At 31.0% G+C, this 51,271-nt stretch carries 43 protein-coding genes and 1 pseudogene; 31 read left to right on the top strand and 13 right to left on the bottom strand.

The annotated features are described in order from the left end of the window. Positions 1-238: transposase (locus E0F76_RS18040; protein ID WP_132009553.1), on the bottom strand; the 238-nt coding region annotated here is incomplete at its 3' end. Positions 239-350: 112 nt separating this feature from the next. Here E0F76_RS18040 and E0F76_RS18045 point away from each other — a divergent pair. The 5 genes from E0F76_RS18045 (at position 351) to E0F76_RS18065 (ending at position 6,619) form a co-directional block, all read left to right on the top strand. Further along, entirely contained in the window at positions 351-1,316 is a 966-nt protein-coding gene (locus E0F76_RS18045; protein WP_132009562.1) for a DUF6252 family protein, read from the top strand. Between the two features lie 183 nt (positions 1,317-1,499). Beyond that, on the top strand, positions 1,500-3,950 hold the full coding sequence (gene lon, locus E0F76_RS18050; protein ID WP_132009565.1) for an endopeptidase La: 2,451 nt from the start codon (positions 1,500-1,502) through the stop codon (positions 3,948-3,950). A gap of 162 nt (positions 3,951-4,112) precedes the next feature. Then, a complete protein-coding gene (porQ, locus tag E0F76_RS18055) occupies positions 4,113-5,132 on the top strand; it encodes a type IX secretion system protein PorQ (protein ID WP_132009568.1) in 1,020 nt (339 codons plus the stop codon). 7 nt (positions 5,133-5,139) lie between these two features. Beyond that, positions 5,140-5,820, top strand: coding sequence for a (d)CMP kinase (gene cmk, locus E0F76_RS18060; RefSeq protein WP_132009571.1), 681 nt, complete (start codon positions 5,140-5,142; stop codon positions 5,818-5,820). A gap of 298 nt (positions 5,821-6,118) precedes the next feature. Continuing rightward, entirely contained in the window at positions 6,119-6,619 is a 501-nt protein-coding gene (locus E0F76_RS18065; RefSeq protein WP_132009574.1) for a CAP domain-containing protein, read from the top strand. Positions 6,620-6,756: 137 nt separating this feature from the next. Here E0F76_RS18065 and E0F76_RS18070 read toward each other — a convergent pair whose 3' ends face one another. After that, the gene (locus E0F76_RS18070) at positions 6,757-7,626 is read right to left on the bottom strand and encodes an alpha/beta fold hydrolase (protein ID WP_132009577.1); all 870 of its coding nucleotides are present in this window, start codon (positions 7,624-7,626) and stop codon (positions 6,757-6,759) included. Between the two features lie 180 nt (positions 7,627-7,806). Here E0F76_RS18070 and E0F76_RS18075 point away from each other — a divergent pair, with 180 nt between their 5' ends. From E0F76_RS18075 to E0F76_RS18100, 6 genes are all read left to right on the top strand, one after another. Beyond that, a complete protein-coding gene (locus E0F76_RS18075; RefSeq protein ID WP_132009580.1) occupies positions 7,807-9,222 on the top strand; it encodes a glycogen synthase in 1,416 nt (471 codons plus the stop codon). Between the two features lie 2 nt (positions 9,223-9,224). Continuing rightward, positions 9,225-10,505 (top strand): glucose-1-phosphate adenylyltransferase, encoded by a 1,281-nt coding sequence (locus E0F76_RS18080; RefSeq protein WP_132009583.1) that lies wholly within the window; start codon positions 9,225-9,227, stop codon positions 10,503-10,505. Between the two features lie 46 nt (positions 10,506-10,551). Next, positions 10,552-12,486, top strand: coding sequence for an alpha-1,4-glucan--maltose-1-phosphate maltosyltransferase (locus E0F76_RS18085; RefSeq protein ID WP_132009586.1), 1,935 nt, complete (start codon positions 10,552-10,554; stop codon positions 12,484-12,486). Positions 12,487-12,572: 86 nt separating this feature from the next. Further along, positions 12,573-14,480: a 1,4-alpha-glucan branching protein GlgB gene (glgB, locus tag E0F76_RS18090; protein WP_132009589.1), complete on the top strand. Its 1,908-nt coding sequence runs from the start codon at positions 12,573-12,575 to the stop codon at positions 14,478-14,480. Between the two features lie 198 nt (positions 14,481-14,678). Continuing rightward, on the top strand, positions 14,679-17,078 hold the full coding sequence (locus E0F76_RS18095) for a glycoside hydrolase family 31 protein (protein ID WP_132009592.1): 2,400 nt from the start codon (positions 14,679-14,681) through the stop codon (positions 17,076-17,078). A gap of 89 nt (positions 17,079-17,167) precedes the next feature. Continuing rightward, positions 17,168-17,986 carry a M48 family metallopeptidase gene (locus E0F76_RS18100; RefSeq protein WP_132009595.1) on the top strand — a complete coding sequence of 273 codons (819 nt, stop codon included), beginning with the start codon at positions 17,168-17,170 and terminating at the stop codon, positions 17,984-17,986. An 86-nt stretch (positions 17,987-18,072) separates the two neighbouring features. On the opposite strand, the pseudogene E0F76_RS18105 reads toward E0F76_RS18100, so the two are convergent. Beyond that, positions 18,073-18,370: pseudogene (locus tag E0F76_RS18105) on the bottom strand (PLP-dependent transferase); the annotation flags it as partial. An 835-nt stretch (positions 18,371-19,205) separates the two neighbouring features. Between E0F76_RS18105 and E0F76_RS18110 the strand changes: the two are divergent. Genes E0F76_RS18110 through E0F76_RS18120 form a run of 3 tightly spaced genes read left to right on the top strand, consistent with a single transcriptional unit; the run spans position 19,206 to position 25,903 of the window. Next, complete coding sequence (locus E0F76_RS18110) at positions 19,206-22,433, top strand: SusC/RagA family TonB-linked outer membrane protein (RefSeq protein WP_220398948.1); 3,228 nt, start codon at positions 19,206-19,208, stop codon at positions 22,431-22,433. A gap of 48 nt (positions 22,434-22,481) precedes the next feature. Then, a complete protein-coding gene (locus tag E0F76_RS18115) occupies positions 22,482-24,275 on the top strand; it encodes a RagB/SusD family nutrient uptake outer membrane protein (protein ID WP_132009598.1) in 1,794 nt (597 codons plus the stop codon). Between the two features lie 26 nt (positions 24,276-24,301). After that, positions 24,302-25,903: a DUF5123 domain-containing protein gene (locus E0F76_RS18120; RefSeq protein ID WP_132009601.1), complete on the top strand. Its 1,602-nt coding sequence runs from the start codon at positions 24,302-24,304 to the stop codon at positions 25,901-25,903. Positions 25,904-26,275: 372 nt separating this feature from the next. Here E0F76_RS18120 and E0F76_RS18125 read toward each other — a convergent pair whose 3' ends face one another. Continuing rightward, positions 26,276-27,478 carry an aminotransferase class I/II-fold pyridoxal phosphate-dependent enzyme gene (locus tag E0F76_RS18125; RefSeq protein ID WP_132009605.1) on the bottom strand — a complete coding sequence of 401 codons (1,203 nt, stop codon included), beginning with the start codon at positions 27,476-27,478 and terminating at the stop codon, positions 26,276-26,278. A 180-nt stretch (positions 27,479-27,658) separates the two neighbouring features. Between E0F76_RS18125 and E0F76_RS18130 the strand changes: the two genes are divergently transcribed. Beyond that, positions 27,659-28,117, top strand: coding sequence for an Lrp/AsnC family transcriptional regulator (locus E0F76_RS18130; RefSeq protein ID WP_132009608.1), 459 nt, complete (start codon positions 27,659-27,661; stop codon positions 28,115-28,117). Positions 28,118-28,227: 110 nt separating this feature from the next. Next, complete coding sequence (gene lpdA, locus E0F76_RS18135; protein WP_132009611.1) at positions 28,228-29,631, top strand: dihydrolipoyl dehydrogenase; 1,404 nt, start codon at positions 28,228-28,230, stop codon at positions 29,629-29,631. A gap of 111 nt (positions 29,632-29,742) precedes the next feature. Here lpdA and E0F76_RS18140 read toward each other — a convergent pair whose 3' ends face one another. Then, entirely contained in the window at positions 29,743-30,339 is a 597-nt protein-coding gene (locus E0F76_RS18140; protein WP_132009614.1) for an RsmD family RNA methyltransferase, read from the bottom strand. Then, positions 30,336-31,154, bottom strand: coding sequence for a DUF3822 family protein (locus tag E0F76_RS18145; protein ID WP_132009617.1), 819 nt, complete (start codon positions 31,152-31,154; stop codon positions 30,336-30,338). Before E0F76_RS18145 ends, E0F76_RS18140 begins: the two co-directional genes overlap by 4 nt. A 34-nt stretch (positions 31,155-31,188) precedes the next feature. Here E0F76_RS18145 and E0F76_RS19405 point away from each other — a divergent pair, with 34 nt between their 5' ends. The 7 genes from E0F76_RS19405 to E0F76_RS18175 all read left to right on the top strand — a co-directional run bounded on the left by E0F76_RS19405 (position 31,189) and on the right by E0F76_RS18175 (position 38,239). Beyond that, complete coding sequence (locus E0F76_RS19405; RefSeq protein ID WP_165932741.1) at positions 31,189-31,353, top strand: hypothetical protein; 165 nt, start codon at positions 31,189-31,191, stop codon at positions 31,351-31,353. After that, entirely contained in the window at positions 31,350-32,771 is a 1,422-nt protein-coding gene (locus E0F76_RS18150) for an ATP-dependent DNA helicase (protein ID WP_132009620.1), read from the top strand. Before E0F76_RS19405 ends, E0F76_RS18150 begins: the two co-directional genes overlap by 4 nt. Before the next feature lie 101 nt (positions 32,772-32,872). Beyond that, positions 32,873-33,703 carry a 4,5-DOPA-extradiol-dioxygenase gene (gene ygiD, locus E0F76_RS18155; protein WP_132009623.1) on the top strand — a complete coding sequence of 277 codons (831 nt, stop codon included), beginning with the start codon at positions 32,873-32,875 and terminating at the stop codon, positions 33,701-33,703. A 76-nt stretch (positions 33,704-33,779) separates the two neighbouring features. Then, on the top strand, positions 33,780-34,634 hold the full coding sequence (locus E0F76_RS18160) for an AbiJ-NTD4 domain-containing protein (protein WP_132009626.1): 855 nt from the start codon (positions 33,780-33,782) through the stop codon (positions 34,632-34,634). A 117-nt stretch (positions 34,635-34,751) separates the two neighbouring features. Beyond that, positions 34,752-35,477, top strand: a complete 726-nt coding sequence (kdsB, locus tag E0F76_RS18165; protein ID WP_132009629.1) for a 3-deoxy-manno-octulosonate cytidylyltransferase — start codon at positions 34,752-34,754, stop codon at positions 35,475-35,477. A 46-nt stretch (positions 35,478-35,523) separates the two neighbouring features. Further along, complete coding sequence (locus E0F76_RS18170) at positions 35,524-36,837, top strand: M16 family metallopeptidase (protein WP_132009632.1); 1,314 nt, start codon at positions 35,524-35,526, stop codon at positions 36,835-36,837. 1 nt (position 36,838) lies between these two features. Further along, entirely contained in the window at positions 36,839-38,239 is a 1,401-nt protein-coding gene (locus tag E0F76_RS18175; RefSeq protein WP_132009635.1) for a M16 family metallopeptidase, read from the top strand. 134 nt (positions 38,240-38,373) lie between these two features. Here the strand turns inward: E0F76_RS18175 and E0F76_RS18180 are convergent, their stop codons facing one another. After that, positions 38,374-39,036: a spermidine synthase gene (locus E0F76_RS18180; RefSeq protein WP_132009638.1), complete on the bottom strand. Its 663-nt coding sequence runs from the start codon at positions 39,034-39,036 to the stop codon at positions 38,374-38,376. A gap of 227 nt (positions 39,037-39,263) precedes the next feature. Here E0F76_RS18180 and E0F76_RS19985 point away from each other — a divergent pair, with 227 nt between their 5' ends. Both E0F76_RS19985 and E0F76_RS19990 read left to right on the top strand, forming a co-directional pair. Next, positions 39,264-39,392 (top strand): lysophospholipid acyltransferase family protein, encoded by a 129-nt coding sequence (locus E0F76_RS19985; protein WP_342773105.1) that lies wholly within the window; start codon positions 39,264-39,266, stop codon positions 39,390-39,392. A 99-nt stretch (positions 39,393-39,491) separates the two neighbouring features. Continuing rightward, positions 39,492-39,695 (top strand): hypothetical protein, encoded by a 204-nt coding sequence (locus tag E0F76_RS19990; RefSeq protein WP_342773106.1) that lies wholly within the window; start codon positions 39,492-39,494, stop codon positions 39,693-39,695. Here E0F76_RS19990 and E0F76_RS18190 read toward each other — a convergent pair. Then, on the bottom strand, positions 39,656-40,129 hold the full coding sequence (locus E0F76_RS18190; RefSeq protein WP_132009641.1) for a helix-turn-helix domain-containing protein: 474 nt from the start codon (positions 40,127-40,129) through the stop codon (positions 39,656-39,658). The two genes, E0F76_RS19990 and E0F76_RS18190, sit on opposite strands and share 40 nt — an antisense overlap. 311 nt (positions 40,130-40,440) lie before the next feature. On the opposite strand from E0F76_RS18190, the gene E0F76_RS18195 reads away from it, so the two are divergent. The 4 genes from E0F76_RS18195 to E0F76_RS18210 all read left to right on the top strand — a co-directional run bounded on the left by E0F76_RS18195 (position 40,441) and on the right by E0F76_RS18210 (position 45,342). Then, a complete protein-coding gene (locus E0F76_RS18195; RefSeq protein WP_132009644.1) occupies positions 40,441-41,595 on the top strand; it encodes a M14 family metallopeptidase in 1,155 nt (384 codons plus the stop codon). A gap of 70 nt (positions 41,596-41,665) precedes the next feature. Next, positions 41,666-42,145 carry an Lrp/AsnC family transcriptional regulator gene (locus E0F76_RS18200; protein WP_073371425.1) on the top strand — a complete coding sequence of 160 codons (480 nt, stop codon included), beginning with the start codon at positions 41,666-41,668 and terminating at the stop codon, positions 42,143-42,145. Positions 42,146-42,231: 86 nt separating this feature from the next. Beyond that, entirely contained in the window at positions 42,232-44,817 is a 2,586-nt protein-coding gene (locus E0F76_RS18205; protein WP_132009647.1) for a phosphoenolpyruvate carboxylase, read from the top strand. Between the two features lie 9 nt (positions 44,818-44,826). After that, on the top strand, positions 44,827-45,342 hold the full coding sequence (locus E0F76_RS18210) for a DinB family protein (protein ID WP_132009650.1): 516 nt from the start codon (positions 44,827-44,829) through the stop codon (positions 45,340-45,342). A gap of 75 nt (positions 45,343-45,417) precedes the next feature. Here E0F76_RS18210 and E0F76_RS19410 read toward each other — a convergent pair whose 3' ends face one another. The 5 genes from E0F76_RS19410 to aroB form a co-directional block, all read right to left on the bottom strand. Beyond that, positions 45,418-45,825 (bottom strand): DNA primase, encoded by a 408-nt coding sequence (locus tag E0F76_RS19410; RefSeq protein WP_165932742.1) that lies wholly within the window; start codon positions 45,823-45,825, stop codon positions 45,418-45,420. Positions 45,826-45,835: 10 nt separating this feature from the next. Beyond that, entirely contained in the window at positions 45,836-46,807 is a 972-nt protein-coding gene (locus E0F76_RS18220; protein WP_132009653.1) for a deoxyhypusine synthase family protein, read from the bottom strand. 86 nt (positions 46,808-46,893) lie between these two features. Further along, positions 46,894-48,294 (bottom strand): type III PLP-dependent enzyme domain-containing protein, encoded by a 1,401-nt coding sequence (locus E0F76_RS18225; protein WP_132009656.1) that lies wholly within the window; start codon positions 48,292-48,294, stop codon positions 46,894-46,896. 54 nt (positions 48,295-48,348) lie between these two features. Continuing rightward, complete coding sequence (locus tag E0F76_RS18230) at positions 48,349-48,528, bottom strand: hypothetical protein (RefSeq protein ID WP_132009659.1); 180 nt, start codon at positions 48,526-48,528, stop codon at positions 48,349-48,351. Positions 48,529-48,585: 57 nt separating this feature from the next. Further along, entirely contained in the window at positions 48,586-49,653 is a 1,068-nt protein-coding gene (gene aroB / locus E0F76_RS18235) for a 3-dehydroquinate synthase (protein WP_132009662.1), read from the bottom strand. A gap of 92 nt (positions 49,654-49,745) precedes the next feature. On the opposite strand from aroB, the gene E0F76_RS18240 reads away from it, so the two are divergent. Together E0F76_RS18240 and E0F76_RS18245 are read left to right on the top strand one after the other, a co-directional pair. Beyond that, the gene (locus tag E0F76_RS18240) at positions 49,746-50,915 is read left to right on the top strand and encodes a proline dehydrogenase family protein (RefSeq protein ID WP_132009665.1); all 1,170 of its coding nucleotides are present in this window, start codon (positions 49,746-49,748) and stop codon (positions 50,913-50,915) included. Between the two features lie 97 nt (positions 50,916-51,012). After that, positions 51,013-51,271: helix-turn-helix domain-containing protein (locus tag E0F76_RS18245; protein ID WP_132007667.1), on the top strand; the 259-nt coding region annotated here is incomplete at its 3' end.

Genomic DNA, 51,271 nt, shown 5'->3' on the forward strand with positions numbered 1-51,271 from the left:
CATCTTTGAGCTTTCTTTCAAGTTCCGAAATGCGTTCCTGTTCTGGCGTTTGCTTTAAATTGCCGTTCCCTGGAAAACTTCCTTGTCCGAACTCTTCATATTCTTTTCTCCATTTATACAACTGTGGAGCAGTAACTCCTAACTCTCTGGCCAGTTCTGAAATATTTGTTCTTTCAAAACTCAACTGGACTGCTTTCTCTTTAAAAGCTCGGTCATAAATTATTCGCGTTTTTTTCATAAATTAAAATTAAGGTTTTTATTCTTAACTTTTTATGCGGGTAAAGTTAGCATGTCCATAGTTCTGGTATTAATAATTTATATTTGAATACTAAATAAATTTACAAAAAAGCATGAAAAATTCCTTAGTATATATTTATATATTCTTGACTATAATTGCACCCTTTTTTTTGAATTCTTGTGGGTCAAATGAACCAGTAGATTCAAATTTTAAAAATACAAATTCAGGGACCACAGCAGGAATTTTTAAGGTAGATATTGATGGTAAAACCTTTGTTGCAGCATCAGTACAAGCATTAGTTAATGATAATTATATATCAATTTCGGGGCTAAAAACTCCAAGTGGAGAAATGGTTCAAATTACATTACCTGCTCCTTTTAACAAAGTTGGAACATACTCTTGGAAAAGCGTTAATGGTGCTGGAGGTATTATTGGATTAGTATACATTCCTACTAGCGGAGCAGCTCCATATATTAGTAGTTCCAAAGGTTCAGGAGGAGCTTCAGATAATATAGGATATACTGATACAGCTAGTATCACCATTACAAAAATAGATATTGTAAACAACAAAATATCAGGAAATTTTCAATTTACAGGAGTGAAATTTAAAGATTTGACAGGCACAAGTATTGAAACAAAAATACTGTCAAACGGTTCCTTTACAGATGTTACTTTTACTAAAGATATTCCTGTTCCAATAACAAATAATAGTTTTTCTGCAAAATTAGATGGATCAGTTTTTAGTCCAGTTTATATTGACGCTTTAAATTCTACAGGTAATATAAATATTATCGCCAGAAGAGGAACGGTTGAAACAATTGGTTTGTCGTTTCTGAATACAATTGCAGTAGGAACTTATCCTTTAGATTCTTTTATAGGAAATTATAAAGCAGGGTATATAAAAAACAATAATATAGATGGAAGTGGTATATTTAGTGTAAATACTGGTTCGATTACTATTACAAGTCATGATAAAATAAATAAAAAAGTAGCAGGAACTTTCAAGTTTTCAGCAATATCACTTATTGTTAGTGAAACCCACAACATTACGGAAGGAACTTTTAGTGTTTCATACTAAAAGTAGTACAATAAATACCAGTCCGCTTCTTTAAGCGGATTTTTTTTGGCATAATGATTGTCACTTTTCCATACTAAATGAATATTTGTAGTATTAGATTGATTTATTAAAAAATAGTAACCTGAAACCTTATATTTGTAATTCAAAGAATAATATTAATGACAAAAAGACTTAAATATAATTATGTCAAACCATAAAATACTTACACTTGACAATCTGTCACTTCAAGAATTCGATTCAGAAACGGAATTAATCCCTTTATTGACTCCTGAAGATGAAGAAGAAATGAACAACGAATCCTTGCCTGAATCCATATCAATTATTCCTTTGAGAAATATGGTGCTGTTTCCTGGAGTAGTTATTCCTATAACTGCTGGAAGAGACAAATCGATAAAGTTGATTAATGATGCCTATGCTGCAGGAAAAACAATAGGTGTTGTTGCACAAAAGAATGAAGAAATTGAAGATCCTACGAAAAAAGACATTCATAAAATAGGAACAGTTGCTCGTATTTTGAGGGTTTTAAAAATGCCTGATGGAAATGTTACTGTAATTCTTCAAGGGAAAAAACGTTTCGAAATTACAGAAGTAATAACTGAAGAACCATATATTACTGCAGCGATTAAAGAAATTGGAGAAAAAAGACCAAAGAAAAATGATACTGAATTTAATGCAATTATAGATTCTGTCAAAGAATTAGCCATTCAAATCATTAAGGAAAGTCCAAGTATTCCAAGTGAAGCAACATTTGCTATCAAAAATATTGAGAGCCAATCGTTTTTGATCAATTTTGTAACTTCTAATATGCAGTTATCTGTAGAAGAAAAACAAAATTTATTGTCTATAAATGCTTTAAAACAAAGAGCATTAGAAACGCTTCGTTATATGAATGTTGAGTTTCAAAAATTGGAATTAAAAAATGATATTCAATCTAAAGTACGTTTTGATCTAGACCAACAACAACGCGAATATTTTCTTCATCAACAAATGAAAACCATCCAAGAAGAATTGGGAGGCGTTTCGCAAGAAGAAGAAATGGACGAAATGAGTTTGAAAGCCAAGACAAAAAAATGGGACGAAAAAACGCAAAACCATTTTGAAAAAGAATTGTCAAAAATGCGTCGAATGAATCCTCAAGCACCTGATTTTGGAATTCAAAGAAATTACTTAGAATTGTTTTTAGATTTGCCTTGGAATGAATATTCTAAAGATAATTTTGATTTAAAAAGAGCACAAAAAATTCTGGACAGAGATCATTTTGGTTTAGAAGATGTAAAGAAAAGAATGATAGAGCATTTGGCAGTTTTAAAATTGCGAAATGATATGAAATCACCAATAATCTGTTTGACAGGACCTCCAGGTGTGGGTAAAACCTCTATCGGGAAATCGGTTGCCGAAGCTTTAGGAAGAGAATATGTGAGAATTTCTCTTGGAGGTTTGCGTGACGAAGCGGAAATCCGTGGTCATAGAAAAACATATATTGGTGCGATGCCCGGACGAATTATTCAAAGCTTAAAGAAAGCCGGAACATCAAATCCTGTTTTTGTATTGGACGAAATCGATAAATTATCTAATAGTCATCAGGGAGATCCTTCATCTGCTTTATTAGAAGTTTTGGATCCAGAACAAAACAATTCCTTTTATGATAATTTCCTTGAAATGGGTTATGATTTATCAAAGGTGATGTTTATAGCTACTTCAAACAATATTAATGCTATTCAACCTGCTTTGAAAGACAGAATGGAAGTTATTAAAATGTCGGGTTACACAATCGAAGAAAAAGTAGAAATTGCACGCCAGCACTTGTTTCCGAGACAATTAAAGGAACATGGATTAACAACCAAGGATTTGTCTATTGGCGTTAAGCAACTCGAAAAAATAGTAGAAGGTTATACACGTGAATCGGGTGTTCGTGGTTTAGAAGCTAAAATCGCTCAAGTTATTCGAAATGCTGCCAAATCTATTGCGATGGAGGAGGAATACAATAAGAAAGTAACCAATGAAGATATTATTGAAGTTCTTGGCGTTCCGAGATTAGAACGTGATAAATATGAGAATAATGATATTGCAGGAGTTGTAACTGGTCTGGCTTGGACAAGTGTAGGAGGAGATATTCTATTTATAGAATCCTTGATTTCACCTGGAAAAGGGGCAATGACTATTACTGGAAATTTAGGGAATGTAATGAAAGAATCGGCAACGATAGCTATGGAATATATTAAAGCTAACGCTGAACAATTAGGAGTAAATCCAGAAATGTTATCTAAATATAATATTCACTTACATGTTCCAGAAGGAGCAACCCCAAAAGATGGACCAAGTGCAGGAATTGCTATGCTAACTTCATTAGTTTCTGTTCTTACACAAAAGAAAGTGAAGAAAGGAATTGCAATGTCTGGTGAGATTACTTTACGTGGAAAAGTATTGCCAGTTGGTGGATTAAAAGAAAAAATATTAGCAGCAAAAAGAGCTAATATTAAAGAAATTATTTTGTGTGAAGAAAATAAAAGCGACATTGACGAAATAAAACCAAAATACATTGAAGGACTAACTTTTCACTATGTAAAAGAGATGGGAGATGTTTTAAAAATTGCAATCACCGATCAAAAGGTTAAAAATGCTAAAATATTATAAGTAAGTATTTATGATAAATAAATTCCATTCCGAATTTTTCGGAATGGAATTTTTATTTAATCTTGAGTTTCCTCGTAAACTTCATAAGGAAAACAAGAATTAATACTATTATAATTTTATCTTCGCATTTGCGTTTTAAAGTACCGGACAGCAATTTCAAGTATGCAAAAAAAACTTATATTATTCTTTATATTTTCAATTAGTTCTTTGACCTATAGTCAAATAGGAGGAAAGTATGTATATCAGTTTTTAAACTTAGTAATATCACCAAGGCAGGCCGCTTTAGGCGGAAAAACGATTACTATTTATGATGATGATGTAAATCAAGCACTGTTTAATCCTGCAACTATAAATCCAGATATGGACAATCATTTAGCATTGAATTATGGAAGTTATTTTGGAGGAGTGAGTTATGGAACAGCTTCTTATGCGTATACATATGACCGTCATTTACAAACTTTTCATATAGGAGTCAATTATGTTAATTATGGAAATTTTGAAGGATATGATGAAAATGGTCTCTACACAAATCAATTTACGGGTAGTGAAATCGCACTTTCGTTAGGATACTCCTATAATGTTCCCAATAGTAATTTATTTTTAGGAGTAAATGGAAAATTAATTTCTTCTTCATTAGAAACGTACAATTCCATAGGTGGAGCAATTGATTTAGGAGCTATTTTTATTGATGAAGCAAATGATGTCAATTGGGCTTTTGTAATTCGTAATATTGGAACTCAATTTACTACTTATTCCGGCATCAATGAAAAATTACCTCTAACTATTATGGCAGGTGTTTCACAAGAATTAGAAAATGTTCCAATACGATGGCATCTTACTTTAGATAATTTGCAGCAATGGAATGTTTCATTTTCAAACCCAAATCAATCTAAAAACTCAATCGATGGAAGTTCAAATGAGCAGAAAGTATCAATATTTGGAAATGCTTTTCGACATGTGATTTTTGGAGTAGAACTTTTTCCCAAAAAAGCTTTCAATCTAAGACTAGGTTATAACTTTAGAAGAGCTCAAGAATTACTAATTTTGGAACAAAGAAATTTTTCAGGATTGTCTGTTGGTTTTGGATTGAAAATGAATAAATTAAAATTTAATTATTCCTATTCGAAATATACTTTAGCAGGGAACACTAGTTTATTTGGATTAACAATTAACTTACAATAATATTATTTTGGATAAAAAAATTACTATCGCAATTGATGGGTTTTCTTCAACAGGGAAAAGCACATTGGCCAAAGAATTAGCCAAAGAATTAGGCTATGTATATGTAGACACTGGGGCAATGTATCGTGCGGTAACTTTTTTTGCAATGAAAAGCGGATATATTGCTAAAGATTTTTTTGAGGTTCAATTGCTTATAAATAGTTTGAAAATTATTAAATTAGAATTTAAATTTAATCCTGAATTAGGCTTTGCAGAAATGTATCTCAATGATGTTAATATTGAGAAAGAAATTAGGACACTTGAAGTTTCATCCTATGTTAGTAAAGTTGCCGAAATTTCCCAAGTTCGTGCAAAATTAGTAGAACAACAACAAGAAATGGGAAAAAATAAAGGAATCGTAATGGATGGTAGAGATATTGGAACTGTTGTTTTTCCTGATGCCGATTTAAAAATATTTATGACCGCAAGTCCATTAACCCGTGCCGAAAGACGTTTCAAGGAATTAACCAGAAATGGTGACACGGTAACCTTTGAAGCAGTATTAAAAAATGTTCAAGAACGGGATTATATAGATACACATCGAGAAGATTCTCCTTTAGTTAAAGCTAATGACGCTATAGAATTCGATAATTCTAATATAACAAAACAAGAACAATTTTTAAAAATCATGAAATTAATCAAGTCATAGAATACCGCATTTGAATTAATAAAATTTAGAGCCTTGCAATTTTGTAAGGCTTTTTTTGTAAATATTCGGATCTTATAAAGTCTTTTTTTTTATATTATATTTTATAACTCATTCATAAATACATCATAATTGTAGGAAAAAATATAAGAAATAAAATAATTTATGTATTTAGTCGGTTATATTATATATTTAAACGGAAATGTGATTATATTTACAGAAAAATAAAGATAAGTTCTTATATAAATAAATCTAAAGAAGTTTGCCCCACAATCTACTTTAAACTTAATCCAATTTTTATATGAAAGTAAAATTACTTAGTGCATTATTGCTAGTTGCAATAATACTCACAATGAATTCTTGCACTACAGATAATTCTGAAAATGCCACATCTTCAGTTAATAGTCAAGAAGTATTGAATTATACATATGATGCTTCAGAAATTGAAGCTATGACTTTAATAAATAATTATAGAGTAAGTATTGGATTAACTGCTTTGAAAGAAATTAAACATATTTCTTATAAATCAGAGGAACATGATCATTATATGATAGCAAATAATGTTGTAAATCATAATGATTTTGTTGCCCGTTCAGAAAATATTATGAAAGTTTTAGGTGCAAAAAGAGTAAGTGAAAATATAGCCTATAATTATAATTCACCACAAGCTGCTATAAATGCATGGTTGAATAGTCCAAATCATAAAGAAAATATTGAAGGAGATTTTACAAATTTTGGTATTGCAATAAGAGTTGATCCAGATGGTAAAAAATATTACACCAATATTTTTGTAAAAATATAAATAAAGATTTTTTTTTTGGTTTTTGAAAGCTGCCTACTTTGGCGGCTTTTTTTATTTACAGTACAATAGTTTGTAGTTTACTCGAAGATCTTCATAATTTGACATTATGAATATTTGTTATACTTTCTTAAGTGTATTTAATTTTTATTTTGAATAAACTGAACAATTTTTTCAATTACAATGGGATTTCCTAATATTTTTTGATGACCTAATTCTTCTGTAATAAAAATTTCTCCGTTTATTAAATGTTTTTGAATGTTTATTGCGGCCGTTATAGGAACTTCTTTGTCATTTTTATCGTGAATGACTAAAACTGGAATTGTTACTTCCATTGCTGATTTATAAGCTGAAAAATTATTTATATCTTCCCCATATTTATTTTCAAAATGCAAACGTAATTGGGTGCTTGCATTTGGGCTTAATCCCAGTTTTTTTACAAAACTATCGAGAATATCCTGAACAATATCTCCACTACCGATGATAACCAAATTTTTTAAGATTAATCCTTTTTTTACAGCATTCAATAATGACATTCCGCCTAGTGAATGACCAATAGCCGCTTCAAACGGGCCGAATTGTTTTTCAATTTCAAGAATTGTTTCTACAAATTCAGATAGTATAGTTGTTTTTCCTGGGGATTTTCCATGAGCAGGTGCGTCAAAACTTATTGTTGAATATCCTGCATTTATTAATTCATCTGCTATTTTGAATAGTTGAGTTCCTCGACCGGACCAACCATGAGTCAATAAAATTTTCTTCTTACTATTTCCATATTCATAAATAACTACTTCCTTATTAATTGAAGGAATTTGAATTAATTTTTGAGCACTTTTGTAGTCCATTTCAATTTCTCTTTTTGGAATATTATGTTTTATGGGCATTCTAAATAATTTAGCAGCCAAATGTGTTGTGAGTTTTGGAGAAATTAACGAGAAAAACTTAAAACAAAGTAGGATTATTTTAGAAGTTTTCAATGATTGAGATTGATTTGATGATTTTTTTGGCATTTAAATAAATTTTCAATTGAGTCACTATTATCTATATTTTTTACTAAATTTAGAAAAACATAAAAGTAGTTTAAAATCTAAATTTATTATGAATTTATTATTAATATTGAATTATATGAATATTGCTACTAATTAAAGGTAATTTATTATGCTGAACTGTAAAACGACAAAATCTCTAAAATGGAAATAATTCATATAGCTGCAGAATGTTATCCGGCAGCAAAAGTGGGTGGTTTGGGAGATGTTCTTGGAGCTTTACCCAAGTATCAGAAAAAAGCAGGACAGTTTGTAAAAGTTATAATTCCTTGTTATAAAACGAAATTTATTCAAGAAAATAATTTTGAAAACATTTATGATGGATTATTAAAATTAGGAAACTTTAAATTTCCTTATACTATTTTAAAAGAAAAAACAGGTAAATTAGATTTTGAAATGTATTTGGTATCAATTCCAGAATTATTTGATAGAAAAGAAGTTTATGGATATGAAGATGATATCGAACGCTTTTTATCTTTTCAAATTGCTACTTTGGATTGGATTAATTCATGCGAAAAAATCCCTGATGTTATAAATTGTCATGATCATCATACAGGTTTGATTCCTTTTATGATGTTATATGCCAATAAATATGAGAAATTGCGAAATGTACCAACAGTAATTACAATTCACAATTCAATTTATCAAGGGAAATTTGGATTTGATAAATTGTATTATTTACCTGAATTTGAATTAACAAAAGTAACAGTTTTACAATGGAATAACAAGATTAATTCATTGGCAACCGCCATAAAATGCGCTTCAGCAGTGACAACGGTTTCGCCTAATTATCTGAATGAAATTAATAATTTTGCCTACGGTTTAGAATCGTTATTTAACCTTGTTAGACATAAGTCCACAGGGATTTTGAACGGAATTGATATGGAAGTTTGGAATCCAGCCGAAGATGAATTGATTGAAAGGAATTATTCGATTAAAGATATTCTAAATGGAAAACAAGAAAATAAAGAAAAGTTATGTAGTCAATTTGATTTAGATCCTACAAAACCACTTTTTAGTTTCATCGGAAGATTGTTAGAAGAAAAAGGGGCCGATTTATTACCACATGCAGCTGCATTAGCTTTATCGGAACATTATAAAGAAATAAATATATTAGTTTTAGGTTCTGGAAACATTGAAATTGAAAATCAATTGAGTCATTTATTGACTGGTTTTAAGGGGAATTATAATGTGTTTATAGGCTATAATGAAAATTTAGCTCATTTAATTTATGCAGGTTCTGATTTTTTATTAATGCCATCAAGAGTGGAACCTTGTGGTTTGAACCAAATGTATTCATTACGATATGGAACAATTCCAATTGTTAGAAGAACTGGTGGTTTAAAAGATACGGTAATTGATTTTGGAGATGATGGAAATGGAATATGCCACGATCAAGCTTCGATTGCTGATATTTGTTATTCAATTCAAAGAGCAGTGAAATTATTTCAGGACAAAAAAAGCTTTAATAAAATTAGAAAATCAGGAATGAAAATAGATCATTCTTGGGAAAATGTTTGCCAAGAATATATAGAAATGTACAATTTAATACATAAATAAAAATGAAAACGAAAAGGAAAAATGTTATCGCAATTATTCTAGGTGGTGGACAAGGATCAAGATTGTCTCCTTTAACTGAGTCACGTTCAAAACCAGCTGTGCCTATTGCTGGAAAGTATAGGTTAGTTGATATTCCAATCTCAAACTGTATGAATTCCGATATTTATAGGATTTTCGTTTTAACCCAATTCAATTCGGCCTCCTTAAATGCGCACATTAAAAACACCTACCATTTTAGTATTTTTAGTCACGCTTTTGTTGATATTCTTGCAGCAGAACAAACTCCTGATAATGCAGGTTGGTTTCAAGGAACTGCTGATGCGGTTAGACAATGTATGCCTCATTTTTTAAACCATGATTTTGATTATGCCATGATACTCTCTGGAGATCAACTGTATCAAATGGATTTGAATGAAATGATTGAGGCTCATATAGAAAAGCAAGCCGATATTTCTATTGCAACTCTTCCAGTTAATGCCAAAGATGCAACAGATTTTGGTATTTTGAAAACAGCTGAAGATGGATCCATAGCATCATTTATTGAAAAACCAGCAAAAGAACTTTTGCCAGATTGGAAATCGGATGTTAGCGAAGAGATGAAAAGCCATGGAAAAGAATATTTAGCATCAATGGGAATTTATATTTTCAATAAACAATTTTTAGTTGATGTTATGTCAGATAATTCAACCAAAGATTTTGGAAAAGAAATTATTCCACAAGCAGTTGGAAATAAAAAAATTGTTAGTTTTCAATATGAAGGTTATTGGACTGATATAGGTAATATAGATTCCTTTTTTGAAGCAAATATTGGATTGACAGATGATGTTCCTCAATTCAACTTATTTGATAATGAAAATAAGATCTATACAAGACCAAGACTTTTGCCTCCTACAAAATTTAAAAAAACCAATATTGATCGTTCGTTAGTTTCAGATGGTTGTATTGTAAATGCAAAAGAAATTGTACGTTCTGTTATTGGGAATCGTTCTAGAATTGGTGATGAAACAATTATTCAAAATAGTTATGTTATGGGTAATGATTTTTATCAAAATATTGATGATATGAATGAAGATATTAAAAATAACAAACAGTTAGTAGGAATTGGAGAAAGATGTTTTATAAACAATGCAATTATAGATAAAAATTGTAGAATTGGAAACGATGTATTTATAAGTGGAGGAAAACATTTAGAAAATATTTCAAATCATTTGTATACCATTAAAGAAGGAATTGTAGTTGTCAAAAAAGGATCGGTTTTACCAGATGGCTATATTATCAAGTAATTACAAAAAGTTTTTATTTATATTTATTGAATTTTAATATTGAAAAATGCAGAATCAAACCCGAATTGTTATTGAAAATATTAAACCTCAAATTGATGGAGGTGTAAATTGTATTAAAAGAGTTGTTGGACAAGGTGTAATTGTAACGGCAGATGTATTTTCTGACGGTCATGATGTAATATCTTGTTGTGTAAAATACAAAAACGAATCAGATGATTACTGGCAAGAAGCTAGATTAAAAACAAGTGGAAACGATGAATGGATTGCAGAATTCGTAGTCGAAAAACAAGGTTATTACAGCTATTTTGTAGAAGGATGGGTTGATTATGCTTTGAATTGGCAGCATGGAATTGAAAGAAAAATTCAGGATAATCAACATGTGAATTCAGAATTATTAGAAGGTATCGAGTTTGTTAATGCAGTGCTGGAATTTGCCAATCATTCAGAGAAAGAGTTACTTGATAAAGCTGCTTATTTTTTTGCTAATCAGTCCGATTATGATCAAGCTATTCATATAGCAATGTCATCTGAATTGCATCAGATTTTTAAAAAATATCCAATTCGTTTTCTCGAAAATAGATCATCAGAATTAAAGGTTTATGTAGATAGAAAAAAAGCATTATTTAGCACATGGTACGAATTTTTTCCTCGATCGGCTTCAAATGAAGAAGGAAAACACGGAACCTTTAACGATTGTGAACGATTGTTGCCAAGAGTTGCTTCGATGGGTTTTGATACTTTATATTTTCCACCCATTCATCCAATTGGAGAAGTTAATAGAAAAGGTAAAAATAATGCTACCAATGCTCAACATGGTGATGTTGGTTCGCCATGGGGCATTGGCTCGCAATATGGAGGTCATAAATCGATACATCCACAATTAGGAAGTATTGATGATTTTAAATCTCTCGTTACCAAAGCAAAGGAATTAGGAATTGAAGTGGCAATGGATTATGCCTTGCAAGCTGCTCCTGATCATCCTTATGTAAAAGATTTTCCACAATGGTTCAAATGGCGTCCTGATGGAACAGTTCAATATGCTGAAAATCCACCAAAAAAATACCAAGACATTTTGCCAATTCATTATGAAAGTGGTGATTGGAAGAACTTATGGAAAGAATTACTTGATGTAGCCTTATTCTGGATCGAAGAATGTGATATCAAAATTTATAGAGTGGACAATCCACATACAAAACCATTCTATTTTTGGGGTTGGTTAATTGGCGAAATCAAGAAAAAACATCCAGATGTGTTGTTTTTAGCTGAAGCTTTTACTCGTCCAAAAATCATGAATGAGTTGGCAAAACAAGGTTTTAGCCAGTCATATACTTATTTTACTTGGAGAAATTCTAAAAAAGAATTGACTACATACGTTGAAGAATTAACACAATCGGAGCAAAAAGAATTTTACAGACCTAATTTTTGGCCTAATACACCTGATATCAACCCATTTGCTTTACAACGAGGAAATGAATCGGTACATTTACAGAAATATTTCTTGGCAGCCACCTTAAGTTCAAGTGTTGGAATTTATGGGCCAGTTTTCGAATATATGATTTCTACTCCATTGGCAGCCGGAAAAGAAGAGTATTTGGATTCAGAAAAATATGAAGTTATTAAATGGGATTGGGAAAAACGAAATGTAATCACGACTTTAATTTCTCGTATTAATACAATTAGAAAAGAGCAAGAATCGTTGCAACAAACTAATAATATTAAGTTTTGTGATACTAATAATGATCAAGTTATGGCCTACTACAAATTTAATGATGATAGACATAACGAAACCTTAATGGTTGCAAGTCTTGATTCGCAAAATACAAGTAGGGGCATGGTTCGACTTCCAATAGAATTATTAGGAAAATTACCAATTCAATTGACTGATTTAATTACCGGAAATAGTTATGTATGGGAGAATGAATGGAATTTTGTAGAGTTATCTGCTCAACTTCCTTTTCATCTGTTTAAAATTAACTCTTAAATAGATTTTACGAGAATACATTTCAAAATATTAATAAAAATATTGCATTTCATTATTTATGTATGCAAACCCAAAACAAAATAAAAATGAACAACAATGTACAAGCTTATTCACTTTTAACCGATTTCGATATCGATTTATTCAAGGCAGGAAAACATTTCAGATTATATGAAAAACTAGGTGCACATCTAATCGAAGTAGATGGTGTAAAAGGTGTTTACTTTGCTGTTTGGGCACCATCAGCTAGATCGGTTTCTGTTGTTGGAGATTTTAATTATTGGATTCAAGGCGATCATCAATTAAATGTACGTTGGGATTCATCAGGAATTTGGGAAGGATTTATCCCAGGAATTGATAAAGGAACAACATATAAATATAAGATTCAATCTAACAATGAAGGTTTGATTACTGAAAAATCGGATCCATTTGCTTTATATTGTGAACATCCGCCTCATACCGCTTCTGTTGTTTGGGACTTAGATTATAAGTGGAAAGATAAAAAATGGATGGATACGCGTAAAGACCATAATGGTTTAGACAAACCCTATTCCGTTTATGAAGTACATCTAGGTTCTTGGAAACGTAATGCCGAAGGGAATTTTTTGACCTATTTGGAATTTGCTGAAGATTTGGTTAATTATGTGAAAGAAACTGGATTTACCCATATTGAGTTTATGCCCATAATGGAATTTCCGTATGACCCATCATGGGGGTATCAGCTGGTAGGTTATTTTGCGCCAACTTCTCGTTTTGGAAAACCACAGGATTTTATGGTTTTAGTCGATAAATTACATCAAGCTGGAATTGGGGTAATATTGGATTGGGTTCCATCCCATTTTCCTGAAGATGCGCATGGTCTAGGATTTTTTGATGGTTCTAATCTTTTTGAACATCCAGATCGTAGAAAAGGGTATCATCCTGATTGGAAAAGTTTAGTTTTCAACTATGGACGTAACGAAGTACGTTCCTTTTTGATAAGTAATGCCATTTTTTGGTTGCAAAACTACCATGTTGATGGGCTTAGAGTAGATGCTGTAGCGTCTATGTTATATTTAGATTATTCTAGAGAAGATGGTGAATGGGAGCCAAATATATATGGTGGCAGAGAAAATCTAGATACTATAAGTTTTTTAAAAGATTTTAATGAAGCTGTATATTCTAATTTCGAAGGAGTTCAGACTATTGCTGAGGAAAGTACTTCTTTCCCTATGGTATCAAGACCGACCTTTGTTGGTGGATTAGGATTTGGAATGAAATGGATGATGGGCTGGATGCATGACACCTTAGAATATTTCAAAAAAGACACAGTGTATAGAAAATACCATCAAAATGAATTGACTTTTTCTATGACCTATACTTTTTCTGAGAATTTTATGCTGCCACTTTCTCATGATGAAGTAGTATATGGAAAAAAATCTATTGCAGGAAGAATGCCTGGTGATGAATGGCAAAAATTCGCGAATTTAAGACTGCTTTATGGTTATATGTTTACTCATCCTGGAACAAAATTATTGTTTATGGGAAGTGAATTTGGTCAGAGTTCCGAGTGGAATTTTGATGGAAGTCTAGATTGGCATTTATTGCAATATAACTATCATGAAGGCATCAAAAAAACAATTACTGATTTGAATGCACTCTATAAAACACAGCCTGCATTACATGAAAAACAATTTAGTCCAGAAACTTTCGAATGGATAAATTATTCTGACCATCAAAATGCTGTTATGTCTTACATTCGAAAAGGCCACAGTCCTGAAGATAATTTGATTGTTATTTGTAATTTCACTCAAGTTACTCGTGAAAATTATCGAATTGGATTATATAAAAAAGGGGAGTTGATAGCTGTTTTTAATAGTGATGCTGAAATATATGGTGGTAGTGGAGTAGAAAACACTACAAAATTAAAAGTCGAAGCATCGCCTTATGATGGTAGAGAATATTCGATTGAATTAACATTACCTCCATTAAGTGTTACCGTATATAAATTTAAATAATTAAATTTTTATTTTTTTTTAAACATCATTCTATGAATTTATTAATAATAATTCAAAGAATGGTGTTTTTTTTTAATAAAATTTATGAATATCATGACGTTTTAGGGGTAATCGTTATTGTTATTTTATGGTTTAAAGTATTTTTGTATTTTAGCCAAAATTAAAAGAGAGTAGTAAAAGTCAAAATATAAGTATAATATGATTACAAATACAGAGTTAGAATTCAAAGGGGATTTATATCCATCGAAAATTGTTTTGATGGAACAAGATGTTGATTCTGTGTTTTTTCATGCTGATAATAGTGTCATTTTAAAATTAACAGTATTAAGAGACAGTATGATTCGTTTTCGATATACTGTAAAAGGATATTTTTCAAATGATTTTTCTTACGCTATAGATAAAAGTCATTCTCATGGATATAATTTTCTTGAAGTAACAGAAGAAAATGATTATTACCAAGTAAAAACCAGTAAAGTAAAATGCAGAATTCAAAAAATTGATATGAGAGTTTCAATTTTTGATTTGAATGACAAAGTGATATTAGAAGATGAATTAGGTTTTCATTGGGAGGAATGTTATGAACACGGTGGAAACATTGTTAAAATGAGTAAAACTTCAAAGGACGGTGAATGTTTTTATGGACTAGGTGATAAAGCGACACAATTGAATTTGAAAGGAAAAAGAGTAGAAAATTTTGCCACCGATCAATATGCTTTTAGCAAAGATCAAGAGCCATTATATAAAGTTGTTCCTTTTTATATAGGATTACAAAAAAAACAATCTTACGGTATTTTCTTTGATAATACTTTTAGAACTTATTTTGATTTTTGCCAAGAACGTAGAAATGTAACAAGTTTTTGGGCTGAAGGAGGAGAAATGAATTATTACTTCATTTATGGTCCACAAATGCAAGATGTAGTTACTACTTATACAGATTTAACAGGAAAACCAGAATTACCACCTCTTTGGGCCCTTGGATATCATCAGTGTAAATGGAGTTATTTTCCAGAAAGTAATGTAAAAGAAATTACAGCAAAATTTAGAGACTTGAAAATTCCTTGTGATGCCATCTATTTAGATATTGATTACATGGAAGGATTTCGTTGTTTTACTTGGAACAAAGAATATTTTCCAGATCCAAAAAGAATGGTTGCGGAATTAGCTGCTGACGGATTTAAAACCATAGTAATTATTGACCCTGGAATTAAAATTGACAAAGAATATTCTGTATATAAAGAGGCATTAGAAAAAGATTATTTCTGTAAAAGAGCCGATGGACCTTATATGAAAGGCAAGGTTTGGCCTGGAGAATGTAACTTTCCTGATTATACTAATCCAGAAGTTAGAGAATGGTGGGCTGGATTATTCAAAGAATTAGTGTCTGAAATCGGTGTAAAAGGAGTATGGAATGATATGAATGAACCTGCAGTAATGGAAGTTCCTAATAAAACATTTCCAATGGATGTACGTCATGATTATGATGGGAATCCATGCAGTCATAGAAAGGCTCATAATATATATGGTATGCAAATGGCTAGAGCGACTTACCATGGTGTAAAACGTTTTGCTTATCCAAAAAGACCTTTTGTAATAACAAGATCTGCTTATGCTGGTGCACAACGTTATACTTCTTCTTGGACAGGCGACAATGTAGCTTCCTGGGAACATTTATGGATTGCGAATATCCAGGTTCAAAGAATGTGTATCTCTGGTATGGGATTCACAGGTTCCGATATTGGTGGTTTTGCAGAACAACCTTCTGGAGAATTATACGCTCGCTGGATTCAATTGGGGGTATTTCATCCATTTTGTAGAACCCATTCGTCGGGAGATCATGGAAATCAAGAACCATGGGCTTTTGATGAAGAAGTAATTGATATCACTCGAAAATTTGTAAACCTGCGGTATCAATTGTTACCTTATTTATATACCATGTTTTGGCAATATATTGAGGAAGGAATTCCTATGTTAAAGCCATTGGTTTATTTTGATCAAGAAGATATTCAAACACATTATAGAAACGATGAGTTTATTTTTGGTAATCAAATATTAGTTTGCCCTATTCTTGAACCTAATTCATTGGGTAGAAGAATGTACATGCCTCGGGGACAATGGTACAATTACTGGACTAGTGAATTAATTACAGGAGGAAAAGAATTATGGGTAGATACAAAATTCGACCAAATTCCAATGTTTATAAAAGCAGGAGCGATAATACCAAAGTATCCAGTTCAACAATATGTAGGAGAATTAGAATTTGATGAATTAGAATTGGACGTATACTATAAAGAAAGTAAGGAAAAATCCGTTGTATATGAAGATGCACAAGACGGATATGATTACAAAAAAGGAAGGTTTAGTTTATTATCGTTCACAACTATAGGTAAAGGAAATGAATTTTATATTCAATTGTATAAAGAAGGTAAATATGATACTAACTATACTAAATTTAAAATAAATTTAATCGGATTGCCATTTAAAGTAAAAGAAATTAGAATTGATAACGAGAAAATTACTTATGACAAAAGGATTTTTGATTCAAAAAATTATCTAATAATTGATAAAGAATTTACAGAATTAAATATTGTAGGTATCTAGATATAAAAATTATGATACTTTTTGATTTAATTTTATAAATTTAAGCTATTTAAAAGTTGTAATTTTATTGAAATTAAAAGATTATATATATGAAAAAGCACAAGTTATTAATTGGGATTTTTACACTAGGATTGTTTTTTTCGTGTGCTACAAACCCATTTACAGGAAAAAAAAGTTTGAATTTTGTATCTAATGCTGAATTATTCCCTTCTTCATTCCAACAGTATGGTACATTTATAAAGGAAAACAAGGTTATTTCTGGTACTATTGATGCAAGAAAGGTAGAAGCAGTTGGTATGAAAATTAAAAATGCTGCTGAACGTTGGCTTACTGCGAATGGTCAAGCTGGTTATTTGAAAGGTTATCAGTGGGAATATAATTTGATAGACAGTAAAGAAGTAAATGCTTGGTGTATGCCTGGCGGTAAAATTGTTGTTTATTCAGGTATTTTGCCAATTACTAAAGATGAAGCTGGATTGGCTACAGTTATGGGACATGAAGTGTCACATGCTTTGGCAAATCACGGTGCACAAAGAATGAGTGCGTCGCAATTGCAACAAATTGGTGCAGTTGGGGTAGCGGTAGCAACAGGAAGTCAAAGTGCAGAAAATCAACAAATGTGGCAACAATATTATGGTCTTGGATCTCAAGTTGGAGTTATGCTTCCGTTTAGTAGAAGCCACGAAAGTGAAGCGGATAAAATTGGTTTAATTTTAATGGCAATTGCAGGTTATAATCCTGACCAAGCAATAACTTTTTGGGAAAGAATGTCAGCCAATTCTGACGGGAATAAACCACCTGAATTTCTAAGTACGCACCCAGCCGATGCTACTAGAATAGCTAATTTGAAAAGATTAATTCCAGATGCTAAAGCTGAAGCATTGAAATTTGGGGTTGTTTTTAAATAATTAACTGTTTATTGTAAATAAACACTAAAATCTGACTCGTTTTTATTAAATGAGTCGGATTTTTTTATTTAATTATGTTTAAAAATTTACAAAACTCCAAGTTCGATCATACATTCTTTCATTATTTGATAGGTTCTCTCTATATTATTGTCTAACCCAATAGAAAAGCGAATTAATCCATCAGAAAGACCCATTGCTTTTTGTTCATCTAATGGAATTTCACTAGATGTTGAAGTACCTGGTGCACTAAAAAGAGTTTTATAAAATCCTAAACTTACTGCCAAATATCCTAGTTTTCTACTTTGCATTAATTCCATTAGTTCATTGGCTTTTTCCAATGTCAATTGTCATCATACCACCAAATCTGTACTTTGGATTGATCATTATGGCCTAAAATAAATAATAATTTTTAATGTTATATTTTCAATAATCACCCTTTAAGTTTTTTTTATACACAAAATATGTATATATTGCAAAATGGAACGGTTATTATGAATTAAAGTTGTACTATTCCAAAATACCAGCAATTAGCGGACATGCTACATTAGTGGTGTATAAAGTTAAGAATAAGAAGCTTAATTTAACTTATGATACTAGTAAGTAAAGTTTATCACTGAGCTTTTAAAGAAAAATTCAATATTATTTTTTTTCCTTTTTTAACTTTTGTAGTGTATTGAAAATTTTATGGTCTGTATATTTCATACTAGATAATAGAAAGATAAATAAATTTTTTATGTAAGACAGTTAATTTTTTTAATAAACAAGTCATTACATTAACATATTTATTACTACGTAGTTGATACGATTTATTGTCGTATTATTAAAACCTCTTAATTATTTGTTATTCAAATAATTATCTAAATTAATTAAATATAAACAGGACGTTTTATTGTTTTTACTATTTATCATGAATTACATATTTTAATGTAATCGATTACCTGTTTTTTGTTGGAATTAAATTCTAAATAAAACGATGCAATAGTATATGTTTTGAGGGTTTTATTTAGTTACAGGATTTTTTATGATACATAATTAAAAAATTAAATTATTTATTAAAAATATACATTTCAAACAGTGTATAAAACTATCCCTTAATAGGAATCAAAGATTAATATTAACCAGTTACTATTTTTTAAAAAACCAAATTATGATTTTAAAATGTTTATTTGAAAAAACTATTAAAAGTTTTTTTTTTATTTTTATGTTGCTCAGTTTATTTTTGAGTAACAAAACTTTTGCCCAAAGTGGAATAACCGTAAGTGGAATAGTTAAAGACGATACGGGTTTTCCGCTACCAGGAGTTAATATAGTTGAAAAGGGAACAAAGAATTTTTCAATTACTGACATGGATGGGAGATATAGGGTTAAAATATCAACGAATAAGCCAGTTTTAGTAATCAGCTATATTGGATTTGATTCTCAATCTGTTACTGTTGGTGAGAGAGCAATTGTTAATGTATCTCTAAAACCAAATTCAGAGACTCTTGACGAAGTTACCATAGTTTCTTATGGTTATGGAACCATTAAAAAAGAAAATTTAACAGGAGCTGTTGCTTCAATTACTGCAAAAGATTTAGCTAAAATTCCGGTTACCAATGTTGCGGAAGCAATGGCGGGTAGACTTGCAGGGGTAACAGTGCAATCTGTTGATGGTGCTCCGGGATCTGATATAGTAATTCGTGTAAGGGGTGGTGGCTCAATTACCCAAGACAATTCTCCTTTATATGTAGTGGATGGATTTATTGTGAGTAACTTAAATGACATACCACCAGGGGATATTCAAAGTATAGATGTGTTAAAAGATGCTGCAACGACTGCAATATATGGAGCGCAAGGTGCAAATGGTGTAGTGGTAGTTACTACAAAAAGACCTAGAGGAGGCAAAACTACCGTTAACTTTAATCAATACATGCAAATAGGAATTTTGCCTAAGGATAGACAATATGAAGTTTTGTCTCCTTATGAATTTGTGACAATGCAATATGAAAAAGCAAGGCTTTCTTCTCAAACAGACGTAGATAGATTTGAAAAGTTTTTTGGAAAATACGATGATTTAGAGTTGTATAAATCTAAAAAACCATCTGACTGGCAAAAGGAAGTGCTAGGAAAGTCTGTTGTTTCGTATTACAGGAACTTAAGTGTTTCGGGAGGTAGTGAGTCAACAAAATTTAATTTTAGTTATTCTTCCAATAAAGACGAAGGCTTGATGATAGGTTCTGGACAAAAGAGAAATATAATCAACTTTAAATTTAATCACGACATTTCAAAGAAATTAAAAGTTGATTTGTCTGCTAGAATTTCAAATAGAGTAGTAGATGGAGCTGGTTCTTCTGGAGGATCTTCAATAAGAATTAAAAACATTCTTACTGCAAGACCAACTAATGGTATTGCTGATGAATTAACATTTGACGATACTAATTTACTTGATGATGATCAATATGAAGCCTTTTTATTAACTTTAGTAGATCCCAAGAAATTAACAGAGCAAGATTGGAGAAAGAGAACCTATAAAAGTTATGTTTTAAATGCTGGTATAACTTGGGATATCTTAGATAATTTAACATTTAAATCTACACTATCATCTGGTACGGATTACAATGAAAATCTTCGATTTTATGGGCCTTTGACAAGTGAGTCTATCCAAGCTGGTAATGGTTTGCCTTTAGGTCTCAAGGGTAATTCAGAAGGGTCTTCTTACAGACTCTCTAATACGATGAATTATGATCTTAAAAATACGGGAAAACATCAATTAGGTATATTGTTAGGTCATGAGGTTAGGTCTCAAGGTGGAAAATCGGAATCAGTTAGATCAGAAGATTTTAGAGAGACTATTACACCTGAAGAATTGTTTGCTAACATGGTTTTAGGTACAACCGTGGAGCATTCAACTTCTGAAAGTACAGATGAAAATTGGTATTCGGTATTTGCAAGAGCCAATTATTCGTACAATGATAAATATTTATTAACCGCGACTGTTCGTCGTGATGCTTCTAGTAAGTTTTTAGGGGCTAATAATATCGGAATCTTTCCTGCTTTTTCTGTGGGTTGGAAAATCACAAGCGAACCGTTTTTAAGAGATTCTAAAATTTTCAATGAGTTGAAATTAAGATTTGGATTTGGAGATGTAGGTAATGACAGAATTCCTTCGAATTCAACTAAATTAATATATGTTGCAAATACAAATAAAGGACCAGGCTTTGGTGACAATACTAACGATTCTTATTATAACGTTTCCGGTAGTGTTTTGTATAATCCTGATTTGATTTGGGAGACTACAACAACTCGGAATTTAGGGTTGGATTTTAGATTATTTAATTCGGTTATCAATGGTAGTTTAGATGTTTATAGAAATACCACTAGAGACTTATTATTGCAAGCAGCTGTGTCTCCGATATCAGGATTTAATTCTCAGTATAATAATATTGGTGCCACTTCTAACAAAGGGATAGAATTGGCGTTTAATGCCAACTTGATTAATAAAGCTGATTATAGCTTAGGATTAACAATGAATTTCGGAATGAATGACACCAGAATCGATGCACTTGATGGAACTAATGATCGTTTTTTTCAGTCTAGTTGGGCGAGCACCGATTTGAAAGATGGGGAAGATTATTATTTAAAAGTAGGTGAATCAATTGGGTTAATTTATGGTTATGTAAATGACGGTATGTATTCTGTAGATGATTTTGAAAGCTATAATGATGTTACAAGAAATTATGTTTTGAAAGATGGTGTTCCTGATGATTCGGGTACTCTTGGAACAACTGTTAAGCCAGGATATATGAAATTGAAAGATGTAAATGAAGATGGTGAGATAAATAGCGATGACCGTAAAGTAATTGGAAATGCATTGCCAAAAGCACAAGGAGGGTTTGGATTAAACGGGACATATAAAGGATTTGATTTAACCGCATTTTTTAACTGGTCCTATGGTAATGATATCTACAATACGGGAAAAATTGATTACAATCAGTTGTATCGTACTACCTACGGAAATATGTTGAATACTATGAATTCCTCCAACAGATTTACCTATATTGATACAAATGGTAGTTATACTGGAGTAGCAGGAGGTATTGTTACTGATTTAGTACAATTAGGAGAAATGAATCAAGGGAAGACAATATGGAGTGGAAGCAATTCTTTTGGAGCTGCGAGACCCGTTATTTCTGATTGGGCAGTTGAAGATGGTTCTTACTTAAGATTAAATAATGTAACCATTGGTTATACACTTCCATTGAAAGATTTCAAAAAATCAATCCTTTCCAATTTACGTTTTTATGTTACAGGATCTAATTTGGCTTTATGGACGAAATATTCCGGTTATGATCCAGATGTAAATTCAAATAGGAGAAATGATGCTTTTTCAGCTTTAACTCCTGGTTTAGATTACTCCTCTTATCCAAGAAGCAGAACTTTTACCTTTGGAGTAAATGCTACTTTTTAATCTAAAAGCGATTCAATTAAAAAATATAATAAAATAAAAAATAATAATATGAATAATTTCATTAAAAAAACGGTGATCCTCTTAATAGCATTCAGTATGAATGGCTGTTCAGATTTTTTAGATCCAAATTCTTTGTCAACATACGATACGGATTATTTGTTTTCTAATTTGGATGATGCCAGGAAAGCAACTAATTCGATTTATGCCAGTTTTGGACAAGATGCATTTAGATCCAGGTTGTCTTCAAATATGCAAGGAAATACAGATATTGAAGCAAATGGTAATTTAACGAGTACCAGTGCCCGATATGAGTTATGGGGATTAAGGGCTGGAGAAAACAATAGTGATACAAAAGTAGTTTGGGAAATTGCTTATAAAGCAATTAGAGATAGTAATATTGTTATTGATGGTATTCATGAAAGTAAAGGGTATAGCTCAAATGATATAGTTCTAGTAGCTGGTTTGAATCAGTTATTAGGAGAAGCCTACACACTTAGAGCCTATTGGTATAGTATGCTTATTTTTACTTTTGGCGATGTTCCATTTATTAAGGTAGCTCCTAAAGCAGGTGTTGATTTTAATTTGCCTAAGGAAGACAGAAATGTAATCCTATCTTCAGTTATTCAAGACATGATAGATATTGAACCTAATATGAAATGGGCAGATCAATTGCCTTATGGAATTGAGCAAGTAAATAGAGAGTTTACTCTAGGGATGATTGCTAGGCTATCATTGCAAAGAGGCGGGTATTCCTTGAAACCAGATTTAACAATGGCCAGAGAAAGTGATTATTTAGATTATTATGCCATTGCAAGAGATTATTCAAATAAATTAATTACTCTCAAAGATAGAGCATTACCGGTTGATTTTGGTCAAATATTCAGAAATGAATGTGAGTTTATTACACCCAAAAATAGTGATGTATTATTTGAAGTTCCTTTTGCCATTGGAGAAGGAGATGTGGCATGGAATATTGGAATTCGAGTTAATGGTGGGCCTTATGGAACGGGATCTAACTATATGAATATACCTGCAACTTATTATTACTCCTTTGATTTCAAAGATAAAAGAAGAGATGTAACCTGTGGATTGTATGAAAGAGATGTCGATTTTGTACAACAAATCGTTAGTGTTGGAGCTATTTCACAAGGAAAATGGAGTAGAGAATGGTTAAAAGTTGCTCCAGGAAAAGGAACCTCAAAAGGTACTGGAATCAACTGGCCATTGTTGAGATATTCTGATGTGTTATTAATGTATGCAGAATCAGTTAACGAAATAAGTGGTCCTACAGCTGCCGCTAAAGAAGCTTTATCTCGTGTAAGAAAAAGAGCTTTTGATGTTGCCGATTGGCCTACAAAAGTAGTTCAATACGTAACAAATGTTTCTGCAAGTAAAGGTGCTTTTTTTAATGCAATTGTCGATGAAAGAGCATGGGAATTTGGAGGAGAATTAACCCGTAAATCAGAATTGATTCGATGGAATTTGTATGATGTAAAAATCAAAGAAACGGTAGAAGGTTTGCATAAATTAGCAGATGATGCTTATTATGGTTTTGGTGAATTGCCAGATTATATTTGGGCAAAAAATAATATAGACGGTACTTTAACAATATTGAATCGGGATTATAAACAAGTTGCAACACCTGCAGACCCAGCTTATATTCGATACAAATGGTTAATCGACATTAAGAAAACCTCAGATCCAACAACATATAATTCTTTTATAGAAACAAACTTTTCCGCATATACTTTTCCTGTTAAATATATTTCACCTATTCCAGCTGTTGGAATTGTCAATAGTCTGGGTGTTTTGAAAAATGATGGATATGGATTTACTAACTAATTTTTTTTAATCAAAATAATACAAAAATGAAAAATATAAATATATTTAAGACATTACTAGTATTGGTAGGTGTTTTATTTTTCTATTCTTGTAGTGAGAATATAGAATACCCTCAAACTAGGCTTTTTAGACCGGTTTTAAACAAAAACTTGCTTGGAGTTCAAAATACAGTCTCTATAGATATGGGTAAATTGAAATCCGCAGTTTATTATAAAATTGAAGTGAGTAGAGATACTTTTAAAACTATTATAAAAAGCATTGACACTCCAGAAAATAAATTTATTATTAATAATTTATTATGGAATACTATGTATCAGGTAAGAGCCACTGCTTTTGCTGAAAATGAAATGTACAATAGTAAAGTTTCAGACTTAGGAGCGGTACGAACAGAACCTTTTCCTTCTGTTTTGCAACCTGCCGTAAGTTCTGATATAATTGACACAAAAGCTAAGGTACATTGGATTGTTGCTGGTGCTGAAGTTACTTCTGTAAAAGTGTTTGCTGGCGATGATGACTATTTAGAAACTCCACTGGCGAGTTATAATACTACAGCAGCGGATAAATTGGCTGGAGAAATAATCATTGCAAGTTTAACTCCTGGAACTAAATACCAATTAGCTATATACAGTGATGGTGTTATTAGAGGGTGGAATTTTTACACGACTAAAATTCCAATACCAATTGATGATACTTATATCGATCTTAGAGGTATAAATGATCCTGATATATTGATTCCTACTATGGTTTCAGCAGCTCCAGGAAGTACCATTCTTCTGGATGGTGATTTCACATATAATGCACCAAGTTATTCTTTTGACAAGTCGCTTAAAATACTTAGTGGTTATAGTTTCAACCCAGCAGGTGCCATTATAAATGTTACTGGCAGCTTTAGTTTTGCAAGTGGTGCTGATGCAGTTTCTGCTATTTTTGATGGTGTTACCCTTACGGGTAGTACAGGTGGATATTTAGTTAATCAAACTAAAGATGCAACAGCTGAATTGTTGAAATTTAATAATTGCAAAATAAATACATTTAGGGGATTAGCTCGATTAAGAAGTAGTAATACAGGAGCTTTGAATAATGTTGAAATTAATAATTCTATTGTAAGTAATATTTTAGACTATGCAGTTTTTAATAATGAATCATCTAACTTTAATTATTTAAATGTTCTAATTACAAAATCCACTTTTTATCAAATTCGACGTTTTCTAAAAAATAAAAGTGCAGGTGATATGAATAGTATTATTATTAAAGATTGTACGTTCAGTGAAGTTGTAGGAGTAGGCGGTAATTATTTCTTTGATTTTCCAAGTACAAATGTTACAAACGGGGTTACATTTGAGAATGTAATTATTGGTAGAGCTTGGGATTATGGAGGGGCTAATTCAGGATATGACAGTTATTTTACTAAATCAAGTCAATTGGGAAACACTAACTTTTCATTTACCAATACTTATAAAACGTCTGCTGCAGTATTTTTAGATCCACCTCCAGCTCCTATTAATTTTAATTATTCTAAAACAATAACAGATTTATGGAACGATCCATTAAATGGAGATTTTACTTTTATAGATTCTGGTTTCCAAGGTTTAAAAACATGTGGTGATCCACGTTGGAGACTAAAATAATAAATTTTAAAAAACAATGAAAATTGAAAAAAAGGCACATCGTAATAAATGTGTCTTTTTTTTGCTAAATTCTGTCCCGTCCTAAAATAACGATACACAATAACCATCGTTATGAAAGAAAAAACAAATTATGTTAAGCGTAATTAACGAGATTATAAACCAGAACGTAATCCAGCAGAAAAAATGTGTGCAAAATACAAAAGATAATTTTCAAATAAATTTTACAGATGTAGTAAGTTTTATGACTAATGTAGTGAAAAATAAATTTCAAAAAGAGGTAATGGGTATCTGTGGATAAGGTTTTACTTTTTTTTTATGATATTTGATCTATTTAATATGTGTGTTTGGTATTATATTAGAAATTGGTTTTTCTTACAAAACTCCAAGTTCGATCATACATTCTTTCATTATTTGATAGGTTCGCTCTATATTATTGTCTAACCCAATAGAGAAGCGAATTAATCCATCAGAAAGACCCATTGCTTTTTGTTCATCTAATGGAATTTCACTAGATGTTGAAGTACCTGGTGCACTAAAAAGAGTTTTATAAAATCCTAAACTTACTGCCAAATATCCTAGTTTTCTACTTTGCATTAATTCCATTAGTTCATTGGCTTTTTCCAAAGTTCTAACGTCTAAAGTCATCATTCCTCCAAAACCATATTCAGGATTAATCATCCTTTTATACAATTGATGCCCAGAATGACTTTCAAGGCCAGGATAAACGACCTTTAATCCGTCATTTTCAAAATGTTTCGACAGATACATTGCGTTACTGCTGTGTTGTTTCATTCGGATATGTAACGTTCTCAAATTTTTCATTACACTTGCTGAACGTAAACTGTCCATTGTTGGTCCAAGAAGCATGCTGGCTCCACTATTTACATTTTTTAAACTATCGATAAACTCACGAGAACCACATGTTACGCCACCCACAGTATCACTATTGCCATTGATGTATTTAGTTAAACTGTGAATCACAATGTCGGCACCCAATTTTACGGGTGAAACCGATAAAGGCGAAAAAGTATTGTCGACAACTAGTTTTAAATTGTGTTTTTTTGCAATTAGAGACAAACTAGCTATGTCAGCGATTTCTAATAAAGGATTGCTTACAGTTTCGCAATACAAAACCTTGGTTTGAGCTGTAATTGCCGCTTCAACTTTATCCATTTTTGTTATATCAACAAAAGTAGTTTTGATGCCAAATCTAGGGGTGAAATTTTTCAAAAAAGCATAGGTTCCCCCATAAATGGTTCTACTCGAAATAACATGGTCTCCAGAATCACACAATTGTAACAGAGTAGGTGTAATGGCTCCCATTCCCGAAGCCGATACATTGGCTGTTTCAGTTCCTTCCATTGCAGCCAAAGCTTGACCTAAATATAAGTTACTAGGAGAGGAATGTCGGGAATATAAATAACAGCCTTCAGCATTACCTTCAAAAGTATCAAACATTGTTTTAGCAGAAAGAAACGTATAAGTTGAACTATCAGAAATTGAAGGATTTACACCGCCAAATTCACCAAAATATTGTAAATCTTGGACTTCATCTGCTGGATTGAATTTCATCATTTTTATCGTTTAATGGGTTGTAGTTCAAAGTTCTCAATTATTAGATAAAAAAACAACACATATTGTTAAATACAGATTTTTAATCTAAATAACTTAATATTTATAATTATTTTATCTAAATTTATTGCTAAATAATTAATGTGTTAGATTTTTTTTTTTTCAACTTTTAAAATAATTAAAATGATTCTAGATTCAATTGATAAAAAATTACTGTTTCTTTTACAAACTGATTGTAAAAAAACCACTGCAGCATTATCACAAAAACTCAACCTTTCAGTAACTGCGGTTTATGAACGCATTAAAAAACTGGAAAGAGAAGGGATTATTGATAAATATGTAGTTTTGTTGAATCGTTCGAAAGTCAAAAAAGGTTTTGTGGTTTTCTGTCATATCAAGCTCATTCAACATACCAAAGAATTTATTACAAAATTCGAAAGTGATGTTGTCAAACTCAATGAAGTTTTAGAATGCCATCATGTCAGTGGCGATTATGATTATATTCTTAAAATTGTGGTTCAAGATATGGAAGAGTATCGGGAATTTATGGTTACTAAACTCACAACATTAAATCATATTGGAAGTACTCACAGTACATTTATGATTAGTGAAGTAAAAAACACAACAGTAATTGAATTATAAATTTTTATAATTAAAAAGTAGTTATTCGTGATGAATCTTTAAACTTTATAGCAAATACTTCAATCAAAAAAACTTATTTTTGCAACACTTAAACAAAAAACACACAAAGTATGAGTTCATTTGACGTAGTAATTATAGGTTCAGGTCCAGGCGGATATGTGTCAGCTATTCGTTGTGCACAACTAGGTTTTAAAACGGCAATTGTTGAAAAATATTCCAGTCTTGGAGGGACATGCCTAAATGTGGGATGCATACCATCAAAAGCATTGTTGTCATCTTCACATCATTATAGTGAAATTGCTCATTTTGCAGACCATGGAATTGATATTTCTGGGGAAGTAAAAGTTAATTTAGAGAAAATGATTGCGCGCAAACAAGCTGTTGTTGACCAGACTTCGGGCGGAATCAATTATTTAATGGACAAAAATAAAGTAACAGTTTTACAAGGATTGGGTTCTTTTGTTGATGCAACTCATGTTGCTGTTGCAAAAGCAGATGGATCGTCAGAAACTGTTGAGGCAAAAAACATCATTATTGCTACTGGTTCAAAACCATCATCGTTACCATTTATAAAAATAGATAAACAAAGAATCATCACTTCGACAGAAGCTTTGAGTTTGAAAGAAGTTCCAAAACACCTTGTTATTATTGGAGGTGGAGTAATTGGAATCGAATTAGGTCAAGTTTATTTACGATTGGGAGCGCAAGTTTCTGTGGTTGAATTTATGGATAGAATTATTCCAGGAATGGATGCTTCATTGTCTAAAGAATTAACCAAAGTCTTGAAAAAACAAGGAATGAAATTCTATGTCTCACATAAAGTGAAATCGGTAGAAAGAAATGGAGATACAGTAACAGTTCAAGCTGAAAATGCGAAAGGAGAAACCATCTCGCTAGAAGGAGATTATTCATTAGTTTCTGTTGGTCGTCGTCCTTTTACTGATGGATTGAATGCTGACAAAGCTGGTGTGAAAATTTCGGATAGAGGAATGGTTGAAGTAAATGATCATTTACAAACTAACATTCCTAATATATATGCAATTGGAGATGTAGTTCGAGGTGCAATGTTGGCACACAAAGCGGAAGAAGAAGGAACCATGGTTGCTGAAATCTTAGCAGGACAAAAACCACATATTGATTATAATTTAATTCCGGGAGTTGTTTATACTTGGCCAGAAGTGGCTGCGGTTGGACAAACTGAAGAGCAATTGAAAGCATCTGGGATCGCATTCAAATCGGGAAGTTTTCCATTCAAAGCTTTAGGTAGAGCAAGAGCAAGTGGAGATTTAGATGGATTTGTGAAAATCTTAGCCGATGCAAAAACGGATGAAGTATTAGGAGTTCACATGATTGGTGCTCGTTGTGCCGATTTAATTGCCGAAGCCGTTACAGCTATGGAATACAAAGCATCTGCCGAAGATATAGCAAGAATGAGTCATGCGCATCCTACTTTTTCTGAAGCTATGAAAGAAGCGGCATTGGCTGCAACTGAAAATAGAGCTTTGCACATATAAAAAGTTAAAACTCAAAAATGTAAAAATCCAAATTCCAATTAAATGGGATTTGGATTTTTTTATTTTATAGAATTAAGTAATCTTTACAGAAATGACAAAACAGGATTGATTTTACTCCTCTTCTGATTCCGAAAATAAATCTTCTTCATCGATTTCTTCATCATTTGTTTTTCCCATTTCGAAAAAACTAAAGATAGAACCACCATAAGTTTTCTTGAATGAAAAATGAATCAAATGATCTAGTTTGGTATATTTAGAATGTTCAATTATCATCATTCCATCTTCTTGTAATGCGTTTTTTTCGAAAACTAGCAAGACAATTTTGTCGAAAGTTTTTTGATCTAAAGCATAAGGAGGATCGGCGAAAATAATATCATAAGTAGCTTTGTTTCTTTCCAAAAAAGTGAAAACATCACTCTTTGTTGCTGCAATATTAAAATCATATTCAGCTGCAACTTGCTTGATGAATTTCACACAACCAAAATCTGCATCAACAGAAGTGATGGGTGTACTGCCACGAGAAGCAAATTCGAAACTTATATTTCCCGTTCCGGCGAATAAATCCAATATTTTTAATCCTTCAAAACTAAAATGATTGTTCAAAACATTAAATAATGCTTCTTTTGACATGTCGGTTGTGGGGCGAACGGGAAGGCCTTTTGGTGGAAAAATGCGTCGTCCCTTGTATTTACCTGAAATGATTCTCACGATTGGAATAAAATAAAATGTTTCTGATTTTGAGCAGTTGAAAATGGATTGTTTTTTTGCAATTCAGCAACGTCGAAAAGAGAAATATTCCGAATGTATTTGTAGGCTATTTTATAAAATTCATCTTCCTCGGTAATTGTACCCATTAATTCCAATTTAAAATTTTCGGGATTCATATTCAATTGTTCGGCTGTGAAAAGCAAATAGTACAGAAAGTCTTCCGGAGTTTGATAATCGAAAGAATTGAATAAATGCAATTTTTGATTTTGAACCACTACGATTTCAAAATGTCCCGAATTGAAATTAACAATCATTTTTTTGTCGTCATTGTTTTTGGATGTTTCCAGAAGTTTTGCGACTAAAATAGAATTGGCATGTTTGTAATCAAAAGAGCCAAATTGATCAATAAAAAAATTATTGATGTTCACATAAGGAATGTACACTGCATTCATTTGGTAATTTGGAATTTCGTCGAATGCAAAGAAATCAGTTTGAAAAACCTTTGTATTGTATTGCAAATAACTTCCTAAAAAATTCTCGTCAAATAAAGGTTCAGGAACAAATGTCGAAAGATTATTGTTATGAATAACTAATATTTCATCATAAGAATCCTTTAGTTCAGGATTGTCATTAAAAGCATCGGCAAACAATTCTTCGATTTTTGTTGCTTTATGAAAAGTGTCAAATTGCTCTTCTTTTACTGAAAGAATAGCATTGTTTAAAGTGTCAAATACACAAAACGAAAGTCCTGTCAAGGATACTTGAATAGACAGTTTTTTGTATTTTTTATCTGTAATAGTAGTGTTAATCGACATAGTTGCAAACTTACAAATTTAAATTTCAATAGCAATGTCAAAAATCAATTTCAATAGCAATAACAATTTCAATAGCAAAAATCAATGGCAATTTCAAAATCTATTACAATATAGTCTACAACAATTGAAAATTGAAATTACTATTGCCATTGAAATAGAAAAAACATTCCTTACTTTGCATTTAAATACAACCAAATGAATTCCTCCCTTTTTTATAGTCTTTTACAGAAAAAATTCCCTTTTGCACCTACTTACAAACAGGATATATTTTTTCAAAAGATTGCTATCTTTTTGACTGAAAAAGAAAACGATACCATTTTTGTATTGAAAGGCTATGCTGGAACGGGAAAAACAACTGTGATTTCGACTATTGTAAATAGTTTATTAGACATCAATAAAAAATATGTTTTGCTAGCGCCAACCGGTCGCGCCGCCAAAGTAATTGCTAATTATTCGAATAAACCGGCTTTTACGATTCATAAGAAAATCTATTTTCCAAAGAAATCATCTGGAGGTGGAGTTTCCTTTACTTTGCAACAAAATAAGCACACAAACACCATTTTTATCGTCGATGAAGCTTCGATGATTTCGGATACGAATTCTGATTCCAAGTTATACGAATCCAGCTCCCTGCTTGATGATTTGATTTCGTATGTATATTCGGGAACGAATTGTAAAATGATCCTTTTGGGAGACACTGCCCAATTACCGCCCGTGAATTTAGATATAAGTCCGGCTTTGGATATTCAAACTTTGGGTTTAAATTACAATAAAGAAGTAGAACATATCGAATTGGACGAGGTCATGCGTCAGGAAGAAAACTCAGGAATTCTGTATAATGCAACGGAACTTCGGGAGTTATTGAAGGATTCTTTTATCAATGAGTTTCAATTTGACCTTAAGAAATTCAAAGATATTGTCCGTTTGGTTGATGGTTATGACATACAAGATGCTATTAATTCATCATACAGCAATTATAGTATTGAAGACACGGCTTTTATCGTTCGGTCGAATAAAAGAGCCAATCAATATAATGAACAAATTCGCTCAAAAATATTAGACAAAGAAAATGAACTTTCATCAGGTGATTTTTTGATGGTGGTTAAAAATAATTATTTTTGGCTAAAAGATTCCGATGAAGCTGGTTTCATAGCCAATGGTGATATTATCGAAGTTTTGGAAATTTTTAATATTAAGGAATTGTATGGGTTTAATTTTGCAAGTGTAAAAATAAGAATGGTCGATTATCCTGACCAAAAACCGTTTGAAACGATACTATTATTAGATACTATAAAAAGTGAATCACCTTCTTTGACTTATGATGAATCCAATAGATTGTATCAAGAAGTTTTGAAAGATTATGAAGGTGAAACCAAGTACAAGCAATTCCAAAAAGTGAAAGCCAACGAATATTTTAATGGTTTGCAAGTCAAGTTTTCCTATGCTATTACCTGTCATAAATCACAAGGAGGGCAGTGGAATACCGTTTTTATCGAACAGCCCTATTTACCTGATGGAATCAATAGAGATTACATTCGATGGTTGTACACTGCGATGACACGAGCTAAAAATAAATTATATTTGATAGGTTTTAAGGATGAGAGTTTTGTGGAGTAATTTTTTTAATTTTGATCATTAAGAAAATTAAGGTTCATTAAGTTGTCTACTAACACTCTTAAATTTCTTAATGGTTTAAAATATATATAAATGTTTTGTTTATGAACACACTAAACGAATTGCATACAATTTCAGGCACCTTTTCAAGCACCGAAAAAATGCCTGTATTGTTTCTAGGACACGGAAGCCCAATGAACGCCATTGAGGAAAATGAGTTTGTTACTGGTTTTCGCAATTTGGCGAAATCGTTGCCAAAACCCAATGCTATTTTGTGTATTTCGGCACATTGGTTTACTAATGGTACCAAGGTTACTGCTATGGAAATGCCAAGAACAATTCATGATTTTGGAGGTTTTCCACAAGCTTTATTTGATGTGCAATATCCTGCAAAAGGGTATCAAGCATTAACTATGGAAACTCAAGAATTATTGCAACCTATTGAAGTAGAACTTGACACACATTGGGGTTTGGATCACGGCGCTTGGAGTGTAATTAAACATTTATATCCCGATGCCAATGTGCCTGTAATTCAGTTGAGTATTGATTATACCAAATCACCTCAATATCATTTTGAATTGGCTCAAAAACTGGGTGATTTACGTCGAAAAGGGATTCTTATAATTGGTAGTGGTAATATCATTCATAATTTAAGATTGGTTGATTTTCCTAATTTTGACAAAGATAATTATGGTTTTGATTGGGCAATTGAAGCTAGAGAAACCATTAATAATTATTTGTTGGACGGTAATTTTCAACCGCTTTTGGACTATGAAAAACAGGGCAAGGCATTGCAACTTGCGATTCCAACTCCAGACCATTATTTACCTTTGATTTATACTTTGGGGTTAAAAGATAAAACTGATGAATTGAGTTTATTTAATGACAAATTAATGGCGGGGTCGTTGAGTATGACTTCGGTGAAGATTATGTAGATTGGAATTGTGGGAAAATGGTAAATTTGAGGATTAAAAACAAGAATTTAGTTTTAAAAACAAACTTATAAAAAGGATGAGATTTTCAGAAAAAATAGGTAAGACTCCATTTAGAGTTTCGATGCAAATAGAATCAATTGATGAAAAATTAGAAAATAGACTTTGGAATACTATCCAAATTAATTTTTTTGATGTAATTGGGGTTAATTTTTATCATAGTGTTCAAAAAGATTCTGATATAGGATATGTATTTCAGGCTATTTGGCAAGAATTTTTCGGAAACAGAGCGGATGAAATTCCTAAAAATCAACTAAGAGATATATCTGCTCAAGAATTTGTTGAATATATAAAAGATTGGTTTTTTAAATCACATTGGTTTGAAAAATATGATTTTTTAGAATTCCTTTCAAATATAGATCTTAGTTATTTAGAAATAGGATTTATAGAGCATTGTAATAATTCTCTAAAAAAAGAAATGTCTGCATATAGAATTGTAGATGCGTGTATTGTTCAAATTACCTCAGAAGAAGAAATTGTCGAAATAGAAGATGCTCTTTTAAATTCATCTGTATGGGAGCCAGTAAATACTCACTTGAAAACGGCAATAGAATATTTTTCTAACAGAGAAAATCCAGATTATAGAAATTCTATAAAAGAGTCAATTTCAGCTGTTGAGTCTTTTTGTAAAATAATTATTGGAAATGATAATGCAACACTTGCTCCTGCATTAAAAATAATTGAAGAAAAACACAAAATTCACGGTGCTTTGAGAAGTGCTTTTACAGCTTTATATGGATATACTAGTGGTGCTGGAGGAATTAGACATTCATTATTGACTAATGATATAGAAGTTAGTTTAGAAGATGCTAAATTTATGTTAGTTTCTTGTTCAGCGTTTATAAATTACTTAAAAGTTAAAATTGAAAAATAGTCTAATTTTACAAGACGTTGATTCCATTAACTTTAAAATTTAAAAATTATAACTTTGCGTCTTAGTGTCTTCGCAGCAATAAACTTCCAGCCTTCGTGGTAAATAAAACAAATAAAAATGAAAATAATAGCAGTCATTCCCGCACGTTACGCATCAACTCGATTTCATGCCAAATTAATGCAAGATTTGGGAGGAAAAACCGTGATTTTAAGAACCTACGAAGCAGCACAACAATCCCAACTTTTTCAGGATATTTTTGTGGTTACCGATTCTGATCTAATTTTTAATGAAATTGTCACCAATGGCGGCAAAGCCATTATGAGCATCAAAGAACACGAATCAGGAAGTGATCGTATTGCCGAAGCTGTAGAAAATATGGATGTGGATATTGTGGTAAATGTACAAGGTGACGAACCGTTTATCGATACTGCAGCTTTAGAAAAATTGATTGGAGTATACCAAAACGACACCGAAAAGAAAGTAGATTTAGCTTCCTTGATGTGTGAAATCACCGAAGAAGCCGATATTAACAATCCAAATAATGTAAAAGTGGTGGTAAATCAAAATGGTTTTGCATTGTATTTTTCACGTTCTGTTATTCCTTATCCAAGAGAAGTTAATGTGGGGGTTCGTTATATGAAACACATTGGGATTTATGCTTTTAGAAAACAAGCATTAATGGATTTTTATAAGTTACCAATGAAATCATTGGAAGCATCCGAAAAACTGGAACAATTACGCTATTTAGAATTTGGAAAAAGCATCAAAATGGTCGAAACTTCCCATATTGGAATTGGAATAGACACCAAAGAAGATTTAGAAAAGGCAAGGAAATTAGTATAGAAAACAATTTATATCCTCCATAATTTAAAAATATAATTATTTACTAATGAAAAAAATAATATTCCAATTTACTCTTTTGTTGACTATTACAAGTCAAGCACAAATAAAAGCGGATGATGTAAAAACCTTTACGCTAACAAACGGTATGAAATTTTTGGTTGTGGAAGATTTTTCTATACCAAATGCGAATATGTACTTTTTTTATAAAGTAGGTAGTCGAAATGAATACCAGGGAATAACTGGACTTTCTCATTTTTTTGAACATATGATGTTTAATGGTGCCAAAAAATATGGTCCAAAACAATTTGACAGAACTATGGAATTTAATGGCGGCGCAAATAATGCCTACACTTCCGAAAATGTTACGGTCTATACCGACTGGTTTCCAGCTGCATCAACAGAAACTATTTTCGATCTTGAAGCTGATCGAATTTCCAGCTTGAGCATTGATCCAAAAATGGTCGAAAGTGAAAGAGGTGTTGTTTTGAGTGAACGTCGAACAGGTCTTGAAAATTCACCTTGGCGACTTTTATCACAATCAGTTCAGGCAACTGCTTTTCAGGAGCATCCGTATCATTGGCCCGTTATAGGATATGAAGATGACATGAAAAATTGGACACAACAAGACTTGGAGCGTTATTTTAAAACTTATTATGCACCAAATAATTGTGTTGTTGTTGTTTCTGGTGCAATCAAATTAGAGAAAGTAAAAGAATTTGCCAAGAAATATTTAGAGCCAATTCCTGCGCAACCCGCGCCACCAGTTGTACATATCGTCGAACCAGAACAAATAGGAGAACGAAGAATTACCGTAAAAAAAGAAGTCGAAACCCCTTATTTAATGATAGGATATCATACGCCGAATTCTAAAAGTGAAGATTATTATGCTTTGAATATATTGAGTTCAGTTCTTTCAAGTGGAAATTCTTCTCGATTGTATGCTTCTTTAGTAGATTCTAAAGAGCTTGCCACACAGGTGTTTACTGATTATAGCGATACATTTGATCCTTATCTTTTTAATGTATATGCTGTTGCCAATCAAGATGTAAAGGAATCAGACTTAGAGCAAGCCGTTTATGCTGAGATTGAGAAAATTAAAACGGAAGGAATAAGTGAAAAAGAACTTCAGAAAATTAAAAACCAAAAATTAATGGAGTTTTACAACCAAGTGGAAACCATTAATGGTAAATCGAATAATATAGGAACTTACGAATTGTTTTTTGGAGATTATAAAAAAATGTTTGATGCTCCTGCCAATTATAATAAAGTTACAATTGAAGATGTTAAAAAAGTGGCTCAAAAATATTTAATTAAAAGCAATCGGACTGTAGGAGTTTTAAAATCTAATGTAGAAGAATAATATGAAAAATACGAATCAAAAATTACTGTTAGTACTCTTTATATTGACAATAAGTTGTACTCTTTCAGCTCAAAGTTTTAAATTACCTAGTTATTCTTCTTTTAAATTAGCAAACGGCCTTACGGTATCATTAATGGAACAACACGACGTTCCTATTATAAGTGTTTCTGCAATTTTGCCTGCAGGAGCGATTTATGATAATGAGAAAGCTGGTTTGGCTTCAATAACAGCAATGGCGCTTAAACACGGTACAAAAAATTTTCCAAAAGTAAAATTAGACGAAGAATTAGATTTTCTAGGTGCAAATCTAAATACCTATGCTACTAAGGAATTTGCTGGTTTATCTTCTGATTTTGCTTCAAAAGATCAGTCGAAAGTGTTAACAATCATTAAAGAAGTTTTGCTCAATCCAACTTTTGACACTGCTGAATTCGAAAAAGAAAAAAGTCGTTTAATAGTAACTTTAGGACAACAAAAAGAAAGTCCACGTTCCGTAATAGGCGCTTATTTTGATACTTTATTGTTTGGAAATCATGTTTATGGAAATGTTGTAAGTGGTAATAAAACTACTGTTGGAAATTTGACAGTAAAGGATATAAAAGATTTTTATAAATCGAATTACAATCCTAATGAAGCTTCCATAAACATTGTTGGTGATTTCAAATCAAGTGAAATGAAAGCAACGATTACAAAACTTTTCTCAACATGGGAAAAATCAAATGTAAATATGGATAATTTAGCATCAAAGCCAATTTCTCCTCCTCTATATAACAACGTTTTATTAGTGAATAAAGAAGATGCCAAAGAGACCACTTTTTATATTGGTGCTTCTGGTGTAAGCAGAAATAATCCTGATTTTATTGCTATTGAAGTAGTTAATACGTTGTTTGGAGGACGGTTTACATCAATGCTCAATGATGAATTGAGAGTAAATTCGGGTTTGACCTACGGTGCTGGAAGTAGATTTAATAATTTTAAATATGGAGGTTCATTTTACATTAGCACATTTACTGCAAGTAAAACGACAGAAGCAGCTATTGATAAAGCATTGGAAGTATTGAATAAATTACATTCCACAGGCATTGATGAAAAAGCACTTACATCGGCTAAAAATTATGTAAAAGGACAATTTCCACCAGATTATGAAACAACAGAACAATTGGCCGGACTGTTATCGCAAATGTTTTGGTACAATCTTGATCAATCTTTCATCAATAATTTCGAAAAAAATGTGGATAGTCTTAACTTGACAAAAGCCAACCAAATTATAGCCAATTATTTCCCTAAAGACAAATTACAATTTGTATTAATTGGTAAAGCAGATGAGATTAAAAAAATAGCTGAAAAATATGGCAAAGTCCAAGAAGTTGAGATAGCAGATGATATTAATAAAATGAAATAATAAAAATTGGGATTTAATTCCCTTTTTTTATGCACATTTTTTATTCCAGATTCTTCATTAGACTCTTAAGTAGTTTTTATAAAATCTATGTTTAAAATTTTTATATAAATTCCAGTATTTAACTGATTTCTAATTTAAATACTTTCAATTAGTAGTAATTCGTTGGTTGCATCAATTCCATGCAAGTTTTGAACTTTAAATTGGTAAGAGTCAAAACATTTGATATAATCTTGGTTAATTTGTTTTTGATTATTGTTTAAAACCATTGTATTAAAAAGGATAAAACCGTTTGGTTCTAATAAAGCACAAATTCTATCTGTAAAATAAGTCTCAAACAAAAAACTGGGCATTTTTAAATCTTGAAAAACATCAATAATAATTAAATCAAATTTATCGCTTGTTTTCATTACAAAATTAAATGCATCATCTATAATGATTTCAGTATTAGTGATTTCATTCAGTTGAAAATATTTATCTGCAATATCAATTACCTTTTTATCTATTTCAACTCCAATTATTTTTCCTTCAAATTTAATTTCTTCCACCAATGTTTTAATAACACTTCCACCAGCAACTCCTAATACAAGAATTTTATTCATTTTATTGATTCGTTCGAAACCAATAGTCTGCAATCCTTTTCTAAGAATACGTTGCAAATTCCCATAAGAGTAATTCGTGTTTTCGCTGTCTAAAACTAATTTTCCGTTAGTCCAAGTAATTTCAAGAGATTTACTAATGGTAGAATTTTGTTTATAAATGTTAATTGGAATTAAATAGCTTAAAAATTTTTTGAGCATTAGAAATGTTTTTATCAAAAATAGGAGAATAATGTTAATTTTAAAGTAAACGAGTCTTTAATTAGCTACATTCAAGTTGTAAATTAATTTTCTTGCGAATTATTGATTGTACAATCGAAGACGCTTTTGATGAAAATATCCCAAAAAGTGTTCCCATGGTTATTCCACGTACAAGCTGGCACGATTTCTATTTAGGTATTTTCACTAACGGAATTGTGGGTTTATAAATGAATTTTATAGCTAAAAAAGAACTGTTTCGTTTCCCACTTGGATTTTATTTTAAAGGGATGGGCTGTGCGCCAATAGATAGAACAGATGGTTTAAATAAAGTTGAAGCAATAGTAAAAATATTTTAAAAATAAGATGAGTTTAGCCATGCAATTTCTCCAGAAGGAACTAGAAAAAAAGTTAACGATCTTAAAACAGGTTTTTATTATATCGCATTAAAAGCAAATGTGCCCATTATTCCTGTTGCTTTTGATTTTGGTACAAAAACAGTAAAAATAGGTGATGTGTTTTATCCTACTTCAAATTATGAAAATGATTTGAAATTTCTACTATGCCATTTCAAGGATGTAAGTGGAAAGATTCAAAAATATGGTTTCAATTCCGAAAATAATTATTCGGGTGAATATGTATTAAAAGTTCCATTTTTATAAAAAATCACAATTCGATCAATTTCGATATTACTTTTTTGTTGGATATTAATTTGATTTTTTAAATCAGAATCTATTTCATTTTCTTCACTTTTAGTTTCAATTATTTTTTCTTCAAAAACATCTAATTGTCTTTCTAATTTTGGCGCTGTGAATTGACGACTTGATTTAGAAGAGGAAGCAGGTATTTCGTTATCAATTTTATAATCTGATTTAGGAAATGTTCCTTTACCATTCAATATCCAATATAGATCTACTTCAGGATAAACCTCTAAAATTTTGAGTATAAAATCTAAACTTGGTTTATTTCTCCCTGATAAAAGATGAGATAAACTGGACCTTTGTACACCAATATTATCAGCAAATGAAGAAGCGTTTACTCCATAATATTCAAGAATAATTTCTAATCTTTTGATAAAATCTTCGTGGTTTATCATTGTAAATTGTATTAATAACATCTTAATTACAAATGTAATATAAATGTATGAAATAACCAAAATTACAATTGTAATATAAAAATATTTTCGTACATTTTAATAAAGTAAAACTTAATATAAAGTATTTTATATATCTGAATATTATTATTTTAAATGTAAATATATTACCTGTATACAATTGTCAATTATAAATTGAAAAAACAATCCAATACTGATAGTTGTCTTGTTTACATTTGTAATAATAATTTAATTTTTATGTTTTACAATTGTAATTATAAAGATGTTTACTTTTGTAAAACAAAAATATACTCATGGATTTAGAACAATTATTTTATCAAAATAAAGAACAATCATTGCAAGAACGTAATATTAATTTGGATTCAATTGAACCTATATTACGCAAACTAAATACTAATAATCAATTAGAAATAATAGGAAATTCCGTTCTAGGTATGCCTATTTATAAATACCAAATTGGTTCTGGAAAAATAAAAATTTTACTTTGGTCTCAGATGCATGGAAATGAAAGTACAACTACGAAGGCGCTGTTTGATTTATTAAATTTAATAAACAACGGTTCTGAATTAGCAAAAAAAATTCAATCTAAATTCACTCTTTGTTGCATCCCCATGTTAAACCCTGATGGTGCATTGCTATACACTAGGGAAAACGCCAATAAAATTGATTTAAATCGCGATTCTCAAAATCTATCACAACCGGAAAGTATTGTTTTGAGAGCTATTTTCGAAAGTTTCAAACCTGATTTCTGTTATAATTTGCATGACCAACGCTCTATTTTTGGTGTAGGAAATACAGGTAAACCAGCTACATTGTCCTTTTTGGCACCTTCTTATAATAAAGCATGTGATATAAATGAATCCCGTTTAAGAGCAATTAATTTAATTTCAGGAATTAATGATTTTTTACAGCAATATATTCCGGGTCAGGTGGGGCGTTTTGATGATTCGTTTAATATAAATTGTATTGGAGATACTTTTCAATCATTAGGAGTTCCAACAATTTTATTTGAAGCGGGACATTTTAAAAACGATTATTTAAGAAATGAAACACGTAAATTTGTATTTCTGGCCTATTTATCAAGTTTAAATATAATCGACGAAAACGATATAGTCGCTAACAAAATTGACAAATATTTAAGTATTCCTCAAAATAAAGTGGTTTTTTATGATTTTATATTCAAAAATATCAAAATAAATTATGATGGTATTGAAATAATCACGAATTTTGCTGCTCAATATAAAGAGGAATTGATAGAAGGAAAAATCTGTTTCAACGCTTATATCATAAAGATTGGGGAAGTTGATGATTTTTTTGGACATTTTGAATACGATGGAAAAGGGGCTAGCTTCAAAAATGACTTTGGATTATTTCCTGAGATAAATCAAAAAGCTGATTTTTATTTAGATAATCATTTGAAGATTGTAAATGGTTTGATGATTTCTTGAATATTATCTATACTCTTTGTTAATTATGTAAATTTGTGCAATTGCAATTAATAATATTAATTTAAGAATTATGAGTAAGTTTCGTTTAGATGAAGTAGATCACCAGATATTAGACATGTTGATCGATAATACTAGAATTCCGTTTACGGATATCGCAAAAAAATTATTAATCTCAGCCGGTACTGTACACGTAAGGGTAAAAAAAATGGAAGATGCTGGTATTATAATGGGATCTTCATTGGTTCTTGATTATGACAAATTAGGATATTCATTTATTGCTTATGTAGGTGTGTTTTTAAATAATACTTCTCAAACTAAATTTGTTTTACAAAGAATCAACGAAATTCCTTTTGTAACTGTAGCTTCAGTTACAACTGGTAAATTTAATATTTTTTGTAAAATTAGAGCTAAAGACACCAAACATGCTAAAGATGTAATTTTTATGATCGATGATATCGAAGGAGTTTATAGAACCGAAACGATGATTTCATTGGAAGAAAGTATAAATGATAAAAAGCGATTAATGCATACCATTTTCAAAAACATGTAATTCATTTGAAAGCTATTACTACATATAACCTCAAGTGAATTCTTGGGGTTTTTTTTAAATATTATTACCAATTAACTAAAATTACTATGTATACACATCCAAAAATTGATAGATTTAACGAAGAAGTTTTATCTAAATATAATATCTATAATAGTGTCTTTATCACATTGCCATTTGATTCAATAGATAATACAGGATCGCTCCTTCCGTTATTTACGGATGTATGTGACAGTGGTTTTAAAAAGCAACAAAATCCAAAAGAAATTGTTGATTTCTTCATTCAAAAATTCTTGCATGATGCTTCTGAAACGGAAAAAATTGATTTACTGTTTCGTTTTATTCAGTATATTGAAAGACAAATTGTTCTTTTTGATGCAATTGAAGATGCTGCATTTTCAGTTGTAAATAATATGGATGGTAGAGGTTCATTGCGAGATATAAAAGAAAAATCGGACGCTAAAGTTAAGGAAGCGGAATTAATAGAATATTTAGAAAACTTTAATGTTAGAACTGTTCTAACAGCGCATCCCACTCAGTTTTATCCTGGATCTGTCCTTGGAATTATTAATGATTTAACTAATGCCATTCGTAATAATAGCTTACTTGAAATTAAACAATTATTGGCTCAATTAGGGAAAACTCCTTTTATTCAAAACGAAAAACCCAATCCATTTGATGAGGCAGTTAGTTTGATATGGTATCTTGAAAACGTTTTTTATGAAACTGCTGGAGAAATTGTACATTATCTTCAAAAAAATATATTTCATGGTAAAGCAATTCAAAATCAAATAATAAAACTTGGTTTTTGGCCTGGAGGGGACAGGGATGGTAATCCTTTTGTAACTACAGATATTACTTTGAAAGTAGCAGATAGATTGAGAACTTCAATCTTGAAATGTTATTACATTGAAATGAGAAGCTTAAAAAGAAAATTGACATTCTTTGAAGTAGATATATTAGTATCTGAATTAGAAAATAAATTGTATCGTTCTGTTTTTTATTCTAAAGGAGAAATTTTCATTACACTAGAAGAATTCGTAGCTAAATTAAATAAAATTAAAACTATTATAATAGAAAGGCATCAATCATTGTATTTAGATGAATTGGAGGCGTTGCTTATAAAAGTGAATTTATTTGGATTCCATTTTGCATCTTTGGATATTCGTCAAAATAGCAGAATTCATGATTCAGTTTTTAAAGATATCTTTGAATTTTATTTGAAGTCAAACTCAAATGTATTTCCAGAAAATTATTATGATTTAACAGAAGAAGACAAAATTACTGTATTGTCAAATATTAAAGGTGATTTAGATTCAAATGATTTTGAAAATGAAATTACAAAATCGACAATTGAATCTATACAGATAATAAAACAAATTCAAGAAAATAACGGTGAGTTAGGTGCAAATCGTTACATTATTAGTAACAATGAAAGTGCACTAAATGTAATGGAAACTTTTGCTCTTTTTAAACTAAATAATTGGGATGACTTATCAGTTGATATTATTCCTTTATTCGAATCTGTAGAAGATTTACAGGGTGCTCATGATGTTATGGAAAAATTGTACACCAATTCTACTTATGCTTCCCACTTGAAAAATAGAAATATGAAACAAACCATAATGCTTGGTTTTTCAGATGGAACAAAAGATGGCGGTTATTTAATGGCGAATTGGAGTATCTATAAAGCTAAAGAGAAACTTACTGAAATGTCAAGAAAATATGGTATACATGTTATTTTCTTTGACGGTCGTGGTGGACCTCCTGCTCGTGGCGGAGGAAAAACACATAAATTCTATGCTTCTTTAGGTCCAAAAATTGAAAATAATGAAATTCAAGTTACAGTACAAGGTCAAACGATAAGTTCAAATTTTGGAACTTTGGATTCTTGTAGGTATAATTTAGAAAATTTATTAAGTGCTGGAGCAACAAACCAAGTGTTTAGTAAAGAAAAAAATGAATTATCTAAAAAAGAGAAAGAAGTTTTAGATCAATTAGCAGATTTGGGATATCAAAAATATTTAAGCTTCAAGAATCACCCTAAATTTATTCCTTATTTAGAGCAAATGAGTACTTTGAAATACTATGCAAAAACAAATATAGGAAGTCGTCCTTCAAAAAGAAGCAAGTCAGAACATTTAGACTTTGCTGATTTGAGAGCAATACCATTTGTAGGGTCTTGGAGTCAATTAAAACAAAATGTTCCTGGATTCTTTGGAGTTGGAACCGCTTTAAAACATTTTGAAGAGAATGGTCAATGGGAAGATGTCCAAAAATTATATGACAATTCGTTATTCTTTAAAACTTTGTTGGAAAATAGTATGATGTCCTTGGCGAAATCATTTTTCCCATTGACTGCTTATATGAAAAATGATCCTCAATTTGGAGAATTTTGGCAAATTATTTATGATGAATTTTTAGAAACTAAAAGGTTGTTATTGAAAATTGCGGGTCATAATGAACTAATGGAAAACTACCTTGATGGTAAAGCTTCCATTGACATAAGAGAACGTATAGTATTGCCTTTGTTGACAATACAACAATATGCTCTTTTACGTATTAATGAATTGAATAAAATGGAAAACCCTAATGCAGATTTGATTAAAACGTATGAAAAAATAGTAACACGTTCTCTTTTTGGAAATACAAATGCAAGTAGAAATTCAGCATAGTTTGATATTATGAAATTGAGTCAATTACAAAAAAGTGAATTTTCATCATTCTATACGCCTTATATAGGCGCAGTGAATGATGAAGATTTAATTGATGCTTTGGAAAATGGATTAAGCCATTTAATATCTTTTTTTTCGAATATTCCTTTTGAAAAATTAGAATATCGTTATGCGGAAAATAAATGGACTGTTAAAGATATTTTACTTCATCTTATTGATGCTGAACGCATTTTTACATATAGAGCTTTGCGAATTGGGAGAGGAGATCAAACTGCTTTAGCTGGATTTGATGAAAATGATTATGTTCCGAATGCTATGGCTAATTCACGTAGCTTGGAAAGTTTGACAAATGAATTTATCGTTGTAAGAAATTCAACTATAGTTTTATTTAAGAATTTCACCGAAGAACAACTTTTAAATAGGGGTACAGCTTCTAATAATTCAATTTCTGTAAGAGCAATTGGTTTTATTATATCTGGTCATCAAAATCATCATTTAAATATTATAGCAGAACGTTATTTGTAAAAAAACACCTCCATAAAAAAAGGAACTCAAATTGAGTTCCTTTTTTTATGGAGGTGTTTTTAATACAATTGTAATTTACAAATCGTCCTCGTCGTCATCGTCATCAACTTCTTTTTTGTCCTCATCGTCATTATCATCGTCATCGTCGGATTTATCAACATCATCTTTGTATTCATTAGTGTCATCATCACTATCGTCAATGTCATCGTCATCGTCTAAACTAATTCCTTCGTCTAAAGGTTCAATTTCTGAATCGATTTCATCGTCTTCATCATAATTTTCGATTCTATCAGCTAATTTTGTGCTGATTTTTACTAAAAAAACAGTGTCTTCTGTTCTGACTTCAACAGCTTCAATCAATTCGTTTTGAGCATTTCTAAAACGGATAATGTTTGAATCATCATAGCCATCAGGGAACTTTTCGACCAAAAGGTTTAAAATTTCGTGGGTAAGTTTTGCGTAATCAACTATTACTCTTTTCATAAATAATATTCTATAAATCTAATAAATAAGCGAAAATTAATGGAGCTACTATAGTAGCGTCTGATTCAATGATAAATTTTGGGGTATTGATATCTAGTTTTCCCCAAGTGATTTTTTCATTTGGAACAGCTCCTGAATAGGAACCATAACTTGTTGTTGAATCGGATATTTGGCAAAAATAACTCCAAAAAGGAATGTCATGCATTTCCATATCTTGATACAACATTGGAACAACACAAATTGGAAAATCTCCTGCAATTCCACCGCCAATCTGGAAGAAACCAATTCCTTTTGAACTATTTTTTGGATACCAATCTGACAAATAAACCATATATTCTATACCTGATTTCATTGTCGATGCTTTCAATTCACCTTTAATGACATAGGAAGCAAAAATATTTCCCATGGTACTATCTTCCCATCCAGGTACAATAATAGGTAAATTTTTCTCAGCAGCGGCATACATCCAGCTGTCTTTTAAATCAATTTCATAATATTCTTCAAGAACTCCAGAAAGCAACATTTTATACATGAATTCATGTGGAAAATATCTTTCTCCTTTGTCATCCGCATCTTTCCAAATTTTGAAAATATGTTTTTGCAAACGACGGAAAGCTTCGTGTTCTGGAATACAGGTATCAGTAACTCGATTTAATCCTCTTTCTAATAAAGCCCATTCATCCTGTGGGGTTAAATCACGATAGTTAGGTACTCTTTCATAGTGAGAATGTGCAACTAAATTCATGACGTCTTCTTCAAGATTTGCTCCAGTACAAGAAATGATTTGAACTTTATCCTGACGGATGATTTCTGCGAAAATTTTTCCGATTTCGGCAGTACTCATTGCTCCAGCCATACTAACCATCATCTTAGCTCCATTGGCTAATTGTTGCTCATAGGCTTTTGCAGCATCAACTAAAGATGCAGAGTTAAAATGCAAATAATGCTTTTCAATAAACTGACTTATTGGTCCTTTACTCATTGTTTGAAAATTTTTATTTTAAATCCCAAATTTGAAAACATTTTCAAATTTAAAGAATTTTAAATAGACTAATTATTAATTAAATATTATTTTTTATCGTAACCTAAAATTTTTAATACATCTTCTGCCGTTTGTTGTTCAGAAAAAACATCAAATGCTAAGATACCATTTTCATCCTTATCAATCAAAATATGTTTGGGTTGCGGAATCAAACAGTGATGTAATCCGCCATAACCGCCAATTGTTTCTTGATAGGCACCTGTATTAAAGAAACCAATATACAATGGTTTCTCTTTGTTATATTTTGGCAAATATATGGCATTCATGTTTTGCTCGGAATTGTAATAATCATCACTATCACAGGTCATTCCGCCTAATAATACTCTTTCGTAAGTATCATTCCATCGATTGATAGCAAGCATTATAAAGCGCTTGTTTATAGCCCAAGTATCAGGTAAAGTTGTAATAAATGAAGAGTCAATCATGTTCCATTTTTCTCTATCATTTTGTTGTTTTTGATACAAAATCTGATAAATTGCTCCACCACTTTCGCCAACAGTATAAGAACCAAATTCAGTAAATATGTTTGGAACATCAACTTCGGCTTCATCACAAGCAATTTTGATTTGATTGATAATTTCATCAATCATGTATTGGTAATCGTACTCAAAGGCTAATGAGTTTTTAATTGGAAAACCGCCACCTATATTTAATCCATCAAGTGTAGGGCATTCTTTTTTAAGCGCCACATATACTTTGATACATTTTACTAATTCGTTCCAATAATAGGCATTGTCGTTTATTCCAGTATTGATAAAAAAGTGCAACATTTTAAGTTCCAATTTTTTATTTTCCTGTATTTGTTTTTTATAAAATTGTACTATGTTCTTATATCCAATTCCTAAACGAGAAGTGTAGAATTCGAACTTAGGCTCTTCCTCTGCGGCTATACGAATTCCAATTTTAAATTTTCTTTTGATTTTGTCTTGCAAAATATCCAATTCTTCGTAATTATCGATAATTGGAATCGTGTTTTTATAACCGTTATTTATCAAACGAGCAATGTTTTCAATATATTGATCTCTTTTGAAGCCATTACAAATAACATAAGTACTTTTGTTGATTTTTCCTGAAGCCAATAAATTTTCGACAATATTAATGTCAAAAGCTGAAGAGGTTTCAATATGAATGTTGTTTTTGAACGCTTCATTCATCACATATTCAAAATGGGAACTTTTGGTACAATAACAATAGTAATATTTTGCTTCATAATTGTTTTTCTCCATCGATTTGCGAAACCAGTTTTTGGCTTTGTTGATGTTATTGGAGATTTGTGGCAAATAAGTGAACTTTAATGGTGTTCCGTATTTCTCCACTAGTTTCATCAAATCAATATTGTGAAACTCAAGATTATCTTTGTTTAAAGTAAATTCTTCTTGTGGGAAATAATAGGTTTGATTAATTAAATCGGAATATTTTGTATTCATTAGGTTTGAAGTTTTTTAGATTAATTTTATTTCAAAATAAATTAAGCTACGAATTCAAACTCTAATATTTGCAAATACAATTTGAAGCTTTTCGTTTTCGGCTTTTAAAAAAGTAAATACATCAAAACTAAAAGCATCTTTAATGACAAAAAACGTTCTCAATATCCTTTTAAAAGGAGTCTTGTTTTCGTTTTCAAAAGAACTATTGTTTGTTGTATTTTGACTTTTTTTCATTGGAGCAAATGTAAAAAATAATATATACGCAATGCAATGCTTTTTATTAAAAAAAAGTTATGATTTATAATCTTGAAAAGCCTCTAGAATCAATTCACTTTCAACGGATTGATTAATAATTATTTTACCTATTCCATTAATCAATGCAAACTGGATGTTTCCGTATTCATTTTTCTTGTCGTGAATCAAGAGTTCCATTATAGGTTCGATGTCATTTTCTTCAAAAATAACATCGTCATAAATCAGTTTAATTGCATTTTTAATTTGAAAATATTCTTGTTGATTTAGTAATTCTTTTTTTAATGAAATATAAGATTCTAATATCATTCCAATAGCAATTGCTTCACCATGTAGCAAGTTTATTTTGTTTTCATTTTCAAGAAAATAACTTTCGATGGCGTGACCTAAAGTATGACCAAAATTCAATGCTTTACGCAAGTTTTTTTCAGTTGGATCAATGGTAACGATTTCATTTTTTATTTCTACTGAACGATAGATCAATTCGTCTAATTCATTAAAATCAACAGATTTTAAATCAAGGAATTTCTCCCAATACTCTTTGTCATAAATTAATCCGTGTTTTAACATCTCTGCAAGACCAGATCGCATTTCATTTTGAGGTACTGTTTCTAAATAGGCAGTATCGATGAGAACCATTAAGGGTAAGTTAAAAACACCAATTTGGTTTTTAAGATTGCCTAAGTCAACACCTGTTTTACCTCCAACTGAAGCATCTACCATAGACAGTAGAGTAGTAGGAATATTGATAAAATCTATTCCACGTTTGAATGTAGAAGCTACAAAACCACCTAAATCGGTGACAACTCCTCCTCCTAAATTGATAACAAGGCTTTTCCTGTCAGCACCAAGTTCAGTCAAAACGTTCCAGATTTGTACACAAGTATCAATATTTTTATAGGGTTCACCAGCTTCAAATTCAACAATTTCTATAGTAAGATCGGTCTCTAAATAAGGAAGGAATCTAGAAAGGCAAAATTCATTTGTATTGCTATCGACAATGATAAAAAGTTTGGAATATTTGCTATCGTTTAAGTATGAATTTAATTCTTGATATCCTTTTTCGTTGAAATAAATAGGGTAATTGGTCGCTTGTATTGTTTGCATTTTATTGGATTAAATGAAGGCACAAAATAAGGCAATTTTTGCTAAATAATATCCATAACTCTATCTATATTTGTGTAAAAATATAACAAATAATGAAAAATATATTCAAAAACACACAAATTGCGTTTTCATTAAAAAGCGATACTGAGCTCGACCGGGCTTATTTTCTTTTTAAAATGATATCAAATGAACCATTAGTTCGAATAGGAACTGCGGTTACAAACTTTGCCCTAAAGGCTAATTTGCCTGTAGAAAGTTTGATACGTGCAACGGTTTTTGATCATTTTTGTGGAGGTGTTAATGAAGAAGATTGTCTTCCTGTAGTAGACAAAATGTTTACAAAAGGTGTTTCTTCAGTTTTAGATTATTCTGTTGAAGGAAAAGAAGAAGAAGAGCAATTTGAAGCTGTATTGGTAAAGACATTAAAATTAATTGATTTTGCCAAAGAATTAGATGCCATTCCATTTGCAGTTTTCAAACCTTCTGGTTTTGGAAGAATCGATTTATATCAAAAAAAAGGAGAAGAAAAAAAATTGACTTCAGCTGAAAATGAAGAATGGAATAAAATAGTAACTCGTTTTGATTTAGTTTGCAAAGCTTCCTATGAAAATGGCATTTCATTATTGATTGACAGTGAAGAAAGTTGGATGCAATCTGCTGTTGATGATTTGGTAGTGGAAATGATGCAAAAATACAATAAGTTGAAACCTGTTGTTTACAATACTTTACAAATGTATCGATGGGATCGATTGGATTATTTAAAAAAACTCCATACGAAAGCAAAATCTGAGGGATTCTATATTGGAATAAAATTAGTTCGTGGTGCCTATATGGAAAAAGAAAATGAACGTGCTAAAGAACAGGGTTATCCAACACCGATTTGTTCCTCTAAAGAGGCTACGGATGAAAATTACAACCTTATTTTAAAATATATGGTTGATAATATTGATTCAATATCAATTTTTGCAGGAACTCATAACGAATTGAGCACCTATTTTTTGATGGATTTGATGGAAGAAAAAGGAATAAAAGCAAATGATACTAGAATATGGTTTGGTCAATTGTATGGTATGAGTGACAATATTAGTTTTAATTTAGCCGACAACGGTTATAATGTGGCCAAGTACTTGCCTTTTGGGCCAGTTAAAGACGTTATGCCTTATTTGATGCGAAGAGCAGAAGAGAATACTTCAGTTGCTGGACAAACGAGTCGAGAATTAGCAATGATAAAAGCGGAACGGATTAGAAGAAAAGAAAAGTAATAAACACGATATATAAAAAAAGCTTCGAATTTCTTCGAAGCTTTTTTTATGAATTTTATGTCCCGTCCTGAAATAGCGATACACAAAAAGTATCCTAATGGAAAAACATGAAGAAACACGCTATGTTAAGCGAACACAAAAAGATTACTCAATGTCTTTTAAATTACAAATTGTTCAAGAAATTGAGCGAGGTCAGCTCACAGTTACAGAAGCTGCGAAGACTTATGGCATTCAAAATAGAACAACTGTTGTTAATTGGCTAAAAAAATTCGGTAACTTTGATTGGGAAAATCAAACACCATTTACTATGTCAAAGTCACCAGAACAAAAGATCATGGAGCTTGAAGCCAAAGTGA

The sequence above is a fragment of the Flavobacterium cellulosilyticum genome (genome assembly GCF_004349355.1).
GTDB classification, from domain to species: domain Bacteria; phylum Bacteroidota; class Bacteroidia; order Flavobacteriales; family Flavobacteriaceae; genus Flavobacterium; species Flavobacterium cellulosilyticum.

Excerpts from the sequence above, each read along its gene's own strand:
- E0F76_RS18225 (WP_132009656.1), bottom strand. The coding sequence starts at position 48,294 with ATGAATACAAAATATTCCGATTTAATTAATCAAACCTATTATTTCCCA.
- aroB (WP_132009662.1), bottom strand. The coding sequence starts at position 49,653 with ATGCAAACAATACAAGCGACCAATTACCCTATTTATTTCAACGAAAAA.
- E0F76_RS18095 (WP_132009592.1), top strand. The coding sequence starts at position 14,679 with ATGATTACAAATACAGAGTTAGAATTCAAAGGGGATTTATATCCATCG.
- E0F76_RS18200 (WP_073371425.1), top strand. The coding sequence starts at position 41,666 with ATGAGTAAGTTTCGTTTAGATGAAGTAGATCACCAGATATTAGACATG.
- E0F76_RS19405 (WP_165932741.1), top strand. The coding sequence starts at position 31,189 with ATGTCAAAAATCAATTTCAATAGCAATAACAATTTCAATAGCAAAAAT.
- E0F76_RS18125 (WP_132009605.1), bottom strand. The coding sequence starts at position 27,478 with ATGATGAAATTCAATCCAGCAGATGAAGTCCAAGATTTACAATATTTT.
- E0F76_RS18120 (WP_132009601.1), top strand. The coding sequence starts at position 24,302 with ATGAAAAATATAAATATATTTAAGACATTACTAGTATTGGTAGGTGTT.
- E0F76_RS18070 (WP_132009577.1), bottom strand. The coding sequence starts at position 7,626 with ATGCCAAAAAAATCATCAAATCAATCTCAATCATTGAAAACTTCTAAA.
- kdsB (WP_132009629.1), top strand. The coding sequence starts at position 34,752 with ATGAAAATAATAGCAGTCATTCCCGCACGTTACGCATCAACTCGATTT.
- E0F76_RS18085 (WP_132009586.1), top strand. The coding sequence starts at position 10,552 with ATGCAGAATCAAACCCGAATTGTTATTGAAAATATTAAACCTCAAATT.
- ygiD (WP_132009623.1), top strand. The coding sequence starts at position 32,873 with ATGAACACACTAAACGAATTGCATACAATTTCAGGCACCTTTTCAAGC.
- E0F76_RS18145 (WP_132009617.1), bottom strand. The coding sequence starts at position 31,154 with ATGTCGATTAACACTACTATTACAGATAAAAAATACAAAAAACTGTCT.
- E0F76_RS18115 (WP_132009598.1), top strand. The coding sequence starts at position 22,482 with ATGAATAATTTCATTAAAAAAACGGTGATCCTCTTAATAGCATTCAGT.
- E0F76_RS18240 (WP_132009665.1), top strand. The coding sequence starts at position 49,746 with ATGAAAAATATATTCAAAAACACACAAATTGCGTTTTCATTAAAAAGC.
- E0F76_RS18180 (WP_132009638.1), bottom strand. The coding sequence starts at position 39,036 with ATGCTCAAAAAATTTTTAAGCTATTTAATTCCAATTAACATTTATAAA.
- porQ (WP_132009568.1), top strand. The coding sequence starts at position 4,113 with ATGCAAAAAAAACTTATATTATTCTTTATATTTTCAATTAGTTCTTTG.
- E0F76_RS18075 (WP_132009580.1), top strand. The coding sequence starts at position 7,807 with ATGGAAATAATTCATATAGCTGCAGAATGTTATCCGGCAGCAAAAGTG.
- E0F76_RS18080 (WP_132009583.1), top strand. The coding sequence starts at position 9,225 with ATGAAAACGAAAAGGAAAAATGTTATCGCAATTATTCTAGGTGGTGGA.
- E0F76_RS19985 (WP_342773105.1), top strand. The coding sequence starts at position 39,264 with ATGAATTTTATAGCTAAAAAAGAACTGTTTCGTTTCCCACTTGGATTT.
- glgB (WP_132009589.1), top strand. The coding sequence starts at position 12,573 with ATGAACAACAATGTACAAGCTTATTCACTTTTAACCGATTTCGATATC.
- E0F76_RS18100 (WP_132009595.1), top strand. The coding sequence starts at position 17,168 with ATGAAAAAGCACAAGTTATTAATTGGGATTTTTACACTAGGATTGTTT.
- E0F76_RS18175 (WP_132009635.1), top strand. The coding sequence starts at position 36,839 with ATGAAAAATACGAATCAAAAATTACTGTTAGTACTCTTTATATTGACA.
- E0F76_RS18045 (WP_132009562.1), top strand. The coding sequence starts at position 351 with ATGAAAAATTCCTTAGTATATATTTATATATTCTTGACTATAATTGCA.
- E0F76_RS18220 (WP_132009653.1), bottom strand. The coding sequence starts at position 46,807 with ATGAGTAAAGGACCAATAAGTCAGTTTATTGAAAAGCATTATTTGCAT.
- E0F76_RS18190 (WP_132009641.1), bottom strand. The coding sequence starts at position 40,129 with ATGATAAACCACGAAGATTTTATCAAAAGATTAGAAATTATTCTTGAA.
- E0F76_RS18230 (WP_132009659.1), bottom strand. The coding sequence starts at position 48,528 with ATGAAAAAAAGTCAAAATACAACAAACAATAGTTCTTTTGAAAACGAA.
- E0F76_RS18065 (WP_132009574.1), top strand. The coding sequence starts at position 6,119 with ATGAAAGTAAAATTACTTAGTGCATTATTGCTAGTTGCAATAATACTC.
- E0F76_RS18170 (WP_132009632.1), top strand. The coding sequence starts at position 35,524 with ATGAAAAAAATAATATTCCAATTTACTCTTTTGTTGACTATTACAAGT.
- E0F76_RS18150 (WP_132009620.1), top strand. The coding sequence starts at position 31,350 with ATGAATTCCTCCCTTTTTTATAGTCTTTTACAGAAAAAATTCCCTTTT.
- E0F76_RS18205 (WP_132009647.1), top strand. The coding sequence starts at position 42,232 with ATGTATACACATCCAAAAATTGATAGATTTAACGAAGAAGTTTTATCT.
- E0F76_RS18160 (WP_132009626.1), top strand. The coding sequence starts at position 33,780 with ATGAGATTTTCAGAAAAAATAGGTAAGACTCCATTTAGAGTTTCGATG.
- E0F76_RS18210 (WP_132009650.1), top strand. The coding sequence starts at position 44,827 with ATGAAATTGAGTCAATTACAAAAAAGTGAATTTTCATCATTCTATACG.
- E0F76_RS18130 (WP_132009608.1), top strand. The coding sequence starts at position 27,659 with ATGATTCTAGATTCAATTGATAAAAAATTACTGTTTCTTTTACAAACT.
- E0F76_RS18195 (WP_132009644.1), top strand. The coding sequence starts at position 40,441 with ATGGATTTAGAACAATTATTTTATCAAAATAAAGAACAATCATTGCAA.
- E0F76_RS19410 (WP_165932742.1), bottom strand. The coding sequence starts at position 45,825 with ATGAAAAGAGTAATAGTTGATTACGCAAAACTTACCCACGAAATTTTA.
- lpdA (WP_132009611.1), top strand. The coding sequence starts at position 28,228 with ATGAGTTCATTTGACGTAGTAATTATAGGTTCAGGTCCAGGCGGATAT.
- lon (WP_132009565.1), top strand. The coding sequence starts at position 1,500 with ATGTCAAACCATAAAATACTTACACTTGACAATCTGTCACTTCAAGAA.